Genomic DNA, 46774 nt, shown 5'->3' with positions numbered 1-46774 from the left:
GCTGCGGCTGACGGACCCGGAGAAGGTCGAGCCCGTCGGCGTGCCGAACTCATGACCGCCGTGGTGACCGGGGCCCGGGGGGCCCGGGGGGGGGGGGGGGGGCCCCGCCCCGCCCGCCCCCCCCCCCACGTCGCTCGCCCCGACCCTCCAGCCACGCCAGCCGACTCTCTGGGTGCGCGGGCCGACCCTCCAGGCGCCGGCCGACCTTCTCGGTACGCGGGCCGACTCTCTGGGCGCGGGCCGACTCTCTGGGTGCGCCGGCCGACCCTCCAAGCGCGCTAGCCGACCCTCTGGGCGCGCCAGCCGACCTTCTCGGCGCGCCAGCCGACTCCCTGGGCGCGTGGGCCGACTCTCCAGGCACCCCGGCCGACTCTCCGGGCGCGCGGGCCGACCCTCTCGGTACGCCCGACCGACCCCTTCGGGGGCGCGAACCGGCCCGGCGGCCGAGCCCCTCTGCGTCAGCGGCGGGAGCTCTTCCGGACGATCAACCGAGCTTCGAGCGTCGTCGTCGTTGCGTCGCGGGTGCTGTCGGTGATGCGGGCCAGCAGGAGCTGCGCCGCCACCCGGCCGACTTCGTACGCCGGCTGGGCGACCACCGTCAGGGGTGGGTCGACCAGCGTTGTCCACGGTGCGTCGTCGAACGAAACGATGCCCACGTCGCTGCCCGGGCGCAGCCCGCGAGCCGAAAGGGCCTCCAGCACTCCGATCGCCATCGTGCTGTTCGCGACCAGCAGCGCGTCCGGCGGCGATGGCTCGTCGAGGAGGTCCAGCGTCGCCAGCCGGGCGCCCTCCGCGCGGTATTCGCCCCGGCGGAACAGGACGTTCTCCTCACCCACGACATCGGCGTACCCCGCCAGGCGGTCTTCGGCCGTGCGGACGCCCGGCGGGCCGGTCAGGCAGCCGACGCGCCGGTAGCCGCCGGCGAGCAGGTGGCGCGTCGCTTCGGCGGCCGCGTGGCGGGTGTCGACCAGCACTTGGTCGCCCTCCGCGGCCTGCAACGGCCGGTCCACCGCCACCAGCGGCGTGCCCTGGCGGCGGAGGCCCTCGACGTTCGTCGACCGGCCGGTGGGCGACAGCACCACGCCGGCGACCCGCTCCTGCAGCGCGACCTCGATGTAGCGCCGCTCCTTGTCCTCGTTTTCATCCGAATTACACAGCACCACCGAATACCCGGACCGCTGCGCGAGGTCCTCGACGCCCCGTGCGATGGCGGTGAAGAACGGGTTCTCGACGTCGGAGATGATCAGCGCGAGCACCGCGGTCTCTTGGCGGCGGAGGTTCCGGGCCAACCCGTTCGGGTGATATCCGAGCTCGGCGGCCGCTTCCTGGACCCGGGCGGCGAGGGTGGGGTCCACAGTGGACTTTCCGTTGAGCGCGCGCGACACGGTCGCCGTGGAGACGCCGGCCCTCGCCGCGACGTCGCTGATGGTGGCCACACGCCCTCCCTGATCACTCGTCGAGGGGGAGGATAGCGCTCGTGGTAGTCGTTTACCGTCCGCTTACCTTTTTGGGGGAACAGCCACTTCCGGATGACCGCGGGAGTTACGCCGAACGGAGTCGATCACGTGCGGTGGTGTCCACAATGGAGGGTCCGCGGAAGTAGGCGCGCGGCGTGAGACCGGTCAGCGCCCGGCAGTCCCGGCTGAGGTGCGCTTGATCGGCATACCCCGCGGCGGCCGCCAGCGCGGCCAGCCCCGAGACGTGCGGAGCCAGCGCGACGGCCCGCTGGAACCGGCTGACCCGGAGGTAGGTGGCCGGCCCGTACCCGACGGCTTGGACGAACCGCCGCCGCAGCCACCGCGCACTCACCGCGCCGGACAAGGCGGGATCTTCGACCCGGGCGACGACCTCCACGCCGGCTCCGACACTCGGTGTGGCCGAAGATGGTCGGTGATGTTTCCCCGCGGGCGACGGCGAGCGGGGTGACATGGCCGGCTCCGGCAGGCGTTGGGTCGAGTTGTGCCCCGGCGATGCTCGTGCGGCCCTCCCCGCCTCGCGGGACCCGACCAACCCCGCCGCCGCGTCGCCGACCCGGGCCACTCCTGCCTCCAGCCGCGCGATCAGCTCCGCCACCGCCGCATCCTCCGGCGGCACCTCCCCGAGCCGCCCGGCCACCGCCTCGACCGGCGACACCTCCCCCTCCACCAGCCGCTCCGCCCACGACCGCCCCCACAACTCGCCGACCGGCACCCGACGGTCACGCAACTCGTCCGCCGCCACGCCGAGCACCGCCGCCGCGCGGCCCGGCCGGAACCGGACCCCTTTCAGCACCGCGTCCGGCTGCGTCACCGATGACCACGCCGTCGTGTCCGGCCCGGCCACGAACGCCGCGCCATCGCCGACGACCAAGTCCACGCAGCCGTCCGGGACGATCCGCTTCGGGCCCTCCGAAGCCGATCGCCACACGCATTTAGCCACGTCCCGCAGTGCCCGTGGTGCTGCCGCCTCTTCGTACACACCCCGATCATCCCCTCTGGTCCGACAAAATCCGGTGCCCCGGGAGACCCCCGTCCGGGTGAACATCGAACTTCCTGCGAAGAGCTGCTAACACCCCGTTAGGTCACGGCGAGATATAGGTCGACGCACTCGACGGAAGTGCGCGCGACGAGAGAAGACCTCTCCATGGGCGTTCCCACCGCGACCCGGCCCGAGCGCGACCGCGCCGGGCGGGCTCGGCCGGCCGGCAGCTTCGTCGTCGTCCTCGGGGTGCTCGTCGCGGCCTTCGCGGTGACGGCCTACGTCGTGCCCCGGTCCGCGCGCGGTCCCGGCAGCGAAGAGCCCGCCACCGCGCCCGTCGCCCCGGCCGCGGTCCGCACCGTCAACCACAGCGTCGTCTACGAACTGCTCGGCGCGCACGGCGCCCGCAACGTCACCTACGCCGCCGCGGGCTCGGTGCTGACCCAGCACGCCGAGGTCGCGACGCCGTGGTCCACGCAGTTCACCCGGGTCGGTCCCGCCGGGCGCACCGAGTTCTACAGCATCGCCGCCCGCAACCCCGGGCCCGGCGCGCTGCGGTGCCGGATCGTCGTCGACGGCGTCGTCGTCGCCGAGAAAACCGAGACCGAGCCGGACCGCCTCTTCAGCTGCGCCGTCTGAGCGGCAGGATCGGCGGCGTGAACGCCGCGATCACCTTCGGCCCCGCCCTGGTGGCCGTCCTCGTCCTGCTCGCCGTCGCCGGTGCGGCCGTCGTCCGGGCCGGCGGCCTCGGCGAAGGGCGCGCGGTGCTGATCGCCGCCGCCCGCGCGGTCGTCCAGCTCGCCGCGGTGTCGTTCGTGATCACCGCCGTCCTGCGCTCGGCGCCGCTCACCGGCCTCTTCGTGCTGCTGATGTTCACCATCGCCGCGGTGACGTCGGCGCGCCGCGTCGGCACCCGGAAGAACCTTCCGTGGACGGCGCTGGCCATCGCCGCCGGGGTCGCGCCCGTGCTCGCGCTGGTCCTCGGCGCCGGAGTGGTCCCGCCGAAGCCGATCGCCGTCGTGCCGATCGCCGGCATCGTGATCGGTGGCGCCATGACCGCGACGTCGCAGGCCGCCCGCCGCGCCCTCGACGAGCTCGAGGCGCGGCACGGCGAATACGAAGCCGCGCTGGCGCTGGGGTTCCTGCCGCGCCCGGCCGCGCTGGAGATCTGCCGCCCGTCGGCCGGGCACGCGCTCATCCCGGCGCTCGACCAGACCCGCACGGTCGGCCTGGTGACGCTGCCCGGCGCCTACGTCGGCGTCCTGCTCGGCGGCGCGGGCCCGATCCAGGCGGGGATGACGCAGGTGCTCGTGCTGATCGGGCTGCTGGCCGCGGAAGCCGTCTCGATCCTGGTGACCGTCCAGCTCGTCGCGGCGGGGAAGCTCAGCCGAGGGGCGTAGCCAGGTGGGCGGTGTCGTTGAAGCGCCGCACGATCCAGCGGTCGCCGTGCAGCACCAGGTGCGAAATCGACCCGTTGTCGGCGCCGAGGAACGCGAACCGCTCGACCGAGCGGCCGGCCTGGGCGAACACCTCGCCGATCACGCCGCCGTGGGTGAACACCGCGACCCGCTGGTCCGGGTGCGCGGCCGCGATGCGGGTGAGCGCTCCGCGCAGCCGGGCGCCGAAGGCCTCGTCGGACTCCGCGCCCGGGATCACGTCCCAGCGCTGCTCGGTCCACAGCCGCTCGACGATCGGGTGGCCTTCGGCGGTGTACTTCCGGAACAGGCCGTTCTCCCAGTCGCCAAGGTGGATCTCGCGCAGGTCCGGTTCGACGACCGGGGTCAGGCCCAGCTTTTCCGCCAGCGGCGCGGCGGTCTGCACCGTGCGGCGCAGCGTCGTCACGTAGATCGCGTCGATCCGCTCGCCGGCGAGCCGGACGCCGACGCGCTGGGCGTGGTCGCGGCCGTCCGGGGCGAGGTCCGGGTCGGCCTGGCCGTCGACGAGCTCGAACGGGTCGTCGCCGCGGGCCGGAGCGGATTCGCCGTGCCGGACCAGGAAGATCTCCGTCGAGCCCGGGGGCGGGCTGAAGCGGTGCTGGCGGTATTCGATCTCCTGCTCGGGCGTGCTCATGGCCCCGACCTTAACCGAGTTGCTTGTCCACGAAACACCACCGCCACGTCTCACCCGGCTCGAAGCTGCGCATCACCGGGTGACGGCTCTCGTGGAAGTGCCGGGTCGCGTGGCGGCGCGGCGAGGAGTCGCAGCAGGCGACGTTGCCGCACTTCAGGCACATCCGCAGGTGCACCCACGTCGTGCCCTCGGCGAGGCAGGCCGCGCAGCTGTCGGCCGAGCTGGGCTCCTTGTCGACCCACTCGTGGGCCAGGTGCTTGCACGACCCCGCCGTCGCGGCCGGGGTACGCAGTTCGCGGCCCTCCACGTCGGGCTCGGCCTCGTCGCGGTCGAGCATGGACTCCTCGATGTCGAGCCGTTCCAGGACCTTCCTCAGGACGTCGTTGTCGGCGCTGCCGCTGGCGCGGGCCTTGAGGAACTGGTTGCGTTCGACTTCGAGCAGCTCCAGCCGCAGGCGGCGGTAGGCGTCGCTCGGGGTCTCGGCCAGCGCGCTCTGCCGGCCGAGCTGCTCCCACGCCGAGTCGGCGCGGTGCTGCAGGCGGTCGCGCAGCCGCTGAATGATCTCCGGCGGGTCGTCGGGTTGCCGGATCTCCTCGAGCTTGGCCAGCGCCGCCCGGGTCATGTCGTGCAGCACGGCCGCCTCCTGCAGCGCGTCCTCCGCGGGGTCCGGCCGCGGCAGGCGCAGCCGCCGGATCAGCGGCGGCAGCGTCATGCCCTGCACGGCCAGCGTGCCGGCCACGACGACGAACGCCGCGAGCACCAGCACGGCCCGCTGCGGGGTGTCCGCGGGCAGCACGAACGCGGCCGCGAGCGTGACCACCCCGCGCATGCCCGCCCACGCGATGACGGCCGAATAGCGCCACGGCCAGATCTTCGCCTTGACCTTCCCCGGCAGGAAACGCCGTTTGACACGTTTCACCGTGCCGATGCCGATCAGGTACAGCACGCGGGTGAGGATGGTCGCGCCGAGCACCGCGACGCAGATCCAGGTGAGCGTGAGCAGCGACAGCCCGCTCTCGCCGACCTCGGCGAGGATCCGCCGCAGCTGCAGGCCGATCAGCAGGAAGACCATGTTCTCCAGGAGGAACTGGATGGTCTGCCAGTTCAGCCGGGACGCCAGCCGCGTCGAACCCGACAGGATCTGCGGCGCCTTGTGCCCGAGGATGAGCCCGGCGATCACCACCGCGAGCACGCCGGAGCCGTGGATCGCCTCGGCCGGGATGTAGGCGATGAACGGCACGGCGAACGAAAGTGCGGTGTCGAGCACCGGCTCGTCCATCCGGGCGCGGATGAACGCGGCGACGAAGCCGACGACCAGGCCGACCACGGCCCCGCCGATGGCCGCGCGGAAGAAGTCGGCGCCGACCTGCCAGAGGCTGACCGAGCCGGCCAGCGCGGCGATGGCCGTGCGGAGGGCGACCAGCGCGGCCGCGTCGTTGAAGAGGCTCTCGCCTTCCAGGAGCCGGATCAGCTTGCGGGGCATGCCGACCCGGCGGGCGACGACGCTGGCGGCGACCGCGTCCGGCGGCGCCACGACCGCGCCGAGGGCGATGCCGCCGGCCAGCGGGAGCCCGGGGATCACCGCCCAGGCGACCAGGCCGACGCCGAGCGCGGTGAACACGACGAGCCCGACCGACATCAGCCCGATCGCGCTGCGGTTCTTCCGGAAGTCGACCAGGGACGTCTGGATGGCCGCCGAGTACAGCAGCGGGGGCAGCAGGCCGAGCAGCACGACCTCGGGGTCGAGGTGGACCTCGGGCACCCCGGGGACGTACGAGCCGGCGACGCCGACGACGATCAGGCACAGCGGGGCGGACCAGTCCAGCCGCCGCGCCACCGCGCTGACGACGAGGACGGTCACGACCAGCGCCACTATCTCTGCCGCTATGTGCACGGGGTAATCATCACCCGGGCGCCGTCCCGGGCGTCACCGGGCCAGCTCCGGGAGCACCTCCGCGATCAGCTGGGTGTCCATGTACTCGGTGATCTCGCGGATCCGGCCGTCTTCGACGCGGAAGACGAAGCAGTACTTGTTGTCGTAGCGCGCCCCGGACTTGGTCGCGACGCTGCCCTGCGTCTCGACCACGACGACGTCGTCTTCGGCGACGAACCGGCTCGCGGTGCTGGTGTAGGTGCCGTCGAACTGCGCGCCCAGCGGGCCGAGCAGGTCGCGGCGGACCGACTCCTTGCCGCTGAAGCGGCCGGACCAGCTGTTGTGCCCGCTGACCGTCCAGGTGACGTCGTCGGCCATCGCGGCGATGAGCGGCCGGATGTCGCCCGTCGCCCAGGCGTCGAACGCCGTCTTCAGGAGCTGCTTGTTTTCGGACGCGCTCATGGTTCCCCTCCCGGTGTGTGTGGCCCAGTCAACACGCTGGAGCGTGCTCCAGGGCAAGTCCCTAGGCTGGGTTCGTGACGACGGTGGAGATCGCGGCCGGCGCCCTGCGCGGGTCCGGGCGGGACGAAGTGCGGACGTTCCTCGGCGTGCCGTACGCCGAGCCGCCGGTGGCGGCGCTGCGGTTCCGCGCGCCGCGCCCGGTGCCGCCGTGGCCGGGTGTCCGGGACGCCACCCGGTGGGCGTCGCGCGCTCCGCAGCCGGCGCTGACCGGGCGCGGCTTCACCGGCGACGAGGACTGCCTCTACCTGAACGTCTACGCGCCCGCCTCGCCCGGTTCGTACCCGGTGCTGGTGTGGATCCACGGCGGCGGCGGGGTGATGGGCGCGCCGCACCAGTTCGACGCGTCCGCGTACGCGCGGCGAGGTGTCGTCGTGGTGACCGTCGCCTACCGGCTCGGCGTGCTCGGGATGCTGCACCTGCCCGGCGTCGCCGACTCGAACCTGTCCCTGCGCGACCAGGTCGCCGCGCTGGAATGGGTACGGGACAACATCGCCGCGTTCGGGGGCGACCCGGGCCGGGTGACGCTGGCCGGGCAGTCCAACGGCGGCCGCACGGTCGGGACGCTGCTGGCCGTGCCCGCCACCCGCGGGCTCGTCCACCAGGCGATCGTGCAGAGCGGCACCGGCGTCGGCTCGGTCGTGCACACCGCGGACGAAGCCGCGGCGGTCGCTTCCGCGGTCCTCGCGGAGCTGGACGCTTCGCCGGATGACCTGGCGACGTTGCCGGTGACGCGGATTCTCGAGGCGCAGCAACGGGTTTCGGCGGTGTCGGGCACGAAGGTGACCTACCGCGTGGTCGTCGGTGACGAGCTGCTCCCGCGCCCACCGCGGGAAGGCGTGCGCGAGGTCCCGCTGCTGATCGGGACGACGGCCGACGAGGAGGACCTGTTCAGCTGGCTGCAGTCCGGTGGCGCGAAGCTGCTGGGCGTCGGTTCGACGATGCTGGACGCGCCCGCGGTCGAGAAGGCCGTGGCGGCGTATGACGACCTATTCGACTGGCCCGAGGACCAGCTCCGCAACCGCGCGCTGACGGCGGGGGACTGGTGGATCCCGGCGATCCGGTTCGCCGAAGCGCAGCCGGACGCGTGGATGTACCGCCTGGACTGGCGCATCGCCCCGCGCGGCCGCGGCCTGGGTGCGGTGCACGGGCTCGACCTGCCGCTGGTGTTCGACGACATCCGCAACCGCAACTGGCGGTTCCTCTTCGCCGGCCGCACGTTCCCGGCGGAGCGGATGCAGGCGGTGGCGACGGAGATGTTCGAGGCCTGGGTCCGGTTCATCTCGGAAGGCGATCCGGGCTGGCCGCGCTACACGACGGTGGACCGCGTCACGCGCCTCTTCGACGACGTCTCGACGACGGTGTCCGATCCGGACCGCGAGCAGCGCCTGCTCTGGGACTGAGCCGGGGCGGCGCGAAACCGCCCCGGCTCGGACCCTAGACGGTGATCTTGTCGACGTTCGGGCCGCCGTTGGCGGTCGTCGCGGTCGTCTTGATCTTGTTCGTTCCGGCGGTCAGCGTGACGGGCACCGTGACCGTCTGCCACGTGTCCCAGTTTCCCGTTCCGCCGAACGCCACGGCCGACGCCACCTTCGTGCCGTTGACCGTGATGTCCATCGGGCGGTTCGTCGTGGTGCCGTTGGCGAACCGCAGCACGACGTTCGCCGGGCCCGCCGTGGCCGCCGGCACGGTGAACTCCACCGCACTGCCGACCGCGTTGTCGTAGTTGACGAACCCGGTGCCCGTGAAGCCGGTGTGGTTCGACTCCACGACACCGCTGGTGATCGTCGCGTCCTCGGCCTGGTAGTCCACCGGGTCACCGGGCCCGGGGTCGACCGTGCCGTCCGCCGGGATCGTCTTCGTCCCGGTGTTCCAGCCCGCGACCCGCACGGACGGCTTGGCGCCCTTGAGGTCCGCGGTCCGGTACGTCGCCGTCAGCGTCGTCGACTCACCGGGCCAGAGGCTGACCTGGTTGTCGCTCCAGCGCACCGGTAGCACCGGTGCGCCCGCCGCGCCGACCACGTGCGCGTCGACGAAGAACGCCGGGACCTTGCCGGTCGTGGTGTTCTTCAGCGTCACCTCGGTCGTCGTGGTGCCGTCGGCGTTGGCCGTCGAGGTGGCCGTCGACCCAAGGGTGACCTGCGCCAGGCCGGTCAGCCCGGAAAGGTCGGCGAACGACGTCGTCGGCGTGTAGTACCAGTCGCTGTTGCCCCAGTCGAGGGTGTCGGCCTTGGTGGACAGCCAGTACACGTTCCGGCTGACCTCCTTGCCCGACGAGTCGGTCAGGACCAGCTTCGCCAGGTACGTCGTCGACAGCCCGCTCACCGAACCGATGGTCAGCGCCGTCGTCTTGGCGCCGTCACCGCCGACCGAAACGCTCTTCGTCTGGTCGAACTTCGACGTGCCGTCCAGGTTGAACAACTGCACGCGGGCGGTCAGGCCGGACGCCGCGTCGTGGTTGTGGTTGACGACCACCACCGACTTGGTGTCGTACGAGTACTGGATGTGCAGCGGCTCGTTCGCCTTCTTGGCCCCGAAGTAGGAGCCGTTCTGGTCGAGGTAGGTGTCGAACAGCTGCCAGTGCAGCGACGTCCAGCCGCTGTTGAGCATCCAGTAGATGATCCCGGTCGACGGGTTCGAGCTGTCGCTGAAGTTGCGCGAGTGCGACTCGAACTCGGCGCGGACGTTCTCGTACTGCGCCAGCTGCGCCTTCCGCACGAAGTCGTCGAGGCTCGCCGGCTTGCCGTAGCGGCCGGTCAGCGCGTCGCCGAACAGTTTGAGGTTGGCGAACGTCGACGACGAAGACCGGTGGTACTGCGCGGTCGACGGGCTCTTCCACATCGTGTCGAGCTCGCTCGACGACATCATCCGCTTGAGCGTGTCCATGGTCGGGATGTCCGGCCCGGCACTGGTCTCGGAGTTGAAGCCCCACGCACCGCCGAGGTCGCTGTGCGCCTTGTCGTACCAGTAGTTCGGTGGGACGTAGTCGTACGGCCCGTTCATCTTCATGCCCGAAGACCCGAGCTGCGGTGACGACTTCGCCGACGCGGCCGGGACCACCGGCGTGGCCCAGTCCGCGGCGCTCAGCGCGTCGAGGTAGTTCTTCTCGATCGTCGCGTCGGGAGCGAAGTCGCTGCCGATCAGGAAGGAGATGACGCTCGGGTGGTCGCGCAGGCGCTCGGCCTCCGCGGTCATCGACGCCTTCGCGACCGGGTAGTCCGCGGACGTCCACGTGTCACCCGGTTCGCTGCCGTTGACCTGGCCCTCCCACTTGTCGCAGCACTCCCAGCCGGGCAGCGTCAGCACGCCCATCCGGTCGGCGAGGTCGAAGAACTCGTCCGGCTCGATGTGGCCCTCCAGGCGCACGGTGTTGAGCCCGAGGTCCTTGACGTAGGCGAGCTTGTCCGCCGCGTACTGCTCGTTCCAGCGCAGGAACAGGTCCGGCGAATAGCCGCCGCCCTTGATCAGCAGCGGGCGCCCGTTGATCGTGTACGCCCGGCCGCCGCTCGAGTTCTTGTTCGCCGTCACCTGGCGGATGCCGAAGGTCGAGTGCGAGGAGTCCGACGCCGTGCCGCCGACGCTCGCGGTCAGGTCGAGGTCGTGGAGGGGCTGGCCGCCCATCCCGGCCGGCCACCAGACCTGCGGGTTGTCGATCCCGATCGCCGGGAACGTCACGGTCTTCTTCTCCTTGGCCGCCAGGGAGACGGTCTGGCTGATCGCCTTGCCGGCGACCGTGCCGGAGATGGTCGTGGACACGGCGGCCGCGGAGTCGTTGCGGACGTCGGCCTTCGCCGTGAGGTCGGCGTGGCTCAGCCCGGTCAGCTTCGTGACGACGTGGCCGCCGCGCAACGCCACCGGGCCGCTGCGGCGCACGAGGACGTCCCGGACGATGCCCATGTTCCGGTCCGGCGGGGTCTGCGCCCAGTCGATCCAGCCCATCGAGAGGTCCTTGTTCGGGTCGTTCGGGTAGACCTTGAACGCGACGCTGTTCGTGCCCGCCTTCACCAGCGCGGTGATGTCGAGGTCGTGGCGGGTGTAGGCGCCGTTGACCTGCGTCTTGTCGGCGACGCGCGTCCCGTTGACCCAGACGTCGGCCTTCGACAGCACGCCGCTGAAGTCGAGGTACGTGCGCTGGGTCGTGTCGGTGACCGTCAGGTCGGTGCGGTACCACCACGGGACCTGGAAGTCCGCGGTCGGCACGTTCTTCATGTTGGTCGAGTAGAACGGGTCGGCGTACTTGCCGTTGGCCAGCAGGCCGGCGTAGACGGTCGAGCGCGGGCCGACCGGGTACCAGCCGGAGGTGTTGTAGCCGGGCTTGGAAACCGCGGAGTCGTCGCTGACCTGCGCCGACGTCTGGATCAGGAAGCCGGGGACCGCGGTTGCCGGAGCCGCGGCCGCGACCACCGCTCGCACCGGTTCCTGCCCGGTCGCGGCCGGGACGGTCGCCCCGGTCACCGCGACGGCCAGCACCGCCGCCGCGAGGAGAGTCCGAGTTCTTCTGTGCCGATAGCTCACTAGCGCGCCTCCTAGGCACCCACGGCGGCGGGGGACAGCGGACCATCGTTAGGGAACTTTCCTAACAATTGCGCACGATGGTAGCGGCCCGGTCACGCCGAGAACAGGGGCGTTTCGCCGGACGCGGGCGGCCTGCCACGCCGCGGCGGCCCGGGGCCAGCAGGAGTGGCGGGGAACCGTCCTCCCAAAGCCGTTGCGGGAGTGCTTCGCTGAGCGGGACACCGCCGGTCGGCGCGGCGCGGTGTGGAGGAACCGGCGCGGGCGTGCGGGAGCCTACTTCTCGATCCCGAGGTCCGCCTTGAAGAGTTCGATCACCGCGAGCCGCCGCCGGTCGACCGCGGCGACGACGGCCTGGTCGACCCCGTCGGCCGCGGCGATCTTCGTGTGCACCTCGATGACGGCGGCCGCCAGCTCCCGCGCCGGCCCGGCCACCTCCCGGCCGGCCAGGACGTCGATCTCGGGCGCGGCGGCGTGCAGGCGCGCGTCCTCGGTCCGGCTCCGGTCGCCGGCCATCGCCTGCCCGTAGCTCGCGCTGATCGCGCGCAGGTACTCGGCGTAGACGGCCTGCTTCAGCTTGCCGGCCGCGTCTTCCCGCTGCCACCGGTGGTTGCGCGCCGCCTGCAGCAGCTGCAGGAAACCGCCGGCGAGGACGCCGAACAGCGTGCCCGCGACGCCGACGATCGCGGTACCCATCAGGCTTCCGCGTCGAGGTAGACCCAGTGGCCGTCGTTCCGGCGAAAGCGGCTGTTCTCCTCGAGGAAGCCGTCCCGGCCTCGGTGGCGGTAGTGCGCCCGGAACTCGACGGTGCCCTCGGCGTGCAGCAGCCCGCCCCCGCTGCGGCCGAGGATCTCCAGCCGCGTCCACTCCTGGCCCGGCTCGAGCCGGAGCTGCCGCGGCCGCGTGTCCGGGTGCCAGGTGCGCAGCAGGTACGCGGTGTCGCCGACGGCGAAGGCGCTGAACCGCGAGCGCATCAGCAGTTCGGCGGTGGGAGCGGTGAGGCTGCCGCCGTGGAACCGGCCGCAGCAGTCGGCGTAGGACTCGGCGAGGCCGCACGGGCACGGAGCGGGAGGCATCGGGGAATTCTGCCACGACCGTCCACTCCGGACTAATCCGCGTTGACCGGCTTTCCGCGTTCCCGTGCCTCCTGCACACCCCGCACCGCAAGCCGGTCCGCTCGCTCGTTCTCCGGGTGTCCCGCGTGGCCCTTGACCCAGAGCCACTCGACCGTGTGGCCGCCGATCGCCGCGTCGAGGCGTTGCCAGAGGTCCGCGTTCTTCACCGGGGCGCGCGCCGTCGTCTGCCAGCCGTTGCTCTTCCAGCGGGGGAGCCACTGCGTGATGCCGTTGCGCACGTACGTGCTGTCCGTGTACACGCGCACCTGGGACGGCCGGGTCAGGCTCTCCAGGGCGCGGATCGGTGCCGTCAGCTCCATGCGGTTGTTCGTCGTCGGCGTGGCTTCGCCGCCGTACAGCTCGCGCTCGTGCCTGCCGTAGCGCAGCACCGCGCCCCAGCCGCCCGGTCCGGGGTTCCCGCTGCACGCTCCGTCGGTGTAGATCTCCACGTCCACGCGGCGACCCTACCGGCCGCGGTGCTCGCCGAACGGCGGCACGCCGGGTTACGGTGGGGATCCGGAGGGGAGTCATGAGCGGGCAAGACGACACGGCGGACGGGGCACTCCTGGCCCACCTCGCCGACGGCGATCGCGAATACCTGCTCGCCCGGGGCACCCGCCGCCGGTTCCGCGCGAACGCCGTCGTGCTCATGGAGGGCGACCCGTCCGACCACGTCCACGTGCTGGTGTCCGGCTGGGTGCGCGTCTCGACGATCCTCGAGGACGGCCGCGAGGTGCTCTTCGGGCTGCGTGGTCCCGGCGAGGTGCTGGGCGACCTCGCGGCGGTCACCGGGCGCCCGCGGTCGGCGTCGGTGCGCGCGATCGAACCCTGCACCGTCTTCCAGCTCACCGGGCCCGACTTCGTCGACGTCCTGCACGCCCGGCCCACGATCGCCGTCGCGACCATCAAGACGGTCGCGGCCCGGCTCCGCAACGCCGAATCCGCCCGGGTCGACTCGGCCGCCTTCGACGTCAGCCGGCGCGTGGCGGGGGTGTTGGTCCGGCTGGCCGAGGAACGCGGGCAGACCGTGCCGGAGGGCGTCGTCGTCGACGCGCTGTCGCAGGAGGACATCGCCGCACAGATCGGCGCGGCCCGGCGTACCGTCGCGCGGGCGCTGCGTGTGCTGCGGGAGCGCGGCATCGTCGAGACCGGCCGCCGCCGGTTCCTCATCCGCGAGCTCCGCGTCCTGCGGGCCTTCGCCCACTCTGAGCCAAACGGCACACAACACCCGTGACAGCCGACATCTGACGGACGCCACCGCCCGGCGATGCTGGAGTCCGGCCGGAAAGAATGCGATGCCAACCGGCCGGATTTCATTTCGAGCGAGGTCGGGGAGCCCGTGTCGTGAACGTCTACTGCAAGATTTTGACCCTGGTGAAATCGGTCTTCGCCGCGTTCGTGGTCGGCGCCCTCGCGGGTTTCGCGGTGGCCGCCGGAAACGCAGCGGAGCCCGCCGCGCCGACGTTCCACGGCTCCGCGCCGCTTTCCGCCTCGGCCTGGGTACAGCGATGAGGAGGTGTGTCTGATGGAGAGTCACTCGATCTGGGCCCTGATCTTCGGGCTGAACTGACCCGCGGTGAGACCCGGCCGGCCGGCTCGTGGGGGGTCGGCCGGCCGGGTATTCCCGGAATTCCGATGTCCGGAATTTGTCCTGCTTTCGTGGAACGGAAACTGGTAACGTGGCCAAATCTTCCGCGGTCGGACGAGGGGGTGGGACGACGGAAGAGCACACCTCCCCGTTCGTGCGCGAGCTGAACGAACTGCGCCGCGGCCGCGGGCTCGACGCGGCCGACCTGCACCAGCGGATCGGCCCCTGCCTGCGGGCGGCGTGCGCGATCACCGAAACCGACCAGCCCGCCGCCGCGCGCCAGAAGCTCGTGCTGCGGCTGACCGAGCTGTGCGGGCGGCTGCCACCGGACCTGAAGCTGGCCGCGCTGACGGCGCTCGGCCTGCACGAGGAGGCCGCGGGGGAGTTCCTCGACCGGCGGATCTCGTGGCTGGCCAGCGTCCTCGACCGCGACCCGCGCACCGCCCGCCGCCGCATCGACCTGGCGTTCCGCCGGCTCGACGAACTGCTCGGCGCGCCCGCGCCCCGCAGTGACCTGCACCCGCTGGCCGGCTGGTACGTCGAGTCGATGAAGGCGATGCTCCGGCTCGACCGCGACCCGCCGGAACTGGCGGAGGAGCGCCGGATCGTCGCGGAGGTCGACGAGCTCGACGAGCTGGTGCTGCCGTTCAGCGTGCCGGCCGAGCCGGGCAGCGACCCGGTGCCGGACATCACCGCGGACGCGCTGTTCGGCGGGGAAATCGTCGAAGCGCGCCAGGTGTCGGCGAGCCACGCGCAGTTCATCATGCGGCTGCCGAGCCCGCTGCGGCTCGGCCAGCGCCACGAGTACGGCATCCGGTTCACGCCGCGGCGCACGGAACTGCGGCCGTACTACGCGATGACGCCGTTGCGCCGCTGCGAGCAGTTCTCGGTGCGGGTCCGGTTCGACCGGGCGGCACTGCCGTCGCGGGTGTGGCGCCTCAACGGCGTACCGGGCCGGGTCGTCGACGACGGCATCGACTCGGGCGACGCGCTGACCGTCAACCGGGTCGGCGAGGTCGGCCTCGAGTTCCACGACCTGCACCAGGGCCTGAGCTACGGGCTGCAGTGGTCCTTCGACTGAGGTGGGCGTCCGGATGCTGGGACGTGGAATAGCGGCGCGGGTTCCGGGTTGGCATGGTCGTAGCCGACGGAAAGGGGCCCGCGATGAGCACGTTCACCCAGCAGTGGCAGGACTGGAAGGCTCAGCGCGAGACCGACCTGGCCGAGCCGCACGGCTGGCTGGCGCTGGTTTCGCTGGACTGGCTGACCGACTCCCCCCGGGAGTACCCCGGCATCCCCGGCCGCTGGTGGCAGGATGCCGATGCGGCGTACGTCGACCCGGCGGGCGCTTCGCTGGCCCACGAAGGAGAACCGATCACCGGCGTCCGGCGGTTCGAGCTGGTCAACAGCGGCGCGGGCACCCGGGTGCTGGCCGGTGACGTCGAGATCGAGGTGGCCCGCCGTTCGGGGTACCTGATCCGCGTCCACGACCCCAAGGCCGAGGTGCTGCGCGAGTTCCGCGGCGTGCCGGCGTACGAGCCGTCGCCGTCCTGGGTGCTGCCCGGCCGGTTCGAGCCGTTCGGCTCGCCGCGGCCGACGACGGTCGGCGCCGTGGTGGAGGGCCTGAGCCACGTCTACACGGCACCGGGCGTGGTCCACTTCTCGCACGACGGCGTGTCGCACACGCTGACGGCGTTCAACGGCAAGGACGGCGGCCTCAGCATCCTGTTCACCGACGGGACGAGCGGCGTGACGACCTACGCGGCCAACCGCTCGCTGCCGGTCGGGGCACCGGCCGCGGACGGGTCGGTCGAGCTGGACTTCAACCGCGCGGTGAACCTGCCCTGCGCGTTCACGGACTTCGCGACGTGCCCGCTGCCGCCGGCGGGCAACCACCTGCCGTTCGCGGTCGAGGCGGGGGAGAAGACCCCGTACGAGCGCGGGTGACCGCGGGCCACCCGCGCCCGGTCGCTCAGTGGGCGACGTCGATGACGACGCGGTTGGGTGCGGTGAGCGTGAAGACGTTCACCGCGGTCCGCGACCGCACGCCGAGCCCGATGGACACGTGCGCCTCGAAGTCTCCGGTGAGGGCGACGGCCATGACGTTGTGCAGGTTCCGCGTCCGGAACTTCTGCGGCCCGGTGTAGGTGAGGTTCCCGTCGAGATCGTGCGCGGCCGCGGGGGTGGCGGTGACGTTGATGAAGTACTCCCCGGTGAGCCACACGATTTCCCCGCTCGGGTCGGCGGTCAGCTCGTCGACGAGCTGGTAGGAGACGGTGGGCGCGGGACCGCTGCCCAGATCGAGCACGACCCGGTCGAACCCGGTGTTGAGCCCGGTCCGGATGTTGGTCAGGGTGGGGATGACGGGCGCCGCGCCTTGGGCGGGCGAAGCCGCGGCGAGGATCCCGCTCCCGGTGAGCAGCAGGGTGACGGCGGCGAGCGCGCGCCACTTCGTTCTGGACATGATGGGCCTCCTGGCGGAGAAAACCGATGGAAGTCCCAGCGCTGGGTTTCCGGGGAGACGCCCGGTTCGTCCGGTGAGTTGCCCCAAGCCGGACTTTGACGGCTCAAGCGTTACCCGGCTGCGCCGAACGTGTCCCCGTTCTCTTCGACGACGCCCCACCAGAGGAAGTCGCGCGCTCGCGTCGCCGCGACGAGGCGTTGCCGGTCCCGCAGCTCCGACGCCTCCTCCGCGGCCGCTCCGCTCTCGCCCGGCCTGGCCGGGAACTCGACGACCAGGACCGCCTGGAAGTCGAGGCCCTTGGCCCGGTGCACGGTGCCGACCTTCAGGTGGTCGTCGGGCGCCCCGGAGTAGTCGTCGAGGGACAGGACGGGGATGCCGGCCTCGCGGAGGATCCGCCGGCACCGCACGAGATCCTGACGCTGGAAGAGAATCAGGGCCGTCTGCCCGAGCGGGGCCGTCAGCCCGGCGATCCGCCGGGTCAGTTCCGCCGCGAGGTCCGCTTCGGTGCCGCGCCAGGACACCGCCGTCCCACCCGTGTTGCCCGCTTCCGCGTTCTTCAACGCGACCCCGGACGCACCGTCGAGGTCGTCGACTTCGTTGCGCGCGTCGAACCGCTGGGCGAAGGCCAGCACTTCCGTGCGGTTGCGGTAGTTGACCCGCAGCACCTCGCCCCGCCCCAGGACCGGGATGCCGGCGTCGGAGAGCCGCCAGCCGCCCGGGTAGACCTGCTGCTGGCCGTCGCCGACCAGGAGGAGCTGGTTCGGGCCGGTGCCGGCCAGCTCCTTGATCAGCCGGAGCCCGTTCAAGGTGATGTCCTGCACCTCGTCGACGACCACGGCGGCGTAGCGGGTTTCCAGCGGCTGCCGCCGCAGCTCGGCCAGGGCGATGTCGATCACGTCGTTGTAGTCGTGCAGCCCGCGCTCGGCGAGCATTTCCTGGTACGTCTCGTAGAACTGCCACACCGCGGCCTTCTGCTCGGGGCCGAGCCGGAGCTCGCGCCCTCGCCGCACGGCCGGGCGGCGGTACTGCTCGAGCGTGGTGAACCCGCGGCCCTTGATGACCCGGTCGATCTCGGTCCGCCAGTACTCGTCGTGCCGTTCGATCGGCTCCAGCACGGCGCGGTGCCGGGACCAGGCGCGGCCGAACGCGGTCCGCACTCCGCGCGCGTCGACGTCGACGGGCCGCTCCCGCGCCGTCAGGAACCGGCGCACCCAGGCGTGGAGGTGGACGAACTCGGCCCGGTCGCCGAATTCCGGGGCCAGGCGGCGGAAAGCGGCTTCGTGGACGGGCGGGAGAGTGCGCACGAACGTGGTGAACAGCACGGGCCCGGCGGTCCGCCGGGCGACGTGCCGCAGCCGGTGCAGCGCGACGACGGTCTTGCCGGTCCCGGCGGGACCGCTGATCCGGGCCGGCCCGCGGTAGTCGCGCGTGACGATCGCCCGCTGGTGCGGGTGCAGGAAGGTCAGCCACGAGTCGAACGGCCGCAGCTGGGCGGCGGCGACCTCGGCTTCGACGAGACTGCCGGGGTCGAGGAACCCGGCTGCCGGCTCGCTGGGTCCGGGCGCCTGGACGCGCAGCGGGACGTAGCCCCCGAGGATTCGCCGGGCCTGCTCGCCGATGGCTTCGACCTGCCGCCGGTCGAGGTGTGGTGCGGTGCGCTTGAACAGCTTCGCCAGCTCGGTCTCCGCGAGGACGCGGAACGGTCCCGCATCGCGGACGGCGTTCCGGGGACCGGGGGTGATCAGCACGAAGTGGACGGCACTGCCGGTGAGTTCCCGGCCGCGGCCGTCCCGGATGCCGGCACAGCTTTCTTCGGCGTGCCGGACGAGCGCGTGGAGGCCGGGCGGTTGCGGTGGGCGGGCGGCGATGGTGACGGCGAAGAGGCCCTCGGGGCCGATGAGGAAGGCGTCCGCGCGGGCGTCCGGTGGATCGGCTCGCACGAAGAGCCGCCAGTGTCCCGCGGTCTCGACGAGCAGGGCGGTGAGGATCCGGCGCCGGTCGGCGTCCAGCTGCGGGATGTGCTTCGTGAGCAGTGCCGAAGCCTGCTGCTGGAGCACCCGCTTGGCGTGCTGGCCGAGCCCCACCGACCCTCCCGGTCGTGACTTCGGCTCACCAGCCGCGTTCGCGCCACTCCGTCAGCTTCGGCCGCTCCGCGCCCAGCGTCGAATCGTCGCCGTGGCCCGGGTAGAACCACGTCTCATCGGGCAGCTCCCCGAAGATCCGCGTCTCGACGTCGTCGAGCAGCGACGCGAAGTTCTCCGGCGACGACGTCTTCCCCACCCCGCACGGGAACAGCGAGTCCCCGGTGAACAGGTGCGGATGACCACTCGGATCCCGGTACAGCAGCGCGATCGACCCCGGGGTGTGCCCGCGCAGGTGGATCACCGACAGGGTGACCTGCCCCACCGTCAGCGTGTCCCCCTGCTCGACCAGGAAGTCCGGCGGGATCGGCAACGGCGGTGCGTCCAGCGGGTGGGCCGCCGTGTTGGCTCCGTTCGCTCCCGCCACCGCGCCCAGCGCCTGCCAGTGGTCCTGGTGCTGGTGGGTGGTGACGACCGTGCGCAGCGCGGGGCGGTCCGGGCCGTGGCCGATCAGGTCGGAGATGCGCTCGGGGTCGCTCGCCGCGTCGATCAGCAGCGCCTCGTTCGACTCCCGGCACACCAGCAGGTACGCGTTGTTGTCCATCGGGCCGACGGACAGCTTGGTGATGGTGAGCGCGTCCAGGGTGCGCCGGGCGGCGTCGCCGCCCGGGTCGACGTGCCCGGTGTAGGTGTCCACGATGTTCACCCTGCACACGGTAGTCGTTTCGTTCCAAGCGGTTCCACCCGCACAAGCGCGCGGCCACCCCGCCACGTAGGCTCACGGCGAACCCCGCCAGCCCCGACCTCAGGACGACCGTGCCCACCTCCCCGACGCCGCGCCGGATCAGCTGGGACCTCCTCCGGGTCGTCGCCGTCCTCGCGGTCGTCCTCGGGCACGTCACCCACCAGGGCGCCCTTCTCCACCCGGAACTCACGGGGTACCCCGTGCGGGTGACGGCGCAGTTCGGCGCCGCGATCCTGCTGGTGATCTCCGCCTTCTTCGTTTGCGCCAGCCTCCGCAAGGGCAATCCGGGCCGGTGGCTGTGGAACCGCGTCGCGCGCCTGGTGCCCGCGTACCTGGTCGCCGTCCTGGTGACGTACGTCGTGACGCGGTGGGCCGCCATCTCCTTCAGCGGCCTGCCCTACCCGCCGGGCGTCACCGGGTTCCTGTTCGGCGTGCCGCAGGGGCCGCCGGCGAACCCGTCGCCGTGGTACATCCCGACCGGGCCGGACCTGGTCGCCAACCTCGGCATGGTGCAGGAGTGGGGCATCCGCTGGGACGCCTTCTACTACCTCGACGGCTCCTACTGGACGCTGCCGGTGCAGCTGATGGCCTTCACCGGCGCGGCCCTGCTGTGGCCGCGGTCGTGGCGCACCCACCGGCTGACCGTCGGGCTGCTGTGGGCGCTGATCCTCGTCCCGCTCACCCTCCGGTTCGCCGTCTTCCCGCCGGGGACGGCGAGCCCGGTCGTCGAGACGTTCTTCTACGGCCTGGGGCTGCACCGCTTGCACGTCTTCGCCGTCGGCGTCGCGATCTGGCTGTGGGCGCGACGACGGCTGGAGACCTGGCACGCCGCGCTCTTCGTGGCCGCCGCCGTCGCGGCGCAGGACCTGCAGGTGTTCCCGTTCCACGTCGCGCTGCCGCAGGACGCGCAGCGCTGGCCGTCCACGATCGGGTTCGCCGCCCTGCTCCTGCTGGTCTGCCTGGCCGCCCGCGGCCCCGACTGGCGGTTCCCCGGACTGGCGCGGATCGCCCCGGCCGTCACGTGGCTCGCGGGCATCTCGTATGGTCTTTATCTGGTGCACCAGGAACTGGGTTACATCCTGGCCCGTGCTCTGCTCGACGCCGGCCTCCCCGGCTGGCTGCGGCTCCCCGTGATCCTCGGCGCCGCCGTGCTGGCCGGCTGGGCGGTCACCGCGGGGGTCGAACGCCCGGCCCACCGGTGGCTCACCACCCGCCGGAAGCCCGAAGAACCGCAGGTCAGAGGCGCGGAATCAGTTTCTGTCGGTGGTGGCTCGTAGCATGGATGCGGCCGCCCGTGCAGCCGGCTCGAGACAGCAGCTCGAGAGCAGCTCGAACGAGCACAGACCGGGCCGGCGACCGCAGCGGAATGACTTGAGAATGACCTGAGAGGACCCTGGCGTGGCTGATCGCCTCGTTGTTCGCGGTGCCCGCGAGCACAACCTTCGCGGCGTGGATCTCGACCTGCCCCGCGACAGCCTGATCGTGTTCACCGGCCTGTCCGGGTCGGGGAAGTCGAGCCTCGCCTTCGACACCATCTTCGCCGAAGGGCAGCGGCGCTACGTCGAGTCGCTCTCGGCCTACGCCCGCCAGTTCCTCGGGCAGATGGACAAGCCGGACGTCGACTTCATCGAGGGCCTCTCGCCCGCGGTGTCGATCGACCAGAAGTCGACCTCGCGCAACCCGCGTTCGACCGTGGGCACGATCACCGAGGTCTACGACTACCTGCGCCTGCTCTACGCCCGCGCCGGCAAGGCGCACTGCCCCACGTGCGGCGAGCCGATCAGCAAGCAGACCCCGCAGCAGATCGTCGACCAGGTGCTGGAGATGGACGAAGGCGTCCGCTTCCAGGTGCTCGCGCCGGTGGTGCGCGGGCGCAAGGGCGAGTACGTCGACCTGTTCGAGAACCTGCAGCAGCAGGGCTACGCGCGCGTGGTCGTCGACGGCACGATGCACCCGCTCACCGATCCGCCGAAGCTGAAGAAGCAGGAAAAGCACCAGATCGGCGTGGTCATCGACCGGCTGAGCGTGAAGTCGTCTTCGCGCCAGCGGCTCACCGACTCGGTCGAGACGGCGCTGCGGCTGGCCGACGGGCTGATCGAGCTCGAGTTCGTCGACCTGCCGGAGAACGACCCGCACCGGATCCGCGGCTTCTCCGAGAACCTGGCCTGTCCCAACGGCCACCCGCTGGCCATCGAGGACCTCGAGCCCCGCTCGTTCTCCTTCAACTCGCCCTACGGCGCCTGCCCCGAGTGCACCGGCATCGGCATCCGCAAGGAGGTCGACCCGGAGCTGGTGGTCCCGGACGACGAGCTGTCGCTGGCCGAGGGCGCGATCGCGCCGTGGTCGGGCGGCCAGAGCGCCGACTACTTCATCCGCCTGCTCGAGTCGCTGTCGGAGACCATCGGCTTCCGCATGGATACGCCGTGGCGGCGGCTGCCGGCGCGCGCCCAGAAGGCGGTGCTGCACGGCGTCGACGAGCAGGTCCACGTCCGCTACAAGAACCGCTACGGCCGCCAGCGCTCGTACTACGCGGCCTTCGAGGGCGTCATCCCGTTCCTCGAGCGGCGCCAGGAGCAGACCGAGTCCGAGTACATGCGCGAGCGGTACGAGGGCTACATGCGCGAGGTGCCGTGCCCGGCCTGCCAGGGCACCCGGCTCAAGCCGGAGATCCTCGCGGTGACGCTGGCGCACAAGACCCGCGGTGACATGTCCATCGCCGAGGTCTGCGCGCTGTCCATCGCGGAGGCGTCGCAGTTCCTCGACGAGCTGGAGCTGGGGCAGCGCGAGGCGATGATCGCCGGTGCGGTGCTCAAGGAGATCCAGGCCCGCCTGCGCTTCCTCCTGGACGTCGGCTTGACGTACCTCTCGCTCGACCGCGCGTCGGCCACTCTCTCGGGTGGTGAAGCCCAGCGCATCCGGCTGGCGACGCAGATCGGTTCGGGCCTGGTGGGCGTGCTGTACGTGCTGGACGAGCCGTCGATCGGCCTGCACCAGCGCGACAACCACCGCCTGATCGAGACGCTGACCCGGCTGCGGAACCTCGGCAACACGCTGATCGTCGTCGAGCACGACGAGGACACCATCCGCTCCAGCGACTGGGTGGTCGACATCGGCCCGGGCGCCGGCGAGCACGGCGGCCACATCGTCCACAGTGGACCGTACAAGAAGCTGCTCAAGAGCAAGGACTCGCTGACCGGGCAGTACCTGTCCGGCCGGCGGAAGATCGAGGTGCCGGCGATCCGGCGGCCGATCGACAAGAAGCGGCAGCTGACCGTCGTCGGCGCGCGCGAGCACAACCTGCGCGGCCTCGACGTGTCGTTCCCGCTCGGCTGCCTGGTCTCGGTCACCGGCGTCTCCGGCTCGGGCAAGTCGACGCTGGTCAACGACATCCTCGCGACGGTGCTGGCGAACAAGCTCAACGGCGCCCGTCAGGTGCCGGGCCGCCACACCCGCGTGAACGGCCTGAACAACGTCGACAAGCTGGTGCGCGTCGACCAGTCGCCGATCGGGCGGACCCCGCGCTCCAACCCGGCCACCTACACCGGTGTCTGGGACCACGTCCGCAAGCTGTTCGCGGCCACGACCGAGGCCAAGGTCCGCGGCTACCAGCAGGGCCGGTTCTCGTTCAACGTCAAGGGCGGCCGCTGCGAGGCGTGCGCCGGCGACGGCACGATCAAGATCGAGATGAACTTCCTGCCGGACGTCTACGTCCCGTGCGAGGTCTGCAAGGGCGCCCGGTACAACCGGGAGACCCTCGAGGTGCACTACAAGGGCAAGACCGTCTCGGACGTGCTCGACATGCCCATCGAAGAGGCCGCGGAGTTCTTCGAGCCGATCAAGGCCATCCACCGCCACCTGCAGACGCTGGTGGACGTCGGCCTCGGCTACGTCCGGCTCGGCCAGCCGGCGCCGACGCTGTCCGGTGGTGAGGCGCAGCGCGTCAAGCTGGCCAGCGAGCTGCAGAAGCGCTCGACCGGCAAGACGGTGTACATCCTCGACGAGCCGACGACCGGCCTGCACTTCGAGGACATCAACAAGCTGATCGGCGTGATCAACGGGCTGGTCGACAAGGGCAACTCGGTGATCGTGATCGAGCACAACCTCGACGTGATCAAGACCTCCGACTGGATCATCGACATGGGCCCCGAGGGCGGCTCCGGCGGCGGCCAGATCGTCGCCGAGGGCACGCCGGAGCACGTCGCCGAGGTCGAGGGCAGCTACACGGGCGAGTTCCTGCGGACGGTGCTCACCCCCGCCGAGTAGCGAGCGGCCCACCCCGGTGCCGTGAATGACTCATTCATGTCGTCTGACGACATGAATGAGTCATTCACGGCGTCTCCTTGCCGGTGGTCTGGTGGACCACCGGGGAGAGCGGGCCGTAGTGCAGCGCCCGGAGCCGGTAGGCCGACTTCTCCTCGCCGGGCAGGAGTGAGAGCACACAGGTCGTCACGTTCGGGTCGGTCACCTCGACCGGGTCGTAGTCCGGCGCGCCCGGGCGCCGGATCTCCAGGAGGAACCCGGCTTCGTCCGGCGAGCGGTCGGCCCAGGTGAACGTCACCGTGTCGCCGGAAACCATGGTGTGCACCTCCGTCGAGACCGGACCGGTGAACGGCTGTTCCCGGTAGTAGAACGGCGTCTCCGGGATCAGGTCCGGGTGGTGGTAGCTCGTCGCGTGCGCCGGGAGGAACCGCAGCGTCGTCCACGGCCCGGCCGGGGCGTTCGCGTATTCGACCCGGTGGCCGGCACCGTCGTCCGGCCAGCTCAGCACGATGTCCGTGGGTGTGGTCAGGGTCGCCGTGAACGGAGGCGCCGGCGCGGAGCCGGAGCAGCCCGCGGCGAGCAGTACCACCAGGACGAGGGGTTTGACGGGCACGGCGGCCTCCCGGGTCGGGCGGGGGCGGCGGTGCGGACGTGATCAGCTTAGGAACTCCGCCCGCACGGCGACAAGATCGTGCCGATCACCGGGACTGACCAATCCGGCGGCGAACCGGCACCGAATGGGGCGAAAACCGGGCTGAACCGTTTCTCGACCGCGGCCGTGTTCTGAGGTGTCGAGGTCCGCCGGATGGCGGAGCCGCCCTCACCGAGGAGAGAACGTCATGAACCGTATCGGGCCGGTGGTCGCCAGCGCGGTGGCGCTCGTCGCCGTCGCATCGTTGTCCGCCTGTGGCGACATGGCCGACGGCGCCCAAGGGCCGCAACACGGCGAGCCGGGACACAAGATGCTCCAGGTGGGCACGGTCAACGGCGTCGGCATGGTGGTCACCGACGCCGACGGCAAGACGCTCTACCGGTTCGACAAGGACGTCTCCTCGCCGCCGACGTCCAACTGCGACGGCGACTGCACGAAGTCCTGGCTGCCGATGCTGGCCGGGGTGGCCACGCCGATGCTCAAGGGCATCCAGGACACCCAGGTGGGCACCGCGACCCGCAAGGACGGCACCAAGCAGATCACGCTCAACGGCTGGCCGCTGTACGAGTACGCGGGCGACAAGGCCGCGGGCGACATGAACGGCCAGGGCGCGAACGGCACGTGGTTCGCCGTCGCGCCGGACGGCAGCAAGATCACCGCGGGTGGCAAGGCCGGCGGCGCCGGGTCCTGACAGACGGTTTCCGGGCAGAACGAGGAAGGACGGGCAGCCGATGAACACCATGGTCGCGCTGCGCTCGGCGCACGCACCGCCGGTGGAGCTAAGGGTTGCACTACTGTCCTCGACGACTCAGAACACCGTCGGGAGGACGAGGGTGGCCATAGGAGGCAGGCGGCCTAAGAAGGCCAAAGGCGAAGACCTCATTCGGCAGCTGTACGCCGAACACGGGCGAAGCCTGCTGGCCTACGCGACGAGGCTGACCGGAGATCGGGCGGCAGCCGAGGACGTGGTCCAGGAGACGCTGGTCCGGGCGTGGAAACACGCTGACGACCTGCAGAACGACGGGAAAGGCTCGGTGCGCGGCTGGTTGCTGACCGTCGCGCGCAACCTGGTCACCGACCGGGCACGGGCCCGGGCGGCCCGGCCACAAGAGGTGGCCGAACCGGCCGAAGGCGTGCCGACCCCGGCCGTCGAGCGAGACCACGCCCAAGGGGTGGTCGACTCGATGACCGTGCTCGGGGCGATGGACGGGCTGTCCAACGAGCATCGAGAGGTCCTGGTGGAGATCTACTACCGGGGACGGACGGTGGCCGAAGCGGCGAGAACACTGGGCGTCGCACCGGGTACCGTGAAATCAAGGTCTTACTACGCACTACGAGCACTCAGAGCAGCGATGATTTCGAGCGGAACGGAGGTGGCGCGATGAACTCGGTGGACGAGAGTCACACGCAGCTCGGCGCGTACGCCCTCGGCGCGCTCGATCCCGGGGAGGCGGCCGACTTCGAGCGGCGGCACCTGCAGACCTGCGCGCAGTGCCGGTTCGACCTGAACGAGCTCGTGGCCCTGCGCGACTCGCTCGACGAGGTACCGCCCGAGGCGTTCCTCGACGGGCCGCCCGAGGGCGGGGATCTGCTGCTGCAGAAGACCCTGCGCCGGGTGCGCGACGAGGAAGAACGCGTCGCTCCGGCCCGTTCGGGCGGACGCCGGGGCCTGGCGCTGGTCGCGGCGGCGGTGCTGGTGGTGGCCGCCCTCGGCGGCGGCGTGCTGGTGGGCCGTCAGACGGCCGATCCGGGCCTCGCGGCGCCGGCTCCGGCACCGGACGCCCCGCCCGGGACGAAGAACGTCGAAGGGCGAGATCCGACGACCGGTGTGCAGCTGGCCGCGGCCGTCAGCCCGTTCCAGGGCTGGGTCAAGGTCGACGTCAACGTGAAGGGCGTCCGCGCCGGGGAGAAGTGCCTGCTCCAGGTGGTCACCAAGGAAGGCAACGCGGTGACGGCCGGCAGCTGGCAGGTCTCGGAGAAGTGGGAGAACCAGGGCTTCCGGCTGGACGGGTCGGCGCTGGTCGCCCCCGACGACGTGAAGTCGGTCGACATCGTCACGGTGGACGGCCGGAAGCTGGTCTCGGCCCAGGTTTGACGAGCATGACGGGTGCGCGCTACCGGTTCCGCAGCTCGTGGCTGCTGCCGGGCACCGTGCCCGAGCGGGTGTTCGACGTGGTCACCGACCTCGCCGGCTACCCGAAGTGGTGGTCGGACGTCCGCGCGGTGCGCCGCGTGGACGACGACACCGCCGAACTTGTTTGCCGGTCCCGGCTGCCGTTCCGGATCGTCGTCCGGATGCACCGGGACCACCAGGACGAGCGCACGGGCCTGATGCGGGTCAGGCTCAGTGGCGACCTCGACGGGACCCTGGCGGGAGCGGTCCGCGCGGCGGGCGCGGGCACGCTGCTGGAGATCACCCAGGACGTCCAGGCCCGTAAGGAGTTGCTGCGGCGCTTCGACACGGTGGCCCGGCCGCTCTTCCGCGCGAACCACGCGCTGATGATGCGGCGGGGCCACCGTGGGCTTTCGGCCTACCTCGCGTGATCAGAACGCCGACACGCGTGATCAGAACGCCGACACGCGTGATCAGAAGGTCAACTCGCGTGATTGAAGGGTCGACACGGCCGGGGGTCGGCGGGCCAGGACCACGCCGCCCAGCGCCACTGCCGCGATCAGGAAGCCCGCGCTGACCCCGTACGCCAGCCGGAATCCGGCCGCCAGTGCCTCGCGGTGGTCCAGTGCGCTCAGGCTCTTCGTGCGGGAGGCGGCCACCGCGGCCAGTACCGCCGTCCCGACCGCCGCCCCGGCCTGCTGGGTCGTGTTGATCAGGCCCGACGCCACCCCCGTGTCCGCGGCCGGGACGTCCGCCATCGCCAGGCCCATCAGCGCCGGGATGGCCGCGCCGGCGCCGAGGCCCATCAGCAGCAGCGGCGGCAGGACGTCCACGAAGTAGGCACCGTCCACCCCGACGCGGGTGAGGAGCAGCAGGCCCGCGATCACCAAGCCCAAGCCGGTCAGCAGCACCGCCCGCGGGCCGAACCGCGCCGCGAGCTTGTCCGCGAAACCCAGCGAGGCCACCGCGATCACCAGCGGCACCGGGAGAAACGCGACGCCGGTCTCCAGCGCGTCGAGGCCGAGCACCTGCTGCAGGTACAACGCCGTGACGAACTGGAAGCCGAGCATCCCGGCGACCATCAGCACCATCACCACGTTCGCGCCGGCCACCGCGCGGATCTTGAACAGCCGCAGCGGCAGCAACGGCGTCCGCGCCTTCGCCTGCCACACCGCGAAAGCCGCCAGCAGGCCGACGGCCGCGACGAGCGCGCCCCAGGACGACGCCGAAATGCCGTACACGCCGAGCATCACCGCGGCGGTGACCAGAACCGCGCCGAGCACGTCCAGTCCGTCCCGCAGGCCGGTGCCGCGGTCGGCCTCGACCACCCGCACGGCCAGCAGCAGCGCCGCCACGCCGATCGGCAGGTTGACGGAGAACGTCCAGTGCCAGCTCAGCGCCTGCGTCAGCGCACCGCCCGCGATGAGCCCGATCGACGCGCCCGCCGCCTGCGTGAAGCTGTACACGCCGATCGCCTTCGCGCGAGCCCGGGGCTCGGGGTACATCATGACGATCATCCCGAGCACCACGGCCGACGCGAGCGCGCCGCCGACGCCCTGGGCGAACCGGGCCGCGACCAGGACGCCCGCGTCCGTGGCCAGACCGGCGATCAGGGACGCGACGGTGAACAGGCCCAGGCCGCCGAGGAACACGCGGCGGCGGCCGAGCAGGTCGCCGAGCCGTCCGGAGAGCAGCAGCAGGCCGCCGAAGGCGACCAGGTAGGCGGTGAAGACCCAGGAGAGCCCGGCGGAGGTGAAGCCGAGGTCGGCCTGGATCGCGGGCAGCGCCACCGCGACGATGCTGCTGTCGAGCACGACCATCAGCGAGGCGGCGCACAGCACCGCCAACGCGAGACCGCGGGAGCGGGTGGGGTGGTTCTCGGCCATGGTAGGCCCCTCCAGTCGAGAGTTCCCCCTGGTCGTCGCCAGGGCACTTCTTGTAACAGTGCCCATCATGTGTGACCATGGGTGCCCGCGTAAGGAGGCACTTCCATGTCCCAGGGGAACATCGGTGTACCTGTCCAGGTCACCGAGATCGACCCGGAGAAACTCGACGTCTGCACGGTGCTGGAGGTGATCAACCGGATCAGCGGCAAGTGGGCGATCGGCATCCTCCTGGAGGCCATCCGGGGTCCGGTGCGCTTCACCGAGCTGGAACGCTCGGTCGCCGGCATCAGCCGCCGGATGCTGACCCTGACCCTGCGCAACCTCGAGAGTGACGGCCTGCTGGTCCGCACGATCTACCCGACCGTCCCGCCGCGCGTGGAGTACGAAGCCACGCCGATGGCGAAGGAGCTGTACCAGTCGCTGAGCGGCCTGCTCGGCTGGGCGGAGCAGCACCGCGAAGACATCGCCGCCGCCCGCCTCGTCTACGACGGCCAAGCCACCGGCTGAAGACGTGGAACGGGCCGCGGTGCGAGGTCGGGGGTCTCGCACCGCGGCCCGCGGTGGTTCGTGCTCAGCGGGGGCAGTGAGCACGAACGTTCAGGGGGTCAGGCTTTCGCCGCCACTTCTTCGGGTTCGGGTTGCCGCTCCTCGTCGATCAACGTGGCCTCGTCGAAGGGGGCGTTCCCGGCGAACACGCGTTCCGCCTGTTCGCGGTCGAACTCCTTCGTCCAGTTTCCGATGAGGACGGTCGCGACGGCGTTGCCCGCGAAGTTGGTCAGCGCGCGGGCCTCGGACATGAACCGGTCGATGCCGAGGATGAAGCCGACGCCGTTCACCAGTTCCGGCCGGTGCGACTGCAGGCCGCTGGCCAGGGTCGCGATGCCGGAACCGCTGACGCCGGCCGCGCCCTTCGACGCGATGATCATGAAGACGAGCAACCCGATCTGCGAGCCGAGCGACAACGGTTCGTCCTGCGCCGCGGCGATGAACAGCGTCGCCATGGTCAGGTAGATCGCCGTGCCGTCCAGGTTGAACGAGTACCCGGTGGGCACGGTGATGCCGACGACCGACTTGCCGACGCCGAGGTGCTCCATCTTCGCGATCAGCCGCGGCAGCGCCGATTCCGACGACGACGTCGAGAGGATCAGCAGGAACTCGCGGCCGAGGTAGCGGAGCAGGTGCCAGATGTTCACCCGCGCGCCGAGCCACAGCACCAGGCCGAGGACGACGAACACGAACACCAGGCAGGTCACGTAGAAGCCGATCATGATGACCGCGAGGCTCTTCAGCGCCGCCCAGCCGGTCGCGCCGACCACCGCGGCGATCGCGCCGAACGCGCCGATCGGCGCGGCCCACATGATCATCGCCAGGACCCGGAACACCAGCCGCTGGATGTGCTCGACGCCGCGCAGGATCGGTGCGCCCTTCGGGCCCAGCTTCTGCAGCGCGAAGCCGACGAGCAGCGCGACGAGCAGGGTCTGCAGCACCTGGCCTTCGGTGAAGGCGGACACGAACGTCTTCGGGATGATGTGGAGCAGGAAGTCGACCGGGCCGTCGGTGCCGGTGGCGGACTTCTGCACGCTCTTCACGTCGGCGGGGTTGAGGTGCAGCCCCTCGCCCGGGTGCAGGATGTTGCCGACGACCAGGCCGATGGCGAGCGCGAAGGTCGACATCACGATGAAGTAGACCAGCGCCATGATGCCGACCTTGCCGACCTTGGCCGCCTTGGCGACCGAGCCGACACCGATCACGATCGTGCAGAAGATGATCGGCGAGATCATCATCTTGATCAGGTTGACGAACCCGTCGCCCAGTGGCTTCAGGCCCTTGGCGAAACCGGGGAAGAGAAAGCCCACCAGGATCCCGAACAGGACCGCGACGATCACGGCCAGATACAGGTAGTGGGTCTTGTCGCGGCGGCGGGGCGCCGCGTCGGGGGTCGGTGTAGGCACCGTTGCCTCCAGCTAGGGGTGTTCAGGTTGCGGCACACTGTAGGCCGAGTTCGGTGATCCGGCTCACTTGTGTTCATTGAGTTCGTGTGATGATCGACCGTCCGGTTCGGACACCGGGCGGGCGCGTGTGCTGGTATGAGGAGGTGCCCCCGACGTTGCGGTCCCATTGGAGCCTGGCGCGCCAGCTGCTCGTGCTGCAGCTCGTCGTGCTCTGCGTGCTGGCCGGCGCCGGGATCACCTTCGCCTACCTCGACGCGCAGCAGGCCGTGGACCAGAACGCGCGCGACCAGGTCCGCACGGTCGCCTTGACGGTCGCCGACGCGCCCAGCGTCGCGGCGGCGGTGGGGACGCCGAACCCGAGCGCGACGCTCCAGCCGTACGCGCTGCGCGTGCAGGACCACAGCCACGTCGACTTCGTCACGATCATGAGCCCGGCCGGGATCCGGTACACGCACCCGACGCCGTCGCTGATCGGGCAGCACTACATCGGGACCATCGCCCAGGCGCAGCGGGGCGCGGAGTACACCGAGACCTACACCGGCTCGCTCGGCCCGTCGGTGCGCACGGTCGTGCCGGTGTTCGACGCCGGCCACCGGGTGATCGCGCTGGTCGCGGTCGGGATCACCGTCAAGGCGATCTCGGCCGAGCTGCGCGAACGCCTGTGGCCGCTGTTCGGGGTCGCGGCCGCGGTCCTGCTGGTGGGCGCGCTCGGCGGCTGGCTGATCAGCGCCCGGCTGCGGCGCCAGACCCGGGGCGTCGCGCCGGACGAGCTGAGCAACCTCTTCGAGTACCACGAAGCCGTCCTGCATTCGGTCCGCGAAGGTGTGCTGCTCGTCGGCCGGGACGGGCGGATCGGCCTCTGCAACGACGGCGCGCGCACGCTGCTCGGCCTCGGCACCGACCCGGTGGGCCGCGACCTGGCGACGCTGGGCCTGCCGGACGGGCTGGCCGAAGCGTTCACGTCGGCGGAGAACCGGGCCGAGGAACTGCACCTGACCGACTCGCGCGTGCTGCTGGTCAGCACGACCGCCGTCCGCTCGGGCGGGCGCTCGCAGGGCACCGTCGTCGTCCTGCGCGACCACACCGAACTGCAGTCGCTGACCGGTGAGCTGACCACCGCCCGTGGCCTCGCCGAGGCGCTGCGGTCGCAGGCGCACGAGGCGGCGAACCGGCTCCACACGGTCGTTTCCCTCGTCGAGATCGGCAAACCCGAGCAGGCCGTCGAGTTCGCCACCGCCGAACTCGTGCTCGCGCAGGAACTGACCGACCGGGTCGTCGGCGCCGTCGCCGAGCCGGTGCTCGCCGCCCTGCTGCTGGGCAAGGCGGCCGAAGCGAGCGAGCGCGGGGTCGAGCTGACCGTCACCCCGGACACCGTGATCGACGACGTCTCGCTCGGGATCGAGGCCCGCGACCTGGTGACGATCCTCGGCAACCTGATCGACAACGGCCTCGACGCGGCCGTGCGCGGCGGCGGCAAGCCGTCGGTCGTCGTCACCGCGCGCACCGGCGAAGACGGGCTGCTGCTGCGTGTCGCCGACACCGGGCCCGGCGTGCCCGAGGACGCCGACGTGTTCCGCCGCGGCTGGTCGACGAAGGCGGAGGACGGCCACGGGCTCGGGCTCGCCCTGGTCGGGCAGGCGGTGCGCCGCTACGGCGGCACGGTCGAGGTCGGCCGGGAGGGCGGCGCCGTGTTCACCGTGCGGCTGCCGCGGCAGGAGGCGGGCCGGTGATCCGCGTGCTGGTGGTGGAGGACGAGCCGGTGGCCGCGGAGGCGCACCGCGTCTACGTCGAGCGGCTCCCCGGGTTCGCGGTGGCCGGCGTGGTCCACTCCGGCGGCGACGCGCTGCGGTTCTGCGAACGCGAGCCGGTCGACCTGGTGCTGCTGGACTTCTACCTGCCGGACACGCACGGACTGGCGGTGTGCCGGTCCCTGCGCGCGGCGGGGCTCCCGATCGACGTCATCGCGGTGACGTCGGCGCGCGACCTCGCCCTGGTCAAGGCGGCGGTGTCGGTCGGTGTGGTGCAGTACCTGCTCAAGCCCTTCACGTTCGCGACCCTGCGCGAAAAGCTCGAGCGCTACGCGGAATTCCGCGACGCGTCCGGCGAGGTCACCGGCCAGGCGGAGATCGACCGGGCCCTCGGGGCGTTGCGCACGACCGAGCAACCCCCGCTCCCGAAGGGCATGAGCGTCCAGACGCTGGAGGCGATCACCGACGCGCTTTCCGGCGCGGCGGAGGGACTTTCGGCCGGCGCGGCGGCCAGCGCGATCGGCGCCTCCCGCGTGACGGCGCGAAGGTACCTCGAGTACTTGGCGGACAACGGCATGGCCCACCGCGAGCCGCACTACGGCCAGGTCGGCCGCCCGGAAGTCTGGTACCGGCTGAGTCGCGTATAACGTTCTATACTTCTCAGCTGGCGACTTCTGGCGGTTCCGGCGCCGCATTCCGTGCGGTACACCAGGAAGATCGCCGACCAGGGGAGTGCCGCCATGCGGAAGTGGGCCGGGTTCGTCGCCGCGCTCGTCTTGACCGCCGGGATCGCCGTCCCGGCCCAGGCCGCCGAGCCGGCCGCCACCGTCACCGAGGTCCAGGTGACCGGACCGGTCGCGCAGCGGTTCAACCTCGTCGTCCTCGGGGACGGCTACACCGCCGCCGAACAGCCGAAGTTCTTCGCCGACGTCGAGCGGCACGTCAGCACCCTGTGGTCGCTCGAGCCGTTCAAGTCCTACCGCAGCTACTTCAACGTCTACGCCGTTTCGATCGCCTCGCCCGAGTCCGGTGTGGACTGTGACCCCGGCCTGGCCGCGCCGCGGCGCGACACCCCGCTGGACATGGGTTTCTGGGGCGGCTGCAACCCGCAGAGCGTCCAGCGGCTGCTGACCGTCGACGACGCGGCCGCCCAGCGGTACGCCGACCTGGTGCCCGGTACTTCCGCGGCGAACCGGCAGATCCTGGCGATCGGCAACAGCAGCACCTACGGCGGCGCGGGCGGCACCTACGCCACGGCGTCCGGCGGGAACGCGTTGTCGGCGCTGATCTCCCCGCACGAACTGGGCCATTCGCTCGGTGGTCTGGACGACGAGTACGACTACTACGCCCGCAACGTCCCGGGCGGTGCGTACGAGGGCGGCGAGCCGGACTCGATCCACCACACGCTGCTGACCGAACAGCAGATGCGCGCCCAGCACGCGAAGTGGTGGCGCTGGCTCGGCGAACCCAGCGAGTCCGGTGGCACGATCGGCCGTTTCGAAGGCGGGCTCTACACCCAGACCGGGGTGTGGCGGCCGAGCAGGCACTCGATGATGAAGACGCTCGGCTACGCGTTCGACCAGGTCGGCCGCGAACGGATGACGCAACGGATCGCGGCGAAGGTGCCGCTCGTCAGCGGCGGCACCCCGGCCGGGACGATCGGCGCCGACCGCGTCGTGTGGCTACGCTCGATGCACCCGGTGAGCCATCGCCTGGACGTCCGCTGGGCCCTCGACGGTGTCCCGGTGCGCGGTTCCGACGCGCTCGACCTGCGGCAACTGCCCGTCAAGCCGGGCAAGCACACGCTGACGGCGACGGTGACCGACCCGACGCCGTTCGTCCGCGACCCGGCCGCCCGCCCGTCGGCGACCCGCACCTGGACGGTCGACACGGCGGTGGCCACGCCGCCGGCCGGCGGCCCGGCGGTGGTGGCGTCGACGACGGTTTCTCGCCCGGTCGGCGGCCACGACGTGGTCTACGTCGAAACCGGCGAGCCGACCGGCTCGATCCCGCAGGTCGCCTGGGCGCTCGACGGCCGGTTCGCCGGAACCGGCTCCGACTTCGCCCTCGACGCTTCCCGTGGCGCGCACACGCTCACCGCGACGACCGGCGGCACGACGCTGACGTGGACGGTCGACGCGACGGGCCCGGAGACGACGGCGGAGCTGCCGGCGGGCACCGTGTACCACGGTTCGTTCACGATGCGCTTGAAGTCACCGGACGGAATGCCGGAGTTCCGCGTCGACGGCGACGGCTGGCACAAGTACTACGGCTGGCCGACGGACCCGAACGCGCCGTACCTGTTCACCCCGCGCGGCACGGAGATCGACGGCTTGGCGTACGGCAACCTGGGTGACGGCGGGCTCACGATCTCGCCGTTCGCCGACCGGAAGCCGGGATACGGCCGGCACCGGATCGAGTACCGGTCGATCGACGCGGCGGGGAACGTGGGCCCGACGAAATCGGTCACGGTGACGCTGCTGCCGTGATCAGCGCGGCCGGCCCGGCACCCCCGGCCGCGTCTGCCAGGGGTGCGGCCCGTCCAGCGGCCGGTACTCCACGCCGAGCGCGTCCAGGCGGGGCAGGTGGTGGTCCCGCAGCCGCGGCAGGAACTCCGCGTACTCCCGCGGCCCCGTGCTCCACGCCACCTCCGCGAACGCCGACAACCGCGGGAACGCCATGTAGTCCACCCGCCGGACGCTGTCCAGGTGTTCGCTCCACACCTGCGCCTGCACCCCCCGCAACCGCGGGCCGCTCAGCGCCGGCTCGTACGCGTAGACGTCCTCCAGCGTGTGCACCTCCCCGACCGGGATCGGCTCGTCGGGATGGTCGGACTGCCGGTGGTCCAGGTACACGTGCTGCTCCGGGCACAGCACCACGTCGTGCCCCGCCGAAGCCGCCCGCAGGCCCGCGTCTTCGTTGCGCCACGCACCGATCACCATCGGCGGGAGGCCGTCGATGTCGAGGACTTCGTCCCAGCCCATCGGGGTGCGGCCGCGGGCCACCAGGTACTCCGCCAGCTGTCGCACGAACGCGCGGTGCTCGTCGGTCGCGCCCGGCGTCTCGTCGCCGCCCAAGGCGATCACCTTCGACGGGAAGATGTCCAGCAGGTGGTCGAACACCTGGCGGAAGAAGTCCAAAGCAGACGGAGACGGTGACAGCAGCGAAGTGCTGATGCCCCAGGCGGTCCAGACTTCGTAGGACGACGCTGTCCCCAGCGCGGGGTAGGCCGCCAAGGCCGCCCGCGCGTGGCCCGGGATGTCGATCTCCGGCACCACCGTGATGGCCCGCGAAGCGGCGTAGGCGACGATCTCGCGCAGGTCGTCGCCGGTGTAGAACCCGCCGTGCGGACGCCCGTCCTGCACACCTCCGCTGCCGGCCATCGACGACGGCCGCCAGCCGCCCACCGACGTCAGCCGGGGGAACGCGGGGACCTCGAAGCGCCAGCCCTGGTCGTCGGTGAGGTGCAGGTTCAGCACGTTCAGCTTGTGCGCGGCCAGCAGGTCGACGAACCGGAGCACCTCGGCCTTGGTCCGGAAGTGCCGGGCCACGTCGAGCAGACACCCGCGCCAGCCGAACCGCGGGTGGTCCTCGACCACGCCGCACGGCAGGGACGAAGGTGCGAACCCGGCCACCCGGAACGCGGACGGCCCCGCGAGCTGCCGCAGCGTCTCCCGGCCGTGACACTCCCCGGCGAAATCGGCCGCCTCCAGGACCACGCCGGCCGGGGAAACGGTGAGCCGATAGCCCTCCGCCGGCAGGGCGCCGGTCCGGACGTCCACAGTGGACGGACAGGGGCACGAACCCGGCGCGGGCGTCACCGAAACCGGGCGGGGGAGCAGGGTGTCGAAAGCCATGTCAGCCCTTCACGGCGCCGGCCATGCCGGACACCAGCCGTCGTTGGACGAGGACGAAGAACACCAGCACCGGGATCGTCATCAGCGTCGACGACGCCATCACCGCGCCCCAATCGGTGTCCTCCGGCTTGAAGAACACCAGGATCGCCTGCGGCAGCGTCTGGTTCTCGGTCTTGGAGACGATGAACGTCTTGGCGAAGAGGAAGTCGTTCCAGGCGTGGATGAACGCGAGCACGCTGACCGCGACCAGCCCGGGCGCCACCAGCGGGAACAGGATCTGCCAGGTGAACCGCATCCGGGACGCGCCGTCGAGAGCCGCTGCGTCCTCCAGCTCCACCGGCACCGCGGCGACGAACCCGCGCAGCATCCAGATCGCGAACGGCAGGCTGAACGCCAGGTGCACCAGCACCAGCGAACCCAGTTCGTTCAGCCCGAAGGCCGGCACGACCCCGCCGATCTGGCGCATCAGGAAGAACAACGGGATGGTCAGCGCCTCCACCGGCACCATCTGGGCGACCAGCGTCATCACCAGCAGCACGGTCCGGCCCTTGAAGGAAAACCGCGTCAGAGCCACCGCCGAAAGGAACGACAGCAGCAGCGACAGCGCGACGACGACCAGCGCCACGAGCAGGCTGTTGACGAAGTACCGCCCGAAGCCCGACACCGTGAGGACGCGCGAGAAGCTGTCGAACGACGGGCTGAACGTCCACGGCTTCGGGTTCGCCGACTGGATCTCACCCGGCGGCTTCACCGCCGACAGCAGCATCCAGTAGAGCGGGAACGCGACGATCCCGGCGATCACGACGGTGACGACTTCGGCGATCAGCCGCCCCGGACGCTTCACAGCCATGCTTCGCTCCGGCGCTGCGTCCGGACGTACAGCCCGGTGACCGACAGCAGCAACAGCGTCATCACGACTCCGATCGCCGAGCCGAGGCCGTACTCCTGCCCGGCGAAGGCCTGCTGGTAGGCGTAGACGTTGAGGACCAGGTTGCGTCCGGCCACGCCGCCGCCGTTGGTCATCACGTAGATCTGGGTGAACACCTTGAAGTCCCAGATGATCGACTGGACGGTCGCGATCATCAGCAGCGGCCGCACCATCGGCAGCACGATCGTCCACGTCGTGCGCCACGCCGAGGCGCCGTCGAGCGACGCGGCTTCGAGCACCTCGTCCGGCACCCCCTTGATCCCGGCGTACATCGTGACGAGCACGAACGGGAACGAGCACCAGATCACCTCGGCCGCGACCAAGCCGAAGGCGTCGAGCGTGCCGAAGGTCCACGAGTGGTGCTCGAACGGCAGCCCGAGACCCGACAGCACCTCGTTGACCAGGCCGAAGTCGGTGTCGAAGAGGAACAGCCAGACGTAGGAGCCCGCGATCGCCGGCGTCGACCACGCGCCCAGCGCGGCCAGGAACAGCAGCGTGCGGGGCAGCGAACGCACCCGCGAAGCCAGCACCGCGAGCCCGGTGCCGACGATCAGCGAACCGGCGACGCAGGCCGCGGCGAACCCGACCGTCTTGCCGAGCACGGTCCAGAACTGCGCCTGGGACAGCAGCTCGGCGTAGTTCGCGAAGCCGAGGAAGACCAGCGGGGCGTTGCCCGCGGCCTGTGGCTGGCCGTAGTCGTAGAAGGAGATCAGGACCAGCTGGTAGATCGGGTAGGCCAGCAGCGCGGCGAGCAGGACGCCCGCCGGGGCGAGGTAGAGCGCGGCGGCCCGGCCGTCCCCCTTCCGCCTCGGCCGCCGCGCGGGGGCCGTGACGGAAGGGGCTTCCTGGACCGTCACCACTAGCCGAAGGCCTTGTTCATCGCCGCGGCCGCGTCCGCCAGCGCCGCCGACGGGTCCTTCCCGCCGGTGGCGATCTGCTGCACGGCCGTCGGCAGCACGTTCTGGCTGTCGATCTTCGACCAGGCCGGCGTCGCCGGGACGAACTTCGTGCCCGCCTTCAGGGTGTCGACGAACGGCTTGAGGAACGGGTCGTTCGCGGCGAGCTTCTGCTGCACGGTGCTCAGCGTCGGCAGGTTGCCCATCGCGGCGTACATCTTCTCCTGGTACTTCGCGCCGCCGAGCAGCTCGACGAACTCCAGCGCCAGGCTGCGGTGCTTGCTCGCCTTGAACACGCCCAGCAGGTTGCCGCCGGCGAAGGCGGGCGCAGTGCTCCCCACAGTCAGGCCCGGCAGCGGCACGACGGCGTACTTGCCCTTCACCGCACCCTGCTCGACGGCCTTGCGGTTGAAGTCGCCGCCGATGGTCATCCCGGCCTTGCCGCCGGCGAACGCCGTGACGCTCTGCGTGCCGGTCAGGTTGGCGCACTGAGCGGGCGGGCAGATGTCGTCCTTGAGCAGGTTCGCGTACTGCGTCACGCCCGCCTTGGCCTGCTCACCGGTGACCGTCGACGTCCACTTGCCGCCCTGCTCCTGCGCCAGCTCCCCGCCGTTGGCCCAGAGGAAGGGCAGCATCGCGTAGGTGTACTTGCCGCCGACGGCGATGCCGTAGAGGTCCGGCTTGGCGGTGCGGATCCGGCGGGCGGTGTCGGTCAGCTCGGCCAGCGTGGCCGGCGGCTTGAGGCCGAGTTCGGTGAAGACGTCGGTGCGGTAGTACAACGCGCGGATGCCGGTGTACCAGGGCAGGCCGTAGGTCTGGCCGCCGGACTTCGCGGTGTCCAGCACGGTCGGGATGAAGTCCTTGCTCTCGGGCCACGCCGCGAGGTCGCCGGTCAGGTCGGCCAGCGCCCCGGTGGCCGCGTAGTTCGAGACGTCCGTGTTGCCGAACTCGGCGACGTCCGGGGCGTTGGCCGGGTCGTTGAAGGCACCGGAGAACTTGTCGGCGCGCCCTTCGACCGGCACCCACTGGACGTCGACCTCGACGCCGGCGTGGGCCGCCTTGAACTCGGCGATCGCGTCCTTGACCGCGGCTTCTTTCGGGGCGCGGCCGGCTTCGTCGAACAGCCACACGCGGACGGTGCCGGTCTTGTCGTCCGCGCCGCCGCCCGCGGGTGCGGACTGGGTGGGCGCGCAGCCGGCCAGCAGGGCCAGCGCAGCGACGAACGGCAGCAGTCTCATGGGGTGCCTCCAGAGGGACCTGAACTCAGGCGAAGTAGACGGAGTTGACGCTTCCGATGGCGAGCTGACCGGCGGGCGCTCCCGGCAGGCCGGTGGCCGCGTCGCGCGGCAGCCAGGTGACGGTGCCGGAGCGCTGGTTCGAGACGTAGAACCAGTTCTCACCCGGGTCGAGGGTCACGTGCCGCGGCCAGTTGCCGCCGGTCGGCACGGTGGACACCAGCTCCAGAGTGGCCCCGGAAACGGCGAACGTGGCCAGCGTGTTGGGCCCGCGGACGGTGGCGTAGGCGAACTTCCCGTCCCTCGACAGGATGATTTCGCCCGGGTACAGCTCGCCGGTGCTGCCGGCGGGCACGGCCGGGACGACGGAGAGCGCTTTCAGCTTCCCGGCCGCCGCGTCCCAGCTCGCGACCGTCACTTCCGGCCGCAATTCCTGCAGGATGTAGGCGAACTTCCCGGTGCGGTCGAACGCGAGGTGCCGCGGCCCGGCGCCGGACGGCAGCTTCAGCTGCTGGTGCAGCGAAAGCTTCCCGGCGGCGAAGCCGTAGACGTACACCGAGTCGGCGCCCAGGTCGACCGCCAGGACCCAGCGGCCGGTCGGGTCGTTGACGACCTGGTGGGCGTGCGCGTCCCGCTCGGCGCCGTGGTGGGTGACCAGGTCGGTCGCCGCGCCGAGCTTGCCACCGGCCAGGATCGGCAGCACGACGACGCTGCCCGAGCTGTAGTTCGCGGCCAGCACGTACTTCTGGCTCGAGTGCACGCTCAGGTGCGTCGGCGCGCCGCCCTTCGACGAGACCCTATTGAGCAGCTTCGGTTTCCCCGGGTCGGCGAGGCTCAACGCCGAGACGTACCCGGCCGGGTCGCCTTCGTTGGTGACGTACAGCGTCTTGCCGTCGGCGCTGCGGTCGAACCACGACGTGTCGGTGATCCCCGGGATCGTCCGGACCACCGACAGCGCCGCGCCCGAACGGCCGGCGACGTCGAGGCCGTGCCCGGTCGCCCCGGTCGTGTAGCTGCCGATGTACACGCCTGCGTCGGCGAAGCAGCCCTTCTCCGTGGTGGCCGCACCCGCCACCTGCGTGCCGAGGACGGTGGCGGCGCCCGCGCCGGCCGCGGCGCCGAGGAACGTGCGACGGGAAAGTCCGGTCATCGTCATTGTCTCCCAACGGGTTTCGGCGGTGACAGGCTCCAGTATGGTCTAGACCACGGCCATGAGCAATGCCGAAGCCCCGAATCCGGAAAGGGAAAGCACGGTTTCCAGCGCGGTCCAGGACTTGAGCGTCTGCGGCACGGTGAGGTTGAAGTACCGCGAAACGATCCAGAACCCGCCGTCGTTGACGTGCGAGGCGATGATCGAGCCGGCCGAAATCGCCATCACGAGCAGCGCCAGCTGGATCTGCGAATACCCGAGCTGGGCCACGGTCGGGGCGATGATCCCGCTCGTGGTCACGATGGCGACGGTCGCCGAACCCTGCGCGATCCGCATGCCGCAGCTGATCACGTACGCCGCGAGCAGCACCGGCAGCCCGGCGTCGTGCAGCGAGTCGGCCACCGCCTTGCCGATCCCGGTCGCCGAGAGCACCGCGCCGAAGAACGCGCCCGCGCCGACGACCAGCAGGATCATCGCGACCGGCCGCAGCGACTTCGCGGCCAGCTCGTTGAGGTCCTTGCCGGTGAACCCGCGCCGCAGGCCGAGCAGCCAGGACGCGAGGAGGACGGCGACGGTCAGCGCGACGGCCGGGGTGCCGATGAACGCGGCGACGCCGGCGAGCGCGGAGCCCTTCGGCAGCCAGATGCTGCCGAACGTGCCGGCCAGGATGAGCACCAGCGGCACCGCGATGATCGAGGCGACCAGCCCCAGCGACGGCGGGTTCTCCTCACGCTCGCCTTCCTCCTCGGCGAACACCATGTCCTCGGGCACGTCGACCACGATGCGCTTGCCGATCCAGGTCGAGTAGAGCACGCCGCCGATGAGGAACGCCGGGATGCCGCAGGCCAGGCCCATCAGGATGATCCAGCCGAGCTCGACGTGCAGCAGCCCGGCCGCGGCCACCGGGCCCGGGTGCGGCGGCAGGAAGGCGTGCGTGATCGACAGGCCGGCCAGCAGCGGCATCGCGTACAGCACCAGCGACTTGCCGCCCTGCTTCGCGGCGACGTAGACCAGCGGCGCCAGCACGAAGATGCCGATGTCGAAGAACACCGGGATGCCGAAGATGAACCCGGCGACCCCCATGGCCAGCGGCGCCCGCTTCTCGCCGAACGATCGCAGCAGTGCCCCGGTGAGCACCTTCGCGCCGCCCGAGCGTTCCAGGATCGACCCGAGGATCGTGCCGAGCCCGATGATCGCCGTGATGTGCCCGAGGATGCTGCCGAACCCCTTTTCCAGCAGGGAGTCCGACGCCTTCTGGGCCGACCCGACGATGGTGCCGACCGGCAGGCCCGCGGCCAGCGCCGTCAGCAGGCCGACGACGATCAGCGCGATGAAGGGTTCCAGCTTCAGCTTGATGATCAGCACCAGCAGGACGGCGATCGAGACGGCGGCGAGCGTGAGCAGCCCGCCGGTGGTGTGTTGCAGCCAGTGGATCATCGGGTTCTCCCGGGATTGCGCAGGGAACCACCGGCGAGGGCGCCGGTGGGACGACCGTCGTCGAGGGCGGCGACGCCGTTGACGAACACGTGGGTGAGGCCCGTGGCGGGTTGCCGCGGATCTTCGAAGGTGGCGGTGTCGGTGATCGTTTCGGGGTCGAACAGCACCAGGTCCGCGGCGTACCCGGCGCGGACCAGCCCGCGGTCGGTCAGCCGCAGCCGCCGCGCGGCCCGCCCGGTCAGGTGGGCGACGCACTCGGCGAGGTCCAGCACGCCCAGTTCGCGGACGTACCGGGCGAGATAGCGCGGGAACGTACCCCACGCGCGCGGGTGCGGCCGGGCGCCGACGAGCAGCCCGTCGCTGCCCCCGGTGTGCGTGGCGTGCCGCATGATGGCCTGGACGTTCTCCTCGTGCCCGACGTGCATCAGGCACGACGTCCCGAGCCGTTCGTCGAGCAGGGTGTCGAAGTAGAGCTTCGCCGGTTCGGTTCCTTGTGCGCGGGCCGACGCGGCGACGCTGTGCCCGACGAGGTGGGCGTTGTGCTCGTGGCGGACACCGTTGATTTCGATGGCGTCCCAATCGATCGGGACGCCGTGCGCACCGTCCGAACCGGACTCCTCGATCGCGGCGCGGATCCGCTCGCGTTCGTCCACATCGGACAGTCGGGCGAGGGTGGCGTCGAGCCCGCCTTCGGTGGCCCAGCTCGGCAGCAGGGCCGAGAGGTAGGTCGCGCCCGGCAGGTACGGGTAGGTGTCCAGGGAGATGTCGCAGCCGTCGTCGAGCGCGTCGTCCAGCAGCTTCAGCAGGTCGGGGGCCTTGCCCTTGTTGACCGAGAAGTTCATCGTCGCGTGGGCCAGGTGCAGCGGGCAGCCGGACCGCCTGCTCACGTCGATCATCTCGGCGAACGCCTCCAGCGCGCCCTTGCCGTAGCTGCGGTGGTGCGGGCTGTAGAACCCGCCCAGCTCGCCGACGACCCGGCACAGCTCGACCAGCTCGCCGGTCTCCGCGTACATCCCCGGCGTGTAGGTGAGACCGGACGACATCCCCATCGCACCCTCGGCCAGGCCGGTCGCGACCAGTTCCTTCATCCGGGCCAGCTCGGCGTCCGTGGCGGGCCGGTCGTCCCAGCCGACGGCGAGCATCCGGACCGTGCCCTGCGGCACCAGGTAGGCGGCGTTGACGGCGATGCCCCGGTCGAGGCGGTCGAGGTACTCGCCGACCGAACGCCAGTTCCAGTCGAACCCCGGCGGGTCGTCGTTCCAGCCCGCGAGCTGCTGCCGCAGGGCTTCGAGCACGACGTCGTCGACGGGCGCGTAGGACAGCCCGTCCTGGCCGAGGACTTCGGTCGTCACGCCCTGGGTGATCTTGGCCGGGTGGTCCGGGTTCGCCAGCAGCTGCAGGTCCGAGTGCGAGTGCATGTCGATGAACCCGGGCGCGAGCACCAGGCCGTCGGCGTCGATGTTCCGGCGCCCGGCCAGCGACCCCGCTTCGGCGACACTGGCGATCCTGGCCCCGGTGATCCCGACGTCGTGCCGCGTGATCGCGTCGCCGGTCCCGTCGGCGACCAGCGCGCCGCGGAAGACGACGTCCATCAGAACCACGTCCGGACGTAGTCGACGACGGTCTCGCCGTCGGCCGCGGTCACCGGCAGCAGCGGCCACTTGTCGAACACCGTGCACGGGTGGGAGAGCCCGAGCCCGATCCAGTCGCCGACCTCGACCGGCGACCCCGGCGGCAGCGCGAGGAAGGCGTGCTGGTCGTTCAGCTTCGTTACCGCGTGGCCTTCGAGGGGTTCGGCGGGGCCGTCCGGGGTGCGGCGCAGCTGCGGCTCGGGCAGGCCCTCGTCGAAGGACGCGTCGCGCTTGCCGAGGGTGAGCAGGGCCAGCTCGTCCGACGGCTTCGACGTCACCTGCGCCCACGCCCGCAGCGCCGGCCGGAACGCGTCGACGCCGTCGATGCGCGGGTGGTCGCCGAGCGGGGAGATCTCGCGGTAGAACCCGTCGTCGTGGGTGAGGTACGCGCCGCTGCGCAACACCGGCAGCACGTCGAGGCCGTCCGGCCACGGTTTCGTCAGCTCGTTCGCCACCTGGTCGAAGTAGGCGCTGCCGCCGGCGGTGACGACGATCTGCCCGTCGAGGAGTCCCTTGTCCGCGAACGAGATCGCCAGGTCGCGCAGACCGTCCACATAGGAGCTGATCTTGGCGAGGGCGGCTTCGTCGGTGCCGTGGGACAGCGCGCCTTCGTACCCGCCGGTGCCCCGCAGCCGCAGCACCGGGCTCGCCTGGATCGCCTCGGCGACCGCCAGCGCGGTCGCGGTGTCGCGGACGCCGGTGCGGCCGCCGTCGGCGCCCAGCTCGACCAGGACGTCCACCGGGCGCCCGGCGCCTTCCAAAGCCGCGGTCATCAGCTCGACGCCGCGGACGGAGTCGACCCAGCAGAGGAACTCGAAGTCCGGGTCAGCCCCCAGTTCGGCGGCCAGCCAGCGGAGACCGGCCGGGTCGAGGAGCTGGTTGGCCAGCAGGATCCGGGACACCCCGAAGGCGCGGTAGATCCGGAGGTGACCGGCGTTCGCGCAGGTCACGCCCCACGCCCCGTGCTCGATCTGGCGCGCGAACAGTTGCGGTGCCATGGTCGTCTTGCCGTGCGGGGCGAGCACCACGCCGCGGGCGGCGCACCAGGCGGCCATCGTCCGCAGGTTGTGTTCGAGCGCTTCTTCGTCGAGGACGACGAAGGGGGCGAAGAACCCGTCGGCGAACAGGTTCAGCCGGCGGTCCGCGGCTTCGGCGAGCGTGAGCCCGGTCAGGGCCGGAGCGGCCGAGCGGAAGCGCCAGTCGATCCGCTCCTGGCGGAGCGTGTCGAGCGCGGCGGGGTCCAGCAGGCAGGGTTTCATCGGCGGCGACCTCTGTTGCGTATGTTGCAACGACTGTTGCGCATTTTGAGTGCCATAGGTGTAGCATCCGGGTCGCCACAGGTCAACGGGGTGAAGGGCAGGGAGACGGAAAGTGACGAGCGGGCCCGAGGTGCTGTGCGTGGGCGAGTCGATGGCGCTGTTCGTGCCCGCCGAACCCGGCCCGCCGGACGAGGTGAAGCACTGGGTGCGCACCATCGGCGGCGCCGAATCGAACGTGGCCTGCAACCTGCCGACGCTGGGTGTCCGCAGCGGCTGGGTGAGCGCGGTCGGGGACGACCCGTTCGGCCGGGCGATGCTGCGGGAGGTCGCTTCCCACGGCGTCGACGTCAGCGTGTGTTCCGTCGACCCGCTGCGCCCGACCGGGCTCTACGTCAAGGAGAGCGGCGCCGGCGGCAGTCCCGTGCGCTACTACCGGACGGGCTCGGCCGCGTCCGGGATGGGCCCCGCGCTGCTGGATCGGCTCGACCTCGACGGCGTCCGCGTGCTGCACCTGTCGGGGATCACGCCCGCGCTGTCGGACAGCTGCCTCGCGCTGGTGCGCGCCCTGCTGGAGATGCCCCGCGGCGACCGGCTGATCTCGTTCGACGTCAACCTGCGGCCCGCGCTGTGGGCGGGCCGTGACCCCGGCCTGCTCGCCGAGCTGGCCGCTCGGGCGGACATCGTCCTGACCGGCGACGACGAGGCCCGGCAGGTGTGGGGGACCGGCGACCCGGTCGAGCTGCGCGCACTGCTGCCGGGGCCGCGCACGCTCGTGGTCAAGCACGGCGAGCGCGGGGCGACCCTGGTCGAAGGCGAGCCGCTGTTCGCACCGGCGCTGAAGGTCGACGTCGTCGAGCCGGTCGGCGCCGGCGACGCGTTCGCCGCCGGGTTCCTGGCCGCGACCCTGCGCGGCGCCCCGCCCCTGGAACGGCTGCGACAGGGCCACCTGCAGGCCGCCGTCACCCTGCTGACCCACGACGACGTCGGGGTGCCGCTGCCGCGCCCGGTCGTGGATACCCTGCTGCGGGCGGACCCGGACGAGTGGCGTTCGGCGCGGCTGACCGGAGAGGGCGTGGTGCTCACGTGAGTCAAAGCCTGGACCGCGCCCTGACGTTGCTGGGTTCGATCGCGCAGGACGCCCGCACCCTCGACGACCTGGCCGACGAGATCGGCGTGCACAAGTCGACCGTGCTGCGGCTGCTGCGCACCCTCGAACAGCACCACTTCGTCCGCCGCGAAGGCGCCCGGCACTACCGGTTGGGCAGCGCCATGTTCGACCTCGCCAACCAGGCTCTGGATTCCTTCGACGTCCGGCGCAGCGCCCAGCCCGCGCTCGCCGCCCTCAACGCGCGCACCGGGCACACCGTGCACCTGGCCAGCTACGAGGACGGCGAAGTCGTCTACATCGACAAGTTCGAAGGCCGGCACTCGGTGCGGATGTACTCGCGCATCGGCAAGCGCGCGCCGCTGCACTGCACCGCGGTGGGGAAGGTGCTGGTCGCGGCGATGCCGGTGGCGCGGCGCGAGGAGATCGCGCGGTCGATCGAGTACCCGGTGCGGACGCCGAACACGATCACCACCCCCGAGGCCTACCTCGCCGAACTCGACCGCGTGGCGCAGCTGGGGTACGCCGTCGACAACGCCGAACACGAGGACTTCATCCACTGCATCGCGGCGCCGGTGCGGGGGACGGGCGGCGAAGTCCTGGCCGCCGCGTCGATGTCGGTGCCGAAGGTGCTGCTCGACTACGAAGGCCTGCTGGCGCTGGTGCCCCAGCTGCGGGCCGCCACGAAGGAAGCTTCCGTCCACAGTGGATGGACGGAGAACGGAAAGGGGCACTGATGAGCAAGACGGCAGTTTCCACCGAGAACGCGCCGAAGCCGCCGGCGAAGTTCTCGCAGGCCGTCCGCAAGGGGAACCTGCTGCAGGTCGCCGGCCAGGTCGCCTTCGACCCGGCCACGAACGAGATCGTCGGTGCCGACGTCGCGGGCCAGACCCGGCAGACGTTCAAGAACATCGAAGCCGTGCTGACGGCGGCGGGCTCGAGCCTGGCCGACGCGATCATGGTCCGGGTGTACCTGACCGACACCGCGCACTTCGCGCCGTTCAACGAGGTGTACGACGAGCTGATCGGCGACGCGCCGCAGCCCGCCCGCACGACGGTGTACGTCGGCCTCCCGGGCGAGCTCCTCGTCGAGATCGACGTGCTCTGCGTGCTGGACTGAGCTTGCGGCGGGGCGGGTGGTGCCCCGCCCCCCCCCCCCCCCGCGGCCGCGCGTGTAGGCCGTGAGCGCGGGGTGCCCCCCGCGGTGGGGGGGGCGCCACTTCGAGGCCATGGCGATTTAC

43 protein-coding genes are annotated in these 46774 nt (G+C 71.3%); 20 read left to right on the top strand and 23 right to left on the bottom strand.

Features of this window, described 5'->3' with window-relative positions:
- Positions 1-458 precede the first annotated feature (458 nt).
- Together ISP_RS31285 and ISP_RS31280 are read right to left on the bottom strand one after the other, a co-directional pair.
- The gene (locus tag ISP_RS31285) at positions 459-1436 is read right to left on the bottom strand and encodes a LacI family DNA-binding transcriptional regulator (RefSeq protein ID WP_013227893.1); all 978 of its coding nucleotides are present in this window, start codon (positions 1434-1436) and stop codon (positions 459-461) included.
- A gap of 106 nt (positions 1437-1542) precedes the next feature.
- Positions 1543-2457 (bottom strand): helix-turn-helix domain-containing protein, encoded by a 915-nt coding sequence (locus ISP_RS31280; protein WP_320109485.1) that lies wholly within the window; start codon positions 2455-2457, stop codon positions 1543-1545.
- 165 nt (positions 2458-2622) lie between these two features.
- Between ISP_RS31280 and ISP_RS31275 the strand changes: the two genes are divergently transcribed.
- Both ISP_RS31275 and ISP_RS31270 read left to right on the top strand, forming a co-directional pair.
- Positions 2623-3096 carry an MmpS family transport accessory protein gene (locus ISP_RS31275; RefSeq protein ID WP_013227891.1) on the top strand — a complete coding sequence of 158 codons (474 nt, stop codon included), beginning with the start codon at positions 2623-2625 and terminating at the stop codon, positions 3094-3096.
- A gap of 17 nt (positions 3097-3113) precedes the next feature.
- Positions 3114-3857, top strand: a complete 744-nt coding sequence (locus ISP_RS31270; protein WP_013227890.1) for an ABC transporter permease — start codon at positions 3114-3116, stop codon at positions 3855-3857.
- Here ISP_RS31270 and ISP_RS31265 read toward each other — a convergent pair.
- The 3 genes from ISP_RS31265 to ISP_RS31255 are packed head-to-tail and all read right to left on the bottom strand — an operon-like array spanning position 3841 to position 6862.
- Positions 3841-4527 carry a histidine phosphatase family protein gene (locus ISP_RS31265; protein ID WP_013227889.1) on the bottom strand — a complete coding sequence of 229 codons (687 nt, stop codon included), beginning with the start codon at positions 4525-4527 and terminating at the stop codon, positions 3841-3843. The genes ISP_RS31270 and ISP_RS31265 overlap by 17 nt on opposite strands.
- Before the next feature lie 10 nt (positions 4528-4537).
- The gene (locus ISP_RS31260) at positions 4538-6421 is read right to left on the bottom strand and encodes a Na+/H+ antiporter (RefSeq protein ID WP_034286269.1); all 1884 of its coding nucleotides are present in this window, start codon (positions 6419-6421) and stop codon (positions 4538-4540) included.
- A 33-nt stretch (positions 6422-6454) separates the two neighbouring features.
- Positions 6455-6862, bottom strand: coding sequence for a nuclear transport factor 2 family protein (locus ISP_RS31255; protein WP_013227887.1), 408 nt, complete (start codon positions 6860-6862; stop codon positions 6455-6457).
- A gap of 74 nt (positions 6863-6936) precedes the next feature.
- On the opposite strand from ISP_RS31255, the gene ISP_RS31250 reads away from it, so the two are divergent.
- Positions 6937-8322, top strand: a complete 1386-nt coding sequence (locus ISP_RS31250) for a carboxylesterase/lipase family protein (RefSeq protein ID WP_013227886.1) — start codon at positions 6937-6939, stop codon at positions 8320-8322.
- A 34-nt stretch (positions 8323-8356) separates the two neighbouring features.
- On the opposite strand, the gene ISP_RS31245 is transcribed toward ISP_RS31250, so the two are convergent.
- The 4 genes from ISP_RS31245 to rnhA form a co-directional block, all read right to left on the bottom strand.
- On the bottom strand, positions 8357-11434 hold the full coding sequence (locus ISP_RS31245; protein ID WP_230468446.1) for a glycosyl hydrolase 2 galactose-binding domain-containing protein: 3078 nt from the start codon (positions 11432-11434) through the stop codon (positions 8357-8359).
- Between the two features lie 273 nt (positions 11435-11707).
- Positions 11708-12127 carry a hypothetical protein gene (locus ISP_RS31240; protein WP_013227884.1) on the bottom strand — a complete coding sequence of 140 codons (420 nt, stop codon included), beginning with the start codon at positions 12125-12127 and terminating at the stop codon, positions 11708-11710.
- The gene (locus tag ISP_RS31235) at positions 12127-12507 is read right to left on the bottom strand and encodes a YchJ family protein (RefSeq protein WP_013227883.1); all 381 of its coding nucleotides are present in this window, start codon (positions 12505-12507) and stop codon (positions 12127-12129) included. Before ISP_RS31235 ends, ISP_RS31240 begins: the two co-directional genes overlap by 1 nt.
- Before the next feature lie 32 nt (positions 12508-12539).
- Positions 12540-13001, bottom strand: coding sequence for a ribonuclease HI (gene rnhA / locus ISP_RS31230; RefSeq protein WP_013227882.1), 462 nt, complete (start codon positions 12999-13001; stop codon positions 12540-12542).
- 74 nt (positions 13002-13075) lie between these two features.
- Between rnhA and ISP_RS31225 the strand changes: the two genes are divergently transcribed.
- From ISP_RS31225 to ISP_RS31210, 4 genes are all read left to right on the top strand, one after another.
- Positions 13076-13780: a Crp/Fnr family transcriptional regulator gene (locus ISP_RS31225; protein WP_013227881.1), complete on the top strand. Its 705-nt coding sequence runs from the start codon at positions 13076-13078 to the stop codon at positions 13778-13780.
- A 110-nt stretch (positions 13781-13890) separates the two neighbouring features.
- Positions 13891-14058 (top strand): hypothetical protein, encoded by a 168-nt coding sequence (locus ISP_RS31220; RefSeq protein ID WP_014467400.1) that lies wholly within the window; start codon positions 13891-13893, stop codon positions 14056-14058.
- Positions 14059-14225: 167 nt separating this feature from the next.
- The gene (locus ISP_RS31215; RefSeq protein ID WP_230468445.1) at positions 14226-15215 is read left to right on the top strand and encodes a hypothetical protein; all 990 of its coding nucleotides are present in this window, start codon (positions 14226-14228) and stop codon (positions 15213-15215) included.
- Between the two features lie 83 nt (positions 15216-15298).
- The gene (locus ISP_RS31210; RefSeq protein ID WP_013227879.1) at positions 15299-16081 is read left to right on the top strand and encodes a DUF1684 domain-containing protein; all 783 of its coding nucleotides are present in this window, start codon (positions 15299-15301) and stop codon (positions 16079-16081) included.
- A gap of 25 nt (positions 16082-16106) precedes the next feature.
- On the opposite strand, the gene ISP_RS31205 is transcribed toward ISP_RS31210, so the two are convergent.
- The 3 genes from ISP_RS31205 to ISP_RS31195 form a co-directional block, all read right to left on the bottom strand.
- Positions 16107-16598 carry an AMIN-like domain-containing (lipo)protein gene (locus ISP_RS31205; RefSeq protein WP_013227878.1) on the bottom strand — a complete coding sequence of 164 codons (492 nt, stop codon included), beginning with the start codon at positions 16596-16598 and terminating at the stop codon, positions 16107-16109.
- 110 nt (positions 16599-16708) lie between these two features.
- The gene (locus ISP_RS31200; RefSeq protein WP_013227877.1) at positions 16709-18682 is read right to left on the bottom strand and encodes a UvrD-helicase domain-containing protein; all 1974 of its coding nucleotides are present in this window, start codon (positions 18680-18682) and stop codon (positions 16709-16711) included.
- A gap of 25 nt (positions 18683-18707) precedes the next feature.
- A complete protein-coding gene (locus tag ISP_RS31195) occupies positions 18708-19385 on the bottom strand; it encodes an MBL fold metallo-hydrolase (RefSeq protein ID WP_013227876.1) in 678 nt (225 codons plus the stop codon).
- 110 nt (positions 19386-19495) lie between these two features.
- On the opposite strand from ISP_RS31195, the gene ISP_RS31190 reads away from it, so the two are divergent.
- Together ISP_RS31190 and uvrA are read left to right on the top strand one after the other, a co-directional pair.
- Positions 19496-20701 (top strand): acyltransferase family protein, encoded by a 1206-nt coding sequence (locus tag ISP_RS31190; protein ID WP_013227875.1) that lies wholly within the window; start codon positions 19496-19498, stop codon positions 20699-20701.
- A gap of 121 nt (positions 20702-20822) precedes the next feature.
- A complete protein-coding gene (uvrA, locus tag ISP_RS31185; RefSeq protein ID WP_014467399.1) occupies positions 20823-23687 on the top strand; it encodes an excinuclease ABC subunit UvrA in 2865 nt (954 codons plus the stop codon).
- A 64-nt stretch (positions 23688-23751) separates the two neighbouring features.
- Here the strand turns inward: uvrA and ISP_RS31180 are convergent, their stop codons facing one another.
- Positions 23752-24297, bottom strand: a complete 546-nt coding sequence (locus tag ISP_RS31180) for a fibronectin type III domain-containing protein (protein ID WP_013227873.1) — start codon at positions 24295-24297, stop codon at positions 23752-23754.
- 226 nt (positions 24298-24523) lie between these two features.
- On the opposite strand from ISP_RS31180, the gene ISP_RS31175 reads away from it, so the two are divergent.
- The 4 genes from ISP_RS31175 (at position 24524) to ISP_RS31160 (ending at position 26880) form a co-directional block, all read left to right on the top strand.
- Complete coding sequence (locus ISP_RS31175) at positions 24524-25027, top strand: lipoprotein (RefSeq protein ID WP_013227872.1); 504 nt, start codon at positions 24524-24526, stop codon at positions 25025-25027.
- 142 nt (positions 25028-25169) lie between these two features.
- Positions 25170-25721: a sigma-70 family RNA polymerase sigma factor gene (locus ISP_RS31170; RefSeq protein ID WP_026469270.1), complete on the top strand. Its 552-nt coding sequence runs from the start codon at positions 25170-25172 to the stop codon at positions 25719-25721.
- Positions 25718-26431, top strand: coding sequence for an anti-sigma factor family protein (locus ISP_RS31165; protein WP_013227870.1), 714 nt, complete (start codon positions 25718-25720; stop codon positions 26429-26431). Before ISP_RS31170 ends, ISP_RS31165 begins: the two co-directional genes overlap by 4 nt.
- Positions 26432-26436: 5 nt before the next feature.
- Positions 26437-26880, top strand: a complete 444-nt coding sequence (locus ISP_RS31160) for an SRPBCC family protein (RefSeq protein ID WP_013227869.1) — start codon at positions 26437-26439, stop codon at positions 26878-26880.
- A 42-nt stretch (positions 26881-26922) separates the two neighbouring features.
- Here ISP_RS31160 and ISP_RS31155 read toward each other — a convergent pair whose 3' ends face one another.
- Entirely contained in the window at positions 26923-28335 is a 1413-nt protein-coding gene (locus tag ISP_RS31155) for a DHA2 family efflux MFS transporter permease subunit (RefSeq protein ID WP_013227868.1), read from the bottom strand.
- 105 nt (positions 28336-28440) lie between these two features.
- Between ISP_RS31155 and ISP_RS31150 the strand changes: the two genes are divergently transcribed.
- Entirely contained in the window at positions 28441-28842 is a 402-nt protein-coding gene (locus tag ISP_RS31150) for a winged helix-turn-helix transcriptional regulator (RefSeq protein WP_013227867.1), read from the top strand.
- 98 nt (positions 28843-28940) lie between these two features.
- On the opposite strand, the gene ISP_RS31145 is transcribed toward ISP_RS31150, so the two are convergent.
- On the bottom strand, positions 28941-30287 hold the full coding sequence (locus ISP_RS31145) for a C4-dicarboxylate transporter DctA (RefSeq protein WP_013227866.1): 1347 nt from the start codon (positions 30285-30287) through the stop codon (positions 28941-28943).
- Positions 30288-30442: 155 nt separating this feature from the next.
- Between ISP_RS31145 and ISP_RS31140 the strand changes: the two genes are divergently transcribed.
- The 3 genes from ISP_RS31140 (at position 30443) to ISP_RS31130 (ending at position 34524) form a co-directional block, all read left to right on the top strand.
- Positions 30443-32017 carry an ATP-binding protein gene (locus tag ISP_RS31140; protein WP_013227865.1) on the top strand — a complete coding sequence of 525 codons (1575 nt, stop codon included), beginning with the start codon at positions 30443-30445 and terminating at the stop codon, positions 32015-32017.
- Entirely contained in the window at positions 32014-32682 is a 669-nt protein-coding gene (locus tag ISP_RS31135) for a response regulator (RefSeq protein WP_013227864.1), read from the top strand. Before ISP_RS31140 ends, ISP_RS31135 begins: the two co-directional genes overlap by 4 nt.
- Positions 32683-32775: 93 nt before the next feature.
- A complete protein-coding gene (locus ISP_RS31130) occupies positions 32776-34524 on the top strand; it encodes a M64 family metallopeptidase (protein WP_013227863.1) in 1749 nt (582 codons plus the stop codon).
- On the opposite strand, the gene ISP_RS31125 is transcribed toward ISP_RS31130, so the two are convergent.
- From ISP_RS31125 to ISP_RS31090, 8 genes are read right to left on the bottom strand one after another with little or no spacing between them, the layout of a single operon-like run.
- Positions 34525-35892, bottom strand: a complete 1368-nt coding sequence (locus ISP_RS31125; protein WP_013227862.1) for a beta-N-acetylhexosaminidase — start codon at positions 35890-35892, stop codon at positions 34525-34527.
- Position 35893: 1 nt separating this feature from the next.
- The gene (locus tag ISP_RS31120) at positions 35894-36742 is read right to left on the bottom strand and encodes a carbohydrate ABC transporter permease (RefSeq protein ID WP_013227861.1); all 849 of its coding nucleotides are present in this window, start codon (positions 36740-36742) and stop codon (positions 35894-35896) included.
- Complete coding sequence (locus tag ISP_RS31115) at positions 36733-37680, bottom strand: carbohydrate ABC transporter permease (RefSeq protein WP_013227860.1); 948 nt, start codon at positions 37678-37680, stop codon at positions 36733-36735. The genes ISP_RS31120 and ISP_RS31115 overlap by 10 nt, the downstream gene beginning before the upstream one ends.
- Positions 37680-38954 (bottom strand): extracellular solute-binding protein, encoded by a 1275-nt coding sequence (locus ISP_RS31110; protein WP_013227859.1) that lies wholly within the window; start codon positions 38952-38954, stop codon positions 37680-37682. Before ISP_RS31110 ends, ISP_RS31115 begins: the two co-directional genes overlap by 1 nt.
- Before the next feature lie 25 nt (positions 38955-38979).
- Positions 38980-40107, bottom strand: coding sequence for a lactonase family protein (locus ISP_RS31105; protein WP_013227858.1), 1128 nt, complete (start codon positions 40105-40107; stop codon positions 38980-38982).
- Positions 40108-40149: 42 nt separating this feature from the next.
- Positions 40150-41538, bottom strand: coding sequence for a GntP family permease (locus ISP_RS31100; protein ID WP_013227857.1), 1389 nt, complete (start codon positions 41536-41538; stop codon positions 40150-40152).
- Positions 41535-43130 (bottom strand): N-acyl-D-amino-acid deacylase family protein, encoded by a 1596-nt coding sequence (locus ISP_RS31095; RefSeq protein WP_013227856.1) that lies wholly within the window; start codon positions 43128-43130, stop codon positions 41535-41537. The genes ISP_RS31100 and ISP_RS31095 overlap by 4 nt, the downstream gene beginning before the upstream one ends.
- Positions 43130-44428, bottom strand: a complete 1299-nt coding sequence (locus tag ISP_RS31090) for an amino acid deaminase (RefSeq protein ID WP_013227855.1) — start codon at positions 44426-44428, stop codon at positions 43130-43132. Before ISP_RS31090 ends, ISP_RS31095 begins: the two co-directional genes overlap by 1 nt.
- A 151-nt stretch (positions 44429-44579) precedes the next feature.
- Between ISP_RS31090 and ISP_RS31085 the strand changes: the two genes are divergently transcribed.
- The 3 genes from ISP_RS31085 to ISP_RS31075 are packed head-to-tail and all read left to right on the top strand — an operon-like array spanning position 44580 to position 46653.
- Positions 44580-45515, top strand: a complete 936-nt coding sequence (locus ISP_RS31085; protein WP_230468962.1) for a sugar kinase — start codon at positions 44580-44582, stop codon at positions 45513-45515.
- Positions 45512-46270, top strand: coding sequence for an IclR family transcriptional regulator (locus ISP_RS31080; RefSeq protein ID WP_013227853.1), 759 nt, complete (start codon positions 45512-45514; stop codon positions 46268-46270). Before ISP_RS31085 ends, ISP_RS31080 begins: the two co-directional genes overlap by 4 nt.
- Positions 46270-46653, top strand: coding sequence for a RidA family protein (locus ISP_RS31075; protein ID WP_013227852.1), 384 nt, complete (start codon positions 46270-46272; stop codon positions 46651-46653). Before ISP_RS31080 ends, ISP_RS31075 begins: the two co-directional genes overlap by 1 nt.
- Positions 46654-46774: the final 121 nt, after the last annotated feature.

Source organism: Amycolatopsis mediterranei (assembly GCF_026017845.1).
GTDB lineage: Bacteria > Actinomycetota > Actinomycetes > Mycobacteriales > Pseudonocardiaceae > Amycolatopsis > Amycolatopsis mediterranei.
The sequence above is the reverse complement of the archived record's forward strand: the minus strand, read 5'-3'. Positions and strand labels throughout refer to the sequence as shown.

What these genes read in the sequence shown, in the direction of transcription:
- ISP_RS31275 (WP_013227891.1), top strand. Translation starts at nt 2,623, where the DNA reads ATGGGCGTTCCCACCGCGACCCGGCCCGAGCGCGACCGCGCCGGGCGG.
- ISP_RS31265 (WP_013227889.1), bottom strand. Translation starts at nt 4,527, where the DNA reads ATGAGCACGCCCGAGCAGGAGATCGAATACCGCCAGCACCGCTTCAGC.
- ISP_RS31255 (WP_013227887.1), bottom strand. Translation starts at nt 6,862, where the DNA reads ATGAGCGCGTCCGAAAACAAGCAGCTCCTGAAGACGGCGTTCGACGCC.
- ISP_RS31240 (WP_013227884.1), bottom strand. Translation starts at nt 12,127, where the DNA reads ATGGGTACCGCGATCGTCGGCGTCGCGGGCACGCTGTTCGGCGTCCTC.
- ISP_RS31235 (WP_013227883.1), bottom strand. Translation starts at nt 12,507, where the DNA reads ATGCCTCCCGCTCCGTGCCCGTGCGGCCTCGCCGAGTCCTACGCCGAC.
- ISP_RS31225 (WP_013227881.1), top strand. Translation starts at nt 13,076, where the DNA reads ATGAGCGGGCAAGACGACACGGCGGACGGGGCACTCCTGGCCCACCTC.
- ISP_RS31210 (WP_013227879.1), top strand. Translation starts at nt 15,299, where the DNA reads ATGAGCACGTTCACCCAGCAGTGGCAGGACTGGAAGGCTCAGCGCGAG.
- ISP_RS31205 (WP_013227878.1), bottom strand. Translation starts at nt 16,598, where the DNA reads ATGTCCAGAACGAAGTGGCGCGCGCTCGCCGCCGTCACCCTGCTGCTC.
- ISP_RS31175 (WP_013227872.1), top strand. Translation starts at nt 24,524, where the DNA reads ATGAACCGTATCGGGCCGGTGGTCGCCAGCGCGGTGGCGCTCGTCGCC.
- ISP_RS31165 (WP_013227870.1), top strand. Translation starts at nt 25,718, where the DNA reads ATGAACTCGGTGGACGAGAGTCACACGCAGCTCGGCGCGTACGCCCTC.
- ISP_RS31160 (WP_013227869.1), top strand. Translation starts at nt 26,437, where the DNA reads ATGACGGGTGCGCGCTACCGGTTCCGCAGCTCGTGGCTGCTGCCGGGC.
- ISP_RS31155 (WP_013227868.1), bottom strand. Translation starts at nt 28,335, where the DNA reads ATGGCCGAGAACCACCCCACCCGCTCCCGCGGTCTCGCGTTGGCGGTG.
- ISP_RS31150 (WP_013227867.1), top strand. Translation starts at nt 28,441, where the DNA reads ATGTCCCAGGGGAACATCGGTGTACCTGTCCAGGTCACCGAGATCGAC.
- ISP_RS31130 (WP_013227863.1), top strand. Translation starts at nt 32,776, where the DNA reads ATGCGGAAGTGGGCCGGGTTCGTCGCCGCGCTCGTCTTGACCGCCGGG.
- ISP_RS31125 (WP_013227862.1), bottom strand. Translation starts at nt 35,892, where the DNA reads ATGGCTTTCGACACCCTGCTCCCCCGCCCGGTTTCGGTGACGCCCGCG.
- ISP_RS31120 (WP_013227861.1), bottom strand. Translation starts at nt 36,742, where the DNA reads ATGGCTGTGAAGCGTCCGGGGCGGCTGATCGCCGAAGTCGTCACCGTC.
- ISP_RS31110 (WP_013227859.1), bottom strand. Translation starts at nt 38,954, where the DNA reads ATGAGACTGCTGCCGTTCGTCGCTGCGCTGGCCCTGCTGGCCGGCTGC.
- ISP_RS31105 (WP_013227858.1), bottom strand. Translation starts at nt 40,107, where the DNA reads ATGACGATGACCGGACTTTCCCGTCGCACGTTCCTCGGCGCCGCGGCC.
- ISP_RS31100 (WP_013227857.1), bottom strand. Translation starts at nt 41,538, where the DNA reads ATGATCCACTGGCTGCAACACACCACCGGCGGGCTGCTCACGCTCGCC.
- ISP_RS31095 (WP_013227856.1), bottom strand. Translation starts at nt 43,130, where the DNA reads ATGGACGTCGTCTTCCGCGGCGCGCTGGTCGCCGACGGGACCGGCGAC.
- ISP_RS31090 (WP_013227855.1), bottom strand. Translation starts at nt 44,428, where the DNA reads ATGAAACCCTGCCTGCTGGACCCCGCCGCGCTCGACACGCTCCGCCAG.
- ISP_RS31085 (WP_230468962.1), top strand. Translation starts at nt 44,580, where the DNA reads ATGGCGCTGTTCGTGCCCGCCGAACCCGGCCCGCCGGACGAGGTGAAG.
- ISP_RS31075 (WP_013227852.1), top strand. Translation starts at nt 46,270, where the DNA reads ATGAGCAAGACGGCAGTTTCCACCGAGAACGCGCCGAAGCCGCCGGCG.